Source organism: Pseudomonas sp. P4_B4 (genome assembly GCF_056402255.1).
This window is the reverse complement of the sequence record NZ_JBFUHS010000002.1, coordinates 54,968-112,638: the sequence shown is the minus strand read 5'-3', so window position 1 is coordinate 112,638 and position 57,671 is coordinate 54,968. Positions and strand designations below refer to the sequence as shown.

General features: G+C 61.0%; 46 protein-coding genes and 1 other RNA gene (1 of these 47 cut by a window edge). 28 read left to right on the top strand and 19 right to left on the bottom strand.

Annotated elements, in window-relative coordinates:
• Both AC1DVE_RS02775 and AC1DVE_RS02770 read right to left on the bottom strand, forming a co-directional pair.
• A protein-coding gene (locus AC1DVE_RS02775; RefSeq protein ID WP_477783783.1) for a Fic family protein crosses the window boundary here: on the bottom strand, positions 1 to 1,066 show its 5' portion. Its footprint begins 2 nt before the window's first position; only the first 1,066 of its 1,068 coding nucleotides appear in the window; it begins with the start codon at positions 1,064 to 1,066; the stop codon is cut by the window's left edge — 1 of its three bases falls inside, at position 1.
• Positions 1,067 to 1,120: 54 nt separating this feature from the next.
• Positions 1,121 to 2,938, bottom strand: coding sequence for an ABC transporter transmembrane domain-containing protein (locus AC1DVE_RS02770; protein ID WP_477783782.1), 1,818 nt, complete (start codon positions 2,936 to 2,938; stop codon positions 1,121 to 1,123).
• Positions 2,939 to 3,188: 250 nt separating this feature from the next.
• Here AC1DVE_RS02770 and AC1DVE_RS02765 point away from each other — a divergent pair, with 250 nt between their 5' ends.
• The gene (locus tag AC1DVE_RS02765) at positions 3,189 to 3,368 is read left to right on the top strand and encodes a PA1571 family protein (RefSeq protein ID WP_007987263.1); all 180 of its coding nucleotides are present in this window, start codon (positions 3,189 to 3,191) and stop codon (positions 3,366 to 3,368) included.
• Positions 3,369 to 3,485: 117 nt separating this feature from the next.
• On the opposite strand, the gene pdxB is transcribed toward AC1DVE_RS02765, so the two are convergent.
• Positions 3,486 to 4,628, bottom strand: a complete 1,143-nt coding sequence (pdxB, locus tag AC1DVE_RS02760) for a 4-phosphoerythronate dehydrogenase PdxB (protein WP_223532579.1) — start codon at positions 4,626 to 4,628, stop codon at positions 3,486 to 3,488.
• Positions 4,629 to 4,914: 286 nt separating this feature from the next.
• On the opposite strand from pdxB, the gene AC1DVE_RS02755 reads away from it, so the two are divergent.
• Entirely contained in the window at positions 4,915 to 6,324 is a 1,410-nt protein-coding gene (locus tag AC1DVE_RS02755) for an MATE family efflux transporter (protein WP_223532577.1), read from the top strand.
• A gap of 48 nt (positions 6,325 to 6,372) precedes the next feature.
• Here the strand turns inward: AC1DVE_RS02755 and tusA are convergent, their stop codons facing one another.
• Together tusA and rlmM are read right to left on the bottom strand one after the other, a co-directional pair.
• Entirely contained in the window at positions 6,373 to 6,624 is a 252-nt protein-coding gene (gene tusA, locus AC1DVE_RS02750; RefSeq protein ID WP_056721984.1) for a sulfurtransferase TusA, read from the bottom strand.
• A gap of 211 nt (positions 6,625 to 6,835) precedes the next feature.
• Entirely contained in the window at positions 6,836 to 7,909 is a 1,074-nt protein-coding gene (rlmM, locus tag AC1DVE_RS02745; protein WP_477783710.1) for a 23S rRNA (cytidine(2498)-2'-O)-methyltransferase RlmM, read from the bottom strand.
• Between the two features lie 380 nt (positions 7,910 to 8,289).
• Here rlmM and acnA point away from each other — a divergent pair, with 380 nt between their 5' ends.
• From acnA to AC1DVE_RS02730, 3 genes are all read left to right on the top strand, one after another.
• On the top strand, positions 8,290 to 11,031 hold the full coding sequence (acnA, locus tag AC1DVE_RS02740) for an aconitate hydratase AcnA (protein WP_477783709.1): 2,742 nt from the start codon (positions 8,290 to 8,292) through the stop codon (positions 11,029 to 11,031).
• A 103-nt stretch (positions 11,032 to 11,134) separates the two neighbouring features.
• Positions 11,135 to 11,926 (top strand): lysostaphin resistance A-like protein, encoded by a 792-nt coding sequence (locus AC1DVE_RS02735; RefSeq protein ID WP_477783708.1) that lies wholly within the window; start codon positions 11,135 to 11,137, stop codon positions 11,924 to 11,926.
• Between the two features lie 105 nt (positions 11,927 to 12,031).
• Complete coding sequence (locus tag AC1DVE_RS02730; RefSeq protein ID WP_477783707.1) at positions 12,032 to 13,597, top strand: methyl-accepting chemotaxis protein; 1,566 nt, start codon at positions 12,032 to 12,034, stop codon at positions 13,595 to 13,597.
• Between the two features lie 206 nt (positions 13,598 to 13,803).
• On the opposite strand, the gene AC1DVE_RS02725 is transcribed toward AC1DVE_RS02730, so the two are convergent.
• The gene (locus AC1DVE_RS02725; RefSeq protein ID WP_223454509.1) at positions 13,804 to 14,481 is read right to left on the bottom strand and encodes an alpha/beta family hydrolase; all 678 of its coding nucleotides are present in this window, start codon (positions 14,479 to 14,481) and stop codon (positions 13,804 to 13,806) included.
• A gap of 95 nt (positions 14,482 to 14,576) precedes the next feature.
• On the opposite strand from AC1DVE_RS02725, the gene ccoN (AC1DVE_RS02720) reads away from it, so the two are divergent.
• The 16 genes from ccoN (AC1DVE_RS02720) to AC1DVE_RS02645 all read left to right on the top strand — a co-directional run bounded on the left by ccoN (AC1DVE_RS02720) (position 14,577) and on the right by AC1DVE_RS02645 (position 30,398).
• A complete protein-coding gene (ccoN, locus tag AC1DVE_RS02720; RefSeq protein WP_223532575.1) occupies positions 14,577 to 16,001 on the top strand; it encodes a cytochrome-c oxidase, cbb3-type subunit I in 1,425 nt (474 codons plus the stop codon).
• Positions 16,002 to 16,011: 10 nt separating this feature from the next.
• Complete coding sequence (gene ccoO, locus AC1DVE_RS02715) at positions 16,012 to 16,620, top strand: cytochrome-c oxidase, cbb3-type subunit II (RefSeq protein WP_008020035.1); 609 nt, start codon at positions 16,012 to 16,014, stop codon at positions 16,618 to 16,620.
• An 18-nt stretch (positions 16,621 to 16,638) separates the two neighbouring features.
• Entirely contained in the window at positions 16,639 to 16,836 is a 198-nt protein-coding gene (locus AC1DVE_RS02710; RefSeq protein ID WP_223454536.1) for a cbb3-type cytochrome oxidase subunit 3, read from the top strand.
• The gene (gene ccoP, locus AC1DVE_RS02705) at positions 16,833 to 17,789 is read left to right on the top strand and encodes a cytochrome-c oxidase, cbb3-type subunit III (RefSeq protein WP_223454512.1); all 957 of its coding nucleotides are present in this window, start codon (positions 16,833 to 16,835) and stop codon (positions 17,787 to 17,789) included. The genes AC1DVE_RS02710 and ccoP (AC1DVE_RS02705) overlap by 4 nt, the downstream gene beginning before the upstream one ends.
• A gap of 500 nt (positions 17,790 to 18,289) precedes the next feature.
• On the top strand, positions 18,290 to 19,732 hold the full coding sequence (gene ccoN / locus AC1DVE_RS02700; RefSeq protein WP_223532571.1) for a cytochrome-c oxidase, cbb3-type subunit I: 1,443 nt from the start codon (positions 18,290 to 18,292) through the stop codon (positions 19,730 to 19,732).
• Entirely contained in the window at positions 19,732 to 20,340 is a 609-nt protein-coding gene (gene ccoO / locus AC1DVE_RS02695) for a cytochrome-c oxidase, cbb3-type subunit II (protein ID WP_009042961.1), read from the top strand. Before ccoN (AC1DVE_RS02700) ends, ccoO (AC1DVE_RS02695) begins: the two co-directional genes overlap by 1 nt.
• Positions 20,341 to 20,345: 5 nt before the next feature.
• Positions 20,346 to 20,531, top strand: a complete 186-nt coding sequence (locus AC1DVE_RS02690; RefSeq protein ID WP_003175465.1) for a CcoQ/FixQ family Cbb3-type cytochrome c oxidase assembly chaperone — start codon at positions 20,346 to 20,348, stop codon at positions 20,529 to 20,531.
• Positions 20,528 to 21,505: a cytochrome-c oxidase, cbb3-type subunit III gene (gene ccoP / locus AC1DVE_RS02685; protein ID WP_223532569.1), complete on the top strand. Its 978-nt coding sequence runs from the start codon at positions 20,528 to 20,530 to the stop codon at positions 21,503 to 21,505. The genes AC1DVE_RS02690 and ccoP (AC1DVE_RS02685) overlap by 4 nt, the downstream gene beginning before the upstream one ends.
• 333 nt (positions 21,506 to 21,838) lie before the next feature.
• Positions 21,839 to 23,254 (top strand): cytochrome c oxidase accessory protein CcoG, encoded by a 1,416-nt coding sequence (gene ccoG, locus AC1DVE_RS02680; RefSeq protein ID WP_223454517.1) that lies wholly within the window; start codon positions 21,839 to 21,841, stop codon positions 23,252 to 23,254.
• An 11-nt stretch (positions 23,255 to 23,265) separates the two neighbouring features.
• On the top strand, positions 23,266 to 23,805 hold the full coding sequence (locus AC1DVE_RS02675) for a FixH family protein (RefSeq protein WP_223454519.1): 540 nt from the start codon (positions 23,266 to 23,268) through the stop codon (positions 23,803 to 23,805).
• A 181-nt stretch (positions 23,806 to 23,986) separates the two neighbouring features.
• The gene (locus AC1DVE_RS02670; protein ID WP_477783706.1) at positions 23,987 to 26,437 is read left to right on the top strand and encodes a heavy metal translocating P-type ATPase; all 2,451 of its coding nucleotides are present in this window, start codon (positions 23,987 to 23,989) and stop codon (positions 26,435 to 26,437) included.
• A 22-nt stretch (positions 26,438 to 26,459) separates the two neighbouring features.
• Positions 26,460 to 26,678, top strand: a complete 219-nt coding sequence (ccoS, locus tag AC1DVE_RS02665) for a cbb3-type cytochrome oxidase assembly protein CcoS (RefSeq protein ID WP_007971444.1) — start codon at positions 26,460 to 26,462, stop codon at positions 26,676 to 26,678.
• Positions 26,671 to 27,354 carry a sulfite exporter TauE/SafE family protein gene (locus AC1DVE_RS02660; protein WP_103394973.1) on the top strand — a complete coding sequence of 228 codons (684 nt, stop codon included), beginning with the start codon at positions 26,671 to 26,673 and terminating at the stop codon, positions 27,352 to 27,354. The genes ccoS and AC1DVE_RS02660 overlap by 8 nt, the downstream gene beginning before the upstream one ends.
• 204 nt (positions 27,355 to 27,558) lie before the next feature.
• Complete coding sequence (hemN, locus tag AC1DVE_RS02655; RefSeq protein ID WP_223535082.1) at positions 27,559 to 28,941, top strand: oxygen-independent coproporphyrinogen III oxidase; 1,383 nt, start codon at positions 27,559 to 27,561, stop codon at positions 28,939 to 28,941.
• Positions 28,942 to 29,034: 93 nt separating this feature from the next.
• Positions 29,035 to 29,769, top strand: coding sequence for a fumarate/nitrate reduction transcriptional regulator Fnr (gene fnr / locus AC1DVE_RS02650; protein ID WP_046041331.1), 735 nt, complete (start codon positions 29,035 to 29,037; stop codon positions 29,767 to 29,769).
• A gap of 80 nt (positions 29,770 to 29,849) precedes the next feature.
• Positions 29,850 to 30,398, top strand: a complete 549-nt coding sequence (locus tag AC1DVE_RS02645) for an adenine phosphoribosyltransferase (RefSeq protein WP_223454890.1) — start codon at positions 29,850 to 29,852, stop codon at positions 30,396 to 30,398.
• Positions 30,399 to 30,528: 130 nt separating this feature from the next.
• On the opposite strand, the gene AC1DVE_RS02640 is transcribed toward AC1DVE_RS02645, so the two are convergent.
• The 5 genes from AC1DVE_RS02640 to dnaX all read right to left on the bottom strand — a co-directional run bounded on the left by AC1DVE_RS02640 (position 30,529) and on the right by dnaX (position 36,272).
• Positions 30,529 to 31,677, bottom strand: coding sequence for an acyl-CoA dehydrogenase family protein (locus AC1DVE_RS02640; RefSeq protein ID WP_223454892.1), 1,149 nt, complete (start codon positions 31,675 to 31,677; stop codon positions 30,529 to 30,531).
• Between the two features lie 191 nt (positions 31,678 to 31,868).
• Positions 31,869 to 32,471, bottom strand: coding sequence for a recombination mediator RecR (gene recR, locus AC1DVE_RS02635; protein ID WP_223454894.1), 603 nt, complete (start codon positions 32,469 to 32,471; stop codon positions 31,869 to 31,871).
• A gap of 79 nt (positions 32,472 to 32,550) precedes the next feature.
• Complete coding sequence (locus AC1DVE_RS02630; protein WP_223535014.1) at positions 32,551 to 33,585, bottom strand: NADP-dependent oxidoreductase; 1,035 nt, start codon at positions 33,583 to 33,585, stop codon at positions 32,551 to 32,553.
• 199 nt (positions 33,586 to 33,784) lie between these two features.
• A complete protein-coding gene (locus AC1DVE_RS02625; protein WP_007971455.1) occupies positions 33,785 to 34,123 on the bottom strand; it encodes a YbaB/EbfC family nucleoid-associated protein in 339 nt (112 codons plus the stop codon).
• A gap of 67 nt (positions 34,124 to 34,190) precedes the next feature.
• A complete protein-coding gene (gene dnaX / locus AC1DVE_RS02620) occupies positions 34,191 to 36,272 on the bottom strand; it encodes a DNA polymerase III subunit gamma/tau (protein ID WP_477783705.1) in 2,082 nt (693 codons plus the stop codon).
• Between the two features lie 123 nt (positions 36,273 to 36,395).
• Here dnaX and AC1DVE_RS02615 point away from each other — a divergent pair, with 123 nt between their 5' ends.
• Positions 36,396 to 37,193 (top strand): substrate-binding periplasmic protein, encoded by a 798-nt coding sequence (locus tag AC1DVE_RS02615; RefSeq protein ID WP_223454899.1) that lies wholly within the window; start codon positions 36,396 to 36,398, stop codon positions 37,191 to 37,193.
• Positions 37,194 to 37,253: 60 nt separating this feature from the next.
• Here AC1DVE_RS02615 and ffs read toward each other — a convergent pair.
• The 6 genes from ffs to AC1DVE_RS02585 form a co-directional block, all read right to left on the bottom strand.
• An RNA gene (ffs, locus tag AC1DVE_RS02610) (signal recognition particle sRNA small type) lies at positions 37,254 to 37,350 on the bottom strand.
• Between the two features lie 111 nt (positions 37,351 to 37,461).
• Positions 37,462 to 38,628: a zinc-binding metallopeptidase family protein gene (locus AC1DVE_RS02605; protein ID WP_223532560.1), complete on the bottom strand. Its 1,167-nt coding sequence runs from the start codon at positions 38,626 to 38,628 to the stop codon at positions 37,462 to 37,464.
• A gap of 170 nt (positions 38,629 to 38,798) precedes the next feature.
• Complete coding sequence (gene ligA / locus AC1DVE_RS02600) at positions 38,799 to 41,156, bottom strand: NAD-dependent DNA ligase LigA (RefSeq protein ID WP_477783704.1); 2,358 nt, start codon at positions 41,154 to 41,156, stop codon at positions 38,799 to 38,801.
• A 233-nt stretch (positions 41,157 to 41,389) separates the two neighbouring features.
• A complete protein-coding gene (gene zipA, locus AC1DVE_RS02595; RefSeq protein ID WP_223454905.1) occupies positions 41,390 to 42,250 on the bottom strand; it encodes a cell division protein ZipA in 861 nt (286 codons plus the stop codon).
• Between the two features lie 277 nt (positions 42,251 to 42,527).
• Positions 42,528 to 46,016 (bottom strand): chromosome segregation protein SMC, encoded by a 3,489-nt coding sequence (gene smc, locus AC1DVE_RS02590; RefSeq protein ID WP_477783703.1) that lies wholly within the window; start codon positions 46,014 to 46,016, stop codon positions 42,528 to 42,530.
• A 2-nt stretch (positions 46,017 to 46,018) separates the two neighbouring features.
• Positions 46,019 to 46,678: a GntR family transcriptional regulator gene (locus tag AC1DVE_RS02585; RefSeq protein ID WP_223454909.1), complete on the bottom strand. Its 660-nt coding sequence runs from the start codon at positions 46,676 to 46,678 to the stop codon at positions 46,019 to 46,021.
• Positions 46,679 to 46,956: 278 nt separating this feature from the next.
• Between AC1DVE_RS02585 and xdhA the strand changes: the two genes are divergently transcribed.
• The 4 genes from xdhA to guaD all read left to right on the top strand — a co-directional run bounded on the left by xdhA (position 46,957) and on the right by guaD (position 53,092).
• Positions 46,957 to 48,411 carry a xanthine dehydrogenase small subunit gene (gene xdhA, locus AC1DVE_RS02580; RefSeq protein ID WP_477783702.1) on the top strand — a complete coding sequence of 485 codons (1,455 nt, stop codon included), beginning with the start codon at positions 46,957 to 46,959 and terminating at the stop codon, positions 48,409 to 48,411.
• Entirely contained in the window at positions 48,404 to 50,803 is a 2,400-nt protein-coding gene (xdhB, locus tag AC1DVE_RS02575; RefSeq protein WP_223454912.1) for a xanthine dehydrogenase molybdopterin binding subunit, read from the top strand. The genes xdhA and xdhB overlap by 8 nt, the downstream gene beginning before the upstream one ends.
• 118 nt (positions 50,804 to 50,921) lie before the next feature.
• Positions 50,922 to 51,764: a xanthine dehydrogenase accessory protein XdhC gene (xdhC, locus tag AC1DVE_RS02570; protein WP_223454914.1), complete on the top strand. Its 843-nt coding sequence runs from the start codon at positions 50,922 to 50,924 to the stop codon at positions 51,762 to 51,764.
• Positions 51,765 to 51,787: 23 nt separating this feature from the next.
• Positions 51,788 to 53,092, top strand: a complete 1,305-nt coding sequence (guaD, locus tag AC1DVE_RS02565; protein WP_477783701.1) for a guanine deaminase — start codon at positions 51,788 to 51,790, stop codon at positions 53,090 to 53,092.
• Positions 53,093 to 53,270: 178 nt separating this feature from the next.
• Here guaD and AC1DVE_RS02560 read toward each other — a convergent pair whose 3' ends face one another.
• Complete coding sequence (locus AC1DVE_RS02560; RefSeq protein WP_007993504.1) at positions 53,271 to 54,035, bottom strand: GntR family transcriptional regulator; 765 nt, start codon at positions 54,033 to 54,035, stop codon at positions 53,271 to 53,273.
• Between the two features lie 257 nt (positions 54,036 to 54,292).
• On the opposite strand from AC1DVE_RS02560, the gene AC1DVE_RS02555 reads away from it, so the two are divergent.
• Positions 54,293 to 55,483, top strand: coding sequence for a benzoate/H(+) symporter BenE family transporter (locus AC1DVE_RS02555; RefSeq protein ID WP_223454917.1), 1,191 nt, complete (start codon positions 54,293 to 54,295; stop codon positions 55,481 to 55,483).
• 60 nt (positions 55,484 to 55,543) lie between these two features.
• Here AC1DVE_RS02555 and AC1DVE_RS02550 read toward each other — a convergent pair whose 3' ends face one another.
• Positions 55,544 to 55,888: a YggL family protein gene (locus AC1DVE_RS02550; RefSeq protein ID WP_223454919.1), complete on the bottom strand. Its 345-nt coding sequence runs from the start codon at positions 55,886 to 55,888 to the stop codon at positions 55,544 to 55,546.
• A gap of 234 nt (positions 55,889 to 56,122) precedes the next feature.
• Between AC1DVE_RS02550 and dacB the strand changes: the two genes are divergently transcribed.
• A complete protein-coding gene (dacB, locus tag AC1DVE_RS02545) occupies positions 56,123 to 57,583 on the top strand; it encodes a D-alanyl-D-alanine carboxypeptidase/D-alanyl-D-alanine endopeptidase (RefSeq protein WP_223454921.1) in 1,461 nt (486 codons plus the stop codon).
• The last annotated feature ends 88 nt before the right edge of the window (positions 57,584 to 57,671 follow it).

Below are 57,671 nucleotides of genomic sequence, written 5' to 3'. Positions count from 1 at the left end.
AAATCAGGGGCAGCCTATAGGTTTCGGGAGCGCCGACACTGCTCCGTTTTTTTGCAGATTGCTTGCCATATTCGGTCAATCGATATCGTTGGGCCGGGCTATTGGGCGAGTCGGGATGAGTCATTTCAATCAATCCTTTACCCAATGCCGGTTTCAGATAGTTAGCCCGGAAAGTCGCCTTGTGAGCCAATCCCACTTCTGCCATCAACTCGCTTACTTTGCGCGGCTCAGTCCCTTCAAGCACCAAAAGCAGCCTCGCTACTTGGTCGGTTACTTGATCGGTTACTTGGTCGGTTACTGACTCGCTCCGTGACGCTTCCTTGAGCGCCACGCTCAAGGCCTGAAGCATAAACTCGACAAAAGGCGTCGACTCGGCCTTCTGGTCCGCCTCGGACAACGCTGCATAGTAGGCATCCTGTTGATCCCGGATAACAGCTTCGACGGGCAGATAAGCCAATATCGGACGCCACCGGCTAAGCATCAGCGTCTGCCAAAGACGTCCCATGCGGCCGTTGCCATCTGCGAACGGGTGAATGAACTCGAACTCGTAATGGAATACACAACTGATAATCAACGGATGCCAATCCGAGGCGTCCACCCATGCCAGCAAATCATCAATCAAATGCGCAACGCGACTTGGAGGCGGAGCCATATGAACCAATCGTTCGCCACGACAAATTCCCACGCCGTCGCGCCGGAACCGTCCGAAATCGTCGATCAGCCCATGCATTAACAGCTCATGCGCCCGAAGCAGGTCGACTCGACTGCCCGGCTGCCAGCCCGGCATCGATTCGTAGGCAGCAAAGGCATTACGCACTTCCTGGATTTCCCGAGGTAAACCCAGGACGCGCTGCCCCGACAGAACGGCGGTCACTTGTTCAATGCTGAGCGTATTGTTTTCGATTGCCAATGAAGCCTGAATCGTTCGAATTCGATTGCCGCGCCGTAACTGAGGTGTCTGACGAGAATCATCCACAGCCGAAAGCTGACCAATCTGCTCACTGATCTCTGCGATCAACGCGAGTATTTTTGTGGTCAACGTCAACGGCGGTTGATATCGGTTCATTTCCTCATCCTGGCTCGTCACTGAGACCGCCATATTGCCCGAACCTTTCGGCATTTATTCAACCTCATGACCCTTCCCGATTTTTTTGGAAAGGTGAGCTTCGTGATCATCGTCGACACCAAACTGCAACGCCGCCAACCGCGCATACAAGGCATTGCTGGCAATCAGCTCCTGATGCGTGCCCACAGCTACCAGCTTCCCCTGATCCATCACCGCGATTCGGTCGGCGTTTTTTACCGTGGCCAGGCGATGGGCGATCACCAGGGTGGTACGGTTTTTCATCAGGCTCGGCAGCGCCTGCTGGATCAGGTACTCGCTCTGGGCATCGAGGGCACTGGTGGCTTCGTCAAGGAGCAGGATCGGGGCGTCCACCAGCAACGCGCGGGCGATGGCCAGGCGTTGGCGCTGGCCGCCGGACAAGCCGAGACCACCGTCCCCCAGATGGGTCTGGTAACCATTGGGCATGGCTTCGATAAAGTCATGGGCGTAAGCGATTTTTGCCGCCTCCTGCACCTCGGCCAACGTCGCCTGCGGATTGCCATAGCGAATGTTTTCTTCAATGCTGCCGAAAAACAGCGCCGGGGTTTGCGAGACCAGGGCGAAGCAACGGCGCAGGTCCAGCGGATCGAGTTGAGTCAATGGCACGCCATCGAGCAGGATGCGTCCCTCGGCCGGGTCGTAAAAACGCAACAGCAAGTCATACACCGTGGATTTGCCGGCCCCTGATGGCCCGACCAGCGCCAGCGTCTCACCGGCATTGACGGTCAGGCTCAACCCGTCGACGGCATAACTTTCCGGCCGCGACGGGTAGGAAAAACGCACATTGTGCAGTTGCAGTTGGCCATCGACCCGCTCCGGCAGTGTCACCGCGCCTGCCACCGGCGGCAGGATGATGTTTTCCGAACGCAGCAACTCGGCAATCCGCTCGGCCRCGCCGGCTGCCCTCTGCAATTCGCCAATCACTTCGCTCAACGTGCCAAACGCGCTGCCGACGATCAGGCTGTAGAACACGAACGCTGCCAACTCGCCGGCGGAAATTCTTCCGGCGATGACGTCCATGCCGCCGACCCAGAGCATCACCCCGACCGCGCCCAATACCAGCACGATCACCAGGGTAATCAGCCAGGCCCGCTGGAAGATACGCTTGCGTGCGGTGTTGAACGCCTCTTCCACAGTCACGGCAAACCGGCGCTCGTCCTGGGCCTGATGGTTGTAGGCCTGCACGGTCTTGATCTGCCCCAGGGTTTCCGACACATAACTGCCGATATCGGCAATCCGGTCCTGACTCAGGCGTGAGAGGTTACGCACCCGGCGACCGAAGATCAGGATCGGCGCGATCACCAGGGGCAAGGCAACCACCACGATGCTGGTGAGCTTGGGGTTAGTGACAAACAACAGGACGATCCCGCCGATCACCATCAACAGATTGCGCAAGAACAACGACAACGAAGAGCCGATGACCGATTGCAGCAGCGTGGTATCGGCGGTCAGGCGGGACTGGATTTCCGAGCTGCGATTGTCTTCGTAAAACCCCGGGTGCAGGTAAATCAGATGATTGAACACGTTGCGCCGGATATCGGCGACGCAGCGTTCGCCAATCCACGACACCAGGTAAAACCGTGCAAACGTACCGATCGCCAGCCCCATCACCAGCAACATGAACAGTGTGATGGACTGATTGAGCAGATGCGGTGACTGGGTCATGAACCCCTTGTCCACCAGCAGGCGGATGCCCTGCCCCATGGACAAGGTGATGCCCGCGGTGGCGATCAACGCCAGCAAGGCGCCAAAGGCCTGCCAGCGATACGGCGCGATGAAACGACTGGCCAGGCGAACAGCACGGCGGTGACGGGCAGAGAGCATCGCAATCATCCAGGACAAAGCAGTCATTAGGGTCAGCCTACACCGCTCAATGGGGTGGCTCGCTGCAAATCACAATGAGTCAGGTTAATTATGTCCACCAACACTAGAGGCTAGACGCTATTGGTCTAAAGTTCGGGTAGCCACGTGAAGGCATTTCTGGTGGACTGGTACTGTCCCCCGGAAAGATCGCAGGGAGTTGTCATAGCCCGGTCACCTGGCGGTTCTACAGTAAGCACACAACCTGATGAGGAGACAGGCCATGTCCTTGCAACACAGCAGCGATGACAAGATTCAAGTGATCCGCACGCAACCAGACCAGTCTCTGGGTTGCTCGATTATTGACGAGCAGGGCCGCGAAGTACCGATCACTGAAAAGATGATCCAGAAAGCTTGCAGCGAACTGGAAAAGCGATTGGTCAAACCTGCCGAACAAAAGTGATATAGCCACCGTCTTCTTGACCCGGCCCTTTGTTGGCCGGGTTTTTTATGCCTGCTGATCCAATCCGGGACTGTGTCGCGCCCTTCGCGGGCAAGTCGAAGGGGCCGCCACGGTCTATCAGATTGCCGTCGCCCCCAACGCCGCGACAATCCTCTGCAACTCAGCCGAGTCACCCTCGATCCGCACCTGCAACCCGTCGATCTCACGGCGCAACGGGTATTGCTTGCGCAGCACATCGAATGCCGCACGTTGCTCGCTGACGCTGCCGACAAGGCTGCGACGGAAATCCGCATCGTCACGACGCGGGTCATACACGCCACGGCACAGCATCGCTAACGCCCAGGCCGGGTCGCTTTGCGCATTGAGGGTCACGTGCGACAGCCACGGTGCCGGCAGCAAATCGCTCAGGCTGACGCGGGCCGGTTGCCCGAGGAAATCGCAATACGCCTGATAAATCTGCGCGGTGCCCCTCTGCTTGCCATCGAGGCTGTAACCGGCAATGTGTGGCGTTGCCAGCACGCAGAGTTCGGCCAGTGCCACGTCGACTTCAGGCTCGCCTTCCCAGACATCGAGCACCGCTTGCAGGTCTTCGCGCTCCAGCAGCACATCGCGCAGTGCCGCATTGTTGACCACTGGCCCGCGACTGGCGTTGATCAGCCAGGTACCGGATCGGAGCTGGTTCAGACGTTTTTCATCGAACAAATGCCAGGTCGATTGCTGCCCCTGCTTGGTCAATGGCGTGTGCAGGCTGATGACGTCGCACTCGTCGATGATCTGCTCGAGGCTGACGTAGTCTCCACCTTCCGCAGCTTGCCGTGGCGGATCGCACACCAGCACCTTCCAGCCCAGGCCTTGCAGGACCTTGACCAGCCGTCCACCCACTTCGCCGGCACCGACCACGCCGTAGGTACGCCGGGTCAGGTCGACACCTTCGATTTCGGCCAGGGTCAGCAGACTGCCGAGCACATAGTCGACCACGCCGCGGGCATTGCAGCCCGGTGCACTGGACCAGGTGATACCGGCCTGCTGCAAGTAATCCAGGTCCAGATGATCGGTGCCGATGGTGCACGTACCGACAAAACGCACCTTGCTGCCCTCGAGCAGCGCACGATTGACGTTGGTCACCGAACGCACCAACAGCACATCGGCCTGCTCGACCGTGGCACGGTCGATGGCGCGACCCGGTACCCGGCGGATTTCACCGAAACCTTCGAAGAAGGCATCGAGCAGGGGGATATTTTCGTCGGCAACAATCAGCATGGCAGGCTCCTTTGGCGGATCGGCAGTGTAGGCGTAGATGCGGGTGGTGGGCCAGCGGGCATTGTTCACCCGGACCTGAAGTACACCAGTTACCGTGTGGGAGCGAGCCCGCTCGCGAAGAGGGGGTGTCAGGCAACATCAATGGCGGCTGACAGGCCGCTATCGCGAGCAAGCCCGCTCCCACAGGTTTTTGATTACAAATCGGTAACATGGGTCTTTTCCTGACTGGCGCGTCAACGCGTAGAATGCGCGCCTGTGCATCAATACCTTTTTGGACGTTTCGCCATTGAATCCTGTAATTGAGAATACCGCCGCCATTGCTCCGGCGCGGACGACGCCCGTTCGCCTGGAACTCAAAGGCCTGCTCGGCCTGGCCCTGCCGATCATGATCGCGCAACTGGCCACCACGGCCATGGGCTTCGTCGATGCGGTGATGGCCGGCCGTGTAAGCCCGCGAGACCTGGCCTCGGTGGCCCTGGGCAATTCGATCTGGATTCCGGTCTACCTGTTGATGTCCGGCGTCCTTTTGGCCACCACACCCAAGGTCGCGCAACGCTTTGGCGCCGGGCAGTTTGACGAAATCGGCCCACTGGTGCGCCAGGCGCTGTGGCTGGCACTGTGTGTCGGGTTGATCGGCAGCGGCCTGCTGCTCGGCGCCGAGCCGATCCTGCACTGGATGAAAGTCGATCCGCAATTGATCGAGCCGAGCATGGGTTACCTGCACGGGATCGCCTTCGGCTTGCCGGGCATGGCGTTTTATTACGTGTTGCGCTGCTACAGCGATGGCATGGGTCGTACCCGTCCGAGCATGGTCATTGGCTTGTGCGGGCTACTGCTGAACATCCCCCTGAACTACACGTTGATCTATGGCCATTTCGGCGCGCCGGCTCTGGGCGGCGTCGGGTGCGGCTGGGCCAGCGGCATTGTGATGTGGTTCATGGCGTTGAGCATGGCCGGCTGGACCTTCTGGGCGCCGTTCTATGCCCGCACCCGTGTGCTGGTGCGCTTCGATCGCCCGAAATGGGCCGTGATCAAGCGCCTGGTCAGCATCGGCCTGCCGATCGGTATCGCCGTGTTCGCCGAGTCCAGCATCTTCGCGGTCATCGCCCTGTTGATCGGCAGTCTCGGCTCCACCGTGGTGGCCGGGCATCAAATCGCCCTGAATATCAGCTCGTTGCTGTTCATGATTCCTTACTCGCTAGGCATGGCGGTGACCGTGCGCGTCGGTCAGGCACTGGGGGCCGGCAATCCTTGGCAGGCGCGCTTCGCGGCGAAGGTCGGGCTCGGTGCGGCACTGGTGTTCGCGGCGTTCTCGGCGAGCCTGATCCTGCTCCTGCGCGAACCTATCGCCTCGATCTACACGCCTGACAAGGCCGTGATCCAGATTGCGTCGATGTTGATTGTCTATGCCGCGCTGTACCAGTTTTCCGATGCCATCCAGGTGATCTGCGCGGGCGCGCTGCGTGGATACCAGGACACCCGGGTAACGATGATCCTGACTTTGTTCGCCTATTGGGGCATCGGCCTGCCGGTCGGCTACGTGCTGGGACTGACCGACTGGTTCGGTCCGGCCAGCGGCCCGAGCGGGCTATGGGAAGGGTTGATTGCCGGCTTGAGCTGCGCGGCGCTGATGCTGTCGATCCGCCTGACGCTCAGTGCGCGCAGGCGAATTCGTAACAGCCGCTCGGCGGGTTGACTGCACAAACAAAAAGACCTGCTTCTGCAGGTCTTTTTTTGGCTACCGTTAAACGGACTTCTTGCGAATCCAGTAGAGGTAGGTGCCCTCATCTTCGTGCTGCGCCACCAGTTCATGGTCGAGAAACACGCAGAACTTGGGAATGTCGCGACGGGTCGACGGGTCAGTGGCGATCACCTTGAGCAGGCCGCCGGGCACCAGGTCACGGATGTGCTGGTGCAGCATCATCACCGGCTCGGGGCAGTTGAGGCCGGTGGCGTCGAGGGTGCCGTCTACCGGCGTATCAAGCATTTCACTCATGATTCACTCCTGAAACTGGCCGGCATTGTCGCGCATTGCCGGGTGTTCAGTCACCTGTGGCATTACGCCGCCCTTGTGGGATTACCACTGACCTGTGGGAGCGGGCTTGCTCGCGAAAGCGGTGTGTCAGCAGCGTTGACGTCGACTGACACGACGCCTTCGCGAGCAAGTCGGATCGCCGCACCGCCGCTCCCACATTGGTCCGTCGGTATCAGCGGGATTTCGGCTTCTTCACATCCATCCGACGCAAATGGCAAGTCACTTCCTCGCGGTCGTGGTACAGCTGCTTGCAGCCAATCTCGACCTTGATGCCCCGTGCCTTGAAGCCATCGGCAACGCGCTCGAGCAAACGCTTCACTTCGGCATAGCGTTGTTTCATCGGCAGCTTGAGGTTGACCACCGCTTCGCGGCAATGCCCCTCGCCAATCCACTCTTCCAGCATCGCGGCGTTGCGCGCCGGTTTCTCGACGATGTCGCAGACCATCCAGTCCACCGGTTGCTTGGGCTTGAAGGTGAAACCGTCGGCCATCAAGTGCTGCACCAGGCCAGTATCCATCAGGCTTTCGGCCATCGGGCCGTTGTCGATGGCGGTCACCAGCATGCCACGGTTGACCAATTGCCAGGTCCAACCGCCGGGGGCGGCCCCCAGGTCAACGCCGGTCATGTCACTGTGCAGGCGCTCGTCCCACTGGTCACGCGGGATGAAGTGGTGCCAGGCCTCTTCCAGCTTGAGGGTCGAGCGGCTCGGCGCCTCGCGGGGGAATTTCAAACGGGGAATGCCCATCGGCCACATCGCCGAGTTGTTCGACTCCGCCAGGCCCATGAACACTTCGCGGCCGCTCTTGAAGGTCAGCAACAGGCGCGGCTTGTGGGCATCTTCCACCAATTTGCCGGCCGCCATCAGCGCCTTGCGCAGATGCACTTCGAATTTCTTGCAGAAGTTCGACAGTTCCTTGCCGTCATTGGTGTCGACCATTTCCAGCCACAGGCTGCCGCACAGCGGAAAGTCCGCCATATGCGCGAGGATCACGCTGATGCGGTCGGTTTCCGGCAGATCGATGAAAATTCCCCGGGCCCACTGGCGCGGGAAGATCAGCTCGGCGAAACGCTGCCCGCGCATCAGGCGCTCGGCGCCGTCTTCTTCGGTGCAGACAAACTCGGCGCAGGCGGTTGCCGCCTTGGCCTTGGCATAACCGGCAACGTTCAAGCACGCGGCGAGGTCGGAGATCTCGGAACAGACTTCGCCTTCGAAGCCCGGCCGGCAATGCATAAAGAGGGTGTTCATTCTTACTCCTGGGCAATGGCGAGGAATTTCGGCCACTGCACGATGCCCAGGCTTGCGTTGAAGCAAAGCCTGTCACGAAAACCCGCGCATGATAGCCGACTTCGGAACCCAGGGTCTGTTAACGCTTGCTGTCGACCGCGACGCAGCCCCAAGTGTGCGAGGCCGCGTTGCGGGATTTGCCAAGGGAACAACCATTGGCGGCATCCCGCGCCTTGCCTCGCACACTTTGGCATCGCAACGCGGTTCGACAGCAAGCGTTAACAGACCCTGGACTTGCCCATAGAGTCCAGTTATTAGCCTTAAGCACCAAAGAGGGCTAGGTTTAGTCCTCTATCCGTTCCCTCTGTCCGTAGCCGTGCGGACTCAAAGGAGTGATCGCAATGCCGTCCCTCGATAGCCTGAAAACGCTCAAGACCCTGCAAGTCGGCAACAAGACCTACCACTACTTCAGCCTGCCCGATGCCGCCAAAAGCCTGGGCGATCTGGACAAGCTGCCGATGTCGTTGAAAGTCCTGCTGGAAAACCTGCTGCGCTGGGAGGACGAAAAAACCGTCACCGGTGCCGACCTCAAGGCACTGGCCGCGTGGCTCAAGGAGCGTCGCTCCGACCGCGAAATCCAGTACCGCCCGGCGCGGGTGCTGATGCAGGACTTCACCGGCGTACCGGCGGTCGTCGACCTGGCCGCCATGCGCGCGGCGATGGCCAAGGCCGGCGGCAATCCGCAGCGGATCAACCCGCTGTCGCCGGTGGACCTGGTGATCGACCACTCGGTGATGGTCGACAAGTTCGCCACCAGCAGCGCCTTCGAGCAGAACGTCGACATTGAAATGCAGCGCAATGGCGAGCGCTATGCGTTCCTGCGCTGGGGCCAGAGTGCCTTCGACAACTTCAGCGTGGTGCCGCCGGGCACCGGGATCTGCCACCAGGTGAATCTTGAATACCTCGGCCGCACGGTCTGGACCAAGGACGAGGACGGCCGGACCTACGCCTTCCCCGACACTTTGGTGGGCACCGATTCCCACACCACCATGATCAACGGCCTCGGCGTGCTCGGCTGGGGCGTCGGCGGTATCGAGGCGGAAGCGGCAATGCTCGGGCAACCGGTGTCGATGCTGATTCCGGAAGTCATCGGTTTCAAACTCACCGGCAAGCTCAAGGAAGGCATCACTGCCACCGACCTGGTGCTGACCGTGACCCAGATGCTGCGCAAGAAAGGCGTGGTGGGCAAATTCGTCGAATTCTACGGCGACGGTCTGGCCGACCTGCCGCTGGCCGACCGCGCGACCATCGCCAACATGGCCCCGGAATACGGCGCCACCTGCGGTTTCTTCCCGGTGGACGACATCACGCTGGAATACCTGCGCCTGTCCGGCCGGCCCCTGGAAACGGTGCAACTGGTCGAGGCCTACAGCAAGGCCCAGGGCCTGTGGCGCCTGCCCGGCCAGGAACCGCTGTTCACCGACAGCCTGGCGCTGGACATGGGCAGCGTCGAAGCCAGCCTCGCCGGACCAAAACGCCCACAGGACCGGGTGTCGCTGCCCAACGTCGCGCAAGCGTTCAGCGACTTCGCCGACCTGCAATTCAAGCCCACCAGCAAGGAAGAAGGCCGCCTGGAAAGCGAAGGCGGTGGCGGTGTTGCCGTCGGCAATGCCGATATGGCCGGCGAAGTGGATTACGATTACGAAGGCCAGACCTATCGCCTGAAAAACGGCGCCGTGGTCATCGCCGCGATTACCTCCTGCACCAACACCTCCAACCCCAGCGTGATGATGGCGGCCGGGCTGGTGGCGAAGAAGGCTGTGGAAAAAGGCCTGAAACGCAAACCCTGGGTGAAGAGTTCGCTGGCCCCCGGCTCGAAAGTGGTCACCGATTACTACAAGGCGGCCGGGCTGACCCATTACCTCGACGAATTGGGCTTTGCCCTGGTCGGCTATGGCTGCACCACCTGCATCGGCAACTCGGGACCGCTGTCGGAACCCATCGAGAAAGCCATCCAGCAAGCCGACCTCACCGTGGCCTCCGTGCTCTCGGGCAATCGCAACTTCGAAGGCCGGGTGCATCCGCTGGTAAAAACCAACTGGCTGGCCTCCCCGCCGCTGGTGGTGGCCTACGCGCTGGCGGGTACCGTGCGCACCGACCTCAGCCGCGAGCCGTTGGGCGATGACAAGGACGGCAAACCGGTTTACCTGCGGGACATTTGGCCAAGCAGCAAAGAAATTGCCGACGCCGTGAATCAGGTCAGCACCGCCATGTTCCACAAGGAATACGCCGAAGTGTTTGCCGGTGACGCGCAATGGCAGGCGATCAAGGTTCCGCAGGCGGCGACCTACGTCTGGCAGGACGACTCGACTTACATCCAGCACCCGCCGTTCTTCGACGACATCGGCGGCCCGCCGCCCGTGGTCAAGGATGTCAACGGCGCCAGGATCCTCGCTCTGCTCGGCGACTCGGTGACCACCGACCACATCTCCCCGGCCGGCAACATCAAGGCCGACAGCCCGGCAGGGCAATACCTGCGCGACAAAGGCGTGGAGCCCCGGGACTTCAACTCCTACGGCTCGCGGCGTGGCAACCATGAAGTGATGATGCGCGGCACCTTCGCCAACATCCGCATACGCAACGAAATGCTCGGCGGCGAAGAAGGCGGCAACACCCGCTACATTCCCACCGGCGAGAAAATGCCGATCTACGACGCCGCCATGCGTTATCAGGCTTCAGGCACGCCGCTGGTGGTGTTCGCCGGCCAGGAATACGGCACCGGTTCGAGTCGCGACTGGGCGGCCAAAGGCACCAATCTGCTGGGGGTGAAAGCGGTCATCGCCGAAAGCTTCGAACGGATTCACCGCTCCAACCTGGTGGGCATGGGCGTGCTGCCGCTGCAGTTCAAGCTGGATCAGAACCGCAAGAGCCTGAAGCTCAACGGCAGTGAAACCCTGGACATCCTCGGCTTGACCGGCGTCGAGTTGACGCCACGGATGAACCTGACGCTGGTCATCACTCGCGAAGACGGCAGCAGCGAAAAAGTCGAGGTGTTGTGCCGCATCGATACGCTCAATGAGGTTGAGTACTTCAAGTCGGGGGGGATTCTGCATTACGTGTTGCGGCAGTTGATCGCTTCGTAACGGACGACTGACACAAACACCGCCTTCGGGCGGTGTTTTTGTTTGAGCTCTGCTTATAATCGCAGCCCTCGCCACAAAAGCTCTACATCTCTAAGGACTTCAAATGATTGCCCTGCCATGGATGCTTCTGGCCCTGCTTTCCTTCGGCTACGGTCTGGCGCTGACCTACGGCCATCTCGGCTGGCTCTCGGCAATCTCGGTGTTCTTGTTGCTGGTCGCTGGCGCAGCGGTTCGCCAGCGCGAGATCCCTTTTGTCCGCTACCTCGGCCACGGACTGTTCATCGTCCTGGCTCTGGCCCTGGCGACGCATTGGCTACCCGGTTTCTACAACGGTCGCGGTATCGATCCCCAACGTTTTACCGATAATGCCGTGTCATTCGCCATGCACCTGAATCTGGACAAACCGCTGATCGGCTTCTGGCTGTTACTGGTTTGTCCGTGGATTGTCGGCCGCCGTTCGCTTCGGCTATCGCTGTATGCCACCGCACTGGCATTGACCTTGAGCGCCGTGCTGGCGTTGGGTGGCGCGTTGTTGCTGGGCGTAATCGCCTGGGCGCCGAAATGGCCGGATCAAGCCTGGCTGTGGTTACTGAACAATCTGCTGCTGGTGACGCTGGTCGAAGAAGCGCTGTTCCGTGGCTACATCCAGGGCGGCCTGAGCCGGTACCTCAAAGACCGGCCCCACGGTGAACACCTCGCCCTGCTGCTGGCATCATTGATCTTCGGCCTGGCCCATGTTGGCGCGGGATGGCAGTGGGTATTGCTGGCAACGCTGGCCGGGGTCGGTTATGGCCTGGCCTACCGATTCGGCGGGCTGGGCGCCGCCATTGCCAGCCACTTTGGCTTGAACCTGCTGCACTTCGGCCTGTTCACCTATCCGATGCTCGCCGGCTGACGCAAGGGTCATTTTGCGACGCATCGCTGACTATCGAAAAATAATCTCAACAATCCGCCGGCCTTGCCGATACAGCACTTGAAAGCCTTGCGGATTAAAAAAGCCATGCGTAACAACCAGCCTATTACACAACGCGAGCGGACCTTCCCGGCTCAGCAACGGTTGATTTCCACCACCGATGCCAAGGGCATGATCACCTACTGTAACGACGCTTTCGTCGAGATCAGCGGGTATTCCCGAGAGGAGCTGATCCGTGCACCGCACAACCTGGTCCGTCACCCCGACGTCCCGGTCGCGGTGTTCGCCCACATGTGGGACACGCTGAAACAAGGCTTGCCATGGATGGGCATTGTCAAGAATCGCTGCAAGACCGGTGATCATTACTGGGTGAACGCCTATGTGACACCGATCTTCGAAGGCAATCAGGTGATCGGTTACGAGTCGGTGCGGGTCAAGCCCAGCGCCGAACAGATCCGCCGCGCCGAAGCGCTCTACCAACGCATCAACCAAGGCAAGTCGGCCATTCCCTCCTCGGATAAATGGTTGCCGATCCTGCAGGACTGGCTGCCGTTCATCCTGGTCAGCCAATTGAGCTTCATGATCGGTGCCTCCCTGAACTCCCATTGGGGGTTTGCCCTGGCTGCGGGTCTTTCGGTGCCGCTGGGCCTGATGGGCCTCCAGTGGCAACAGCGTGGCCTCAAGCGTTTGCTGCGCCTGGCCGAGCAGACCACCTCCGATCCGTTGATCGCCCAGATGTACACCGACAGTCGCGGCGCCCAGGCGCGTCTGGAAATGTCCATCCTCAGTCAGGAAGCACGCCTGAAAACCTGCCTGACGCGCCTGCAGGACACGGCCGAACACCTGACCGATCAGGCCAGGCAATCCGATGCCCTGGCGCACAACAGCTCCAGCGGCCTGGAACGTCAACGGGTCGAGACCGAACAAGTGGCCACCGCGGTCAACCAGATGGCCGCTACCACCCAGGAAGTCGCCAGCCACGTGCAACGCACCGCCGACGCCACCCAGGAAGCCAATCGCCTGACCGGTCGTGGTCGTGACATCGCCGGGGAAACCCGCGAAGCCATCCAGCGCCTGTCGGTAGTCGTCGGTGAAACCGGCGTGACCGTGACCCAACTGGCCAAGGACAGCAACGAAATCGGTGGCGTGGTCGACGTGATCAAAGGCATCGCCGACCAGACCAACCTGCTGGCCCTGAACGCTGCCATCGAAGCGGCCCGTGCTGGCGAGATGGGTCGTGGTTTTGCGGTGGTGGCCGACGAAGTCCGTCAACTGGCGCAACGCACCAGCGAGTCCACCGGGCAGATTCACGCGCTGATCGCCAAACTGCAACAAACCGCCGGCACCGCGGTGCAAACCATGGAAGCCGGGCATCGCCAGGCGGAAGAAGGCGTGGCGCGGGTACTGGAAGCGGACCAGGCACTGGTGGGGATCAGCGAAGCGGTGGCCAACATCACCGACATGACCACCCAGATCGCCGCCGCAACCGAAGAGCAAAGCGCCGTGGCCGAAGAAATCAGCCGCAACATCAGCAACATTTCTGAGTTGGCGGACCAGACCGCGGAACAGGCGCAGAACTCGGCGTTGCTGAGTGAAGAGCTGACCAAGACTGCCAATACCCAGTATTCGTTGGTGGAGCGGTTTAACCGCTGATAGAGGCGGGAATGACAAAAACCCGGACAGTAAGAGCTTCCGGGTTTTTTATTGAGCCTGTGAAAGTGATGTTGCCCAGGAGTGCCTCATCGCAAGCAGGCTCACTCCTACAGTTGATCGTTGTCGACACAAAAATCTGTGCCCACCGTAGATCCAATGTAGGAGCGAGCCTGCTCGCGATGAGGCCATGAAAGGCAATGAAGAATTCACTGAAGAAATGAAGCCACCTTCTGCGCCGCTGCCGCCACATGCTGCTCATGACTAAACCCTGAAGCCTTCAACGGCTTCAAGTCATGATCCCCCGCCACCAGCCAGAACACCTCGATACCCGGCGATAGCGCATAACCCTCGACCGCCTCGCGATTGCCCAACGCATCGCGCTCACCTTGCACGATCAAGGTTCGCGTCTTCAGCCCGGCCAAATGCTCAACCCTTGGCTTCTCCGGTTTGCCTACCGCATAAAACGGATACCCCAGGCACACCAGCGCATGCGCACCCAATTCATCCGCGAGCAAACTGGCCATCCGCCCGCCCATGGACTTGCCACCAATGGCCAGCGGCCCAGTGACATGGCGTCGCACCTGGGCATACACCTCACGCCAGCATTCCAGCAGTTTCGGTGCCGGGTTCGGCGGGCGTTTGCCGCCATCGAGGCGCCGCTGTGCCATATAGGGAAACTCGAAGCGCAACACGTTGACGCCTTGCGCGGCGAGGCGTGCAGCCATGTCGTTCATCCAGTCACTGTCCATCGGTGCGCCGGCGCCATGGGCGAGGATCAGCGTCGCCGCAGCCTTGCCAGTCGCGGCATTCCACAACCAACCATGATCCCGCACGCACTGCGCCCATTGATCCCCGTCAATACCGGCCTTGTGCCCTTTGTCCATGCTTGCCTCGCTTTTAGTCTGCCTATAACTCCGGCCGAAGGGTGCGCTGCCTTGCGCGAGTGCGCTCACTTCGGCTGAACCGTGGATGGGGAACCATGAACACTTCTATCAGTACCGCCTACAACTACAAGGTGGTCCGCCAATTCGCCATTATGACGGTGGTGTGGGGCATCGTCGGCATGGGGCTCGGGGTTTTTCTCGCTGCCCAGTTGGTCTGGCCCGAACTCAACTTCAATTTGCCGTGGACCAGCTTCGGCCGCTTGCGCCCGCTGCACACCAACGCGGTGATCTTCGCCTTTGGCGGCTGCGCCTTGTTCGCCAGTTCGTTCTATTCGGTGCAACGCACCTGCCAGACCCAATTGTTCGCGCCGAAAATCGCCGCGTTCTGTTTCTGGGGCTGGCAGCTTGTGATCCTGCTGGCAGCCATCAGCCTGCCGCTGGGCTACACCAGTTCCAAGGAATACGCCGAGCTGGAATGGCCGATCGACATCCTGATCACCATCGTCTGGGTCGCCTACGCCATCGTGTTCTTCGGCACGATCATGCAGCGCAAGACCAAGCACATTTATGTCGGCAACTGGTTCTTCGGTGCGTTCATCATCACCGTGGCGATCCTGCACATCGTCAACAACATGGAATTGCCGGTCAGCTTCACCAAGTCCTACTCTCTGTACTCCGGCGCCACCGATGCGATGGTGCAATGGTGGTACGGACACAACGCCGTCGGCTTTTTCCTCACCGCCGGTTTCCTCGGCATGATGTATTACTTCGTGCCGAAACAGGCCGAGCGCCCGGTTTACTCCTATCGCCTGTCGATCGTGCACTTCTGGGCGCTGATCACCCTGTACATCTGGGCCGGTCCGCACCACTTGCACTACACCGCGCTGCCGGACTGGGCGCAGTCGTTGGGCATGGTGATGTCGCTGATCCTGCTGGCGCCGAGCTGGGGCGGGATGATCAACGGCATGATGACCCTGTCGGGGGCCTGGCATAAGTTGCGCAGCGACCCGGTCCTGCGCTTTCTCGTGGTGTCGCTGGCGTTCTACGGCATGTCGACCTTCGAAGGGCCGATGATGGCGATCAAGACGGTCAACGCCCTGTCCCACTACACCGACTGGACCATCGGCCACGTACACGCAGGTGCGTTGGGCTGGGTGGCGATGATTTCCATCGGCGCGCTGTACCACATGATCCCGAAAGTCTTCGGCCGCGAGCAGATGCACAGCATCGGCCTGATCAACGCGCACTTCTGGCTCGCCACCATCGGCACCGTTCTGTACATCGCCTCGATGTGGGTCAACGGCATCGCCCAGGGCCTGATGTGGCGTGCAGTGAACGAGGACGGCACGCTGACTTACTCCTTCGTCGAAACCCTGGTGGCCAGCCACCCTGGCTTCGTCGTGCGGCTGGTGGGTGGTGCGATCTTCCTCAGTGGCATGTTCCTGATGGCCTACAACACCTGGCGCACCGTGCGGGCCTCGCAGCCTGCCGAAGTCGCCGCTGCCGCGCAGATGGCCTGAGGAGTCCGCCATGAAACACGAAACTATCGAGAAAAACGTCGGCCTGTTGCTGCTGCTGATGATCCTGGCCGTGAGCATCGGCGGCCTGACCCAGATCGTCCCGCTGTTCTTCCAGGACGTGACCAACAAACCGGTGGAAGGCATGAAGCCCTACACCGCGCTGCAACTGGAAGGTCGCGACATCTATATCCGCGAAGGCTGCGTCGGCTGTCATTCGCAGATGATCCGCCCGTTCCGCGCCGAGACCGAACGCTACGGGCACTACTCGGTGGCAGGCGAAAGCGTCTGGGACCACCCGTTCCTGTGGGGTTCGAAACGCACCGGGCCGGACCTGGCGCGGGTTGGCGCGCGTTACTCGGATGACTGGCACCGCGCGCACTTGTACAACCCGCGCAACGTCGTGCCCGAGTCGAAGATGCCGGCCTACCCATGGCTGGTGGCCAATCAGCTCGACAGCAGTCATACCGAAACCAAGATCAAGGCCATGCGCACCCTGGGCGTGCCGTACACCGACGAGGACATCACCGGCGCCGTCGCTTCGCTCAAAGGCAAGAGCGAAATGGATGCGCTGGTCGCCTACCTGCAAGTGCTCGGCACTGCCATCAAGAGCAAGAGGTGAGCCATGCCCATGTCTTTTATAGAGAGCGAAATGAGCACTGGAATGATCCGCGGCCTTGGCACCGTCGTCGTATTCGTGGCCTTCGTCGGCCTGACCCTGTGGGTTTTCAACAGCAAGCGCGGCCCGGAATTCGCCGAAGCGCGCCTGCTGCCGTTCGCTGACGAGCCACAACCCGACATCACAGAAGAATCAGCAACAAGGAGTACCCGGCCATGACCACCTTCTGGAGTACGTGGATCTGCGTACTGACCATCGGCAGCCTGATTGGCCTGACCTGGCTGCTGATCGGCACCCGCAAGGGTGAAACCAAGGGCAGCGTCGACCAGACCATGGGCCACAGCTTCGACGGCATCGAGGAGTACGACAACCCGTTGCCGCAATGGTGGTTCATGCTGTTCGCCGGCACCCTGGTATTCGCCGTCGGCTACCTGATCCTCTATCCGGGCCTCGGTAACTGGAAAGGCATCCTCCCCGGCTACGAAAACGGCTGGACCGGCGTGCACGAATGGGAAAAGGAGATGGCCAAGGCTGACACGAAGTTCGGGCCGATCTTCGCCAAGTTCGCGGCGATGCCCGTGGAAGAAGTGGCCAAAGACCCGCAGGCACTGAAAATGGGCGGCCGCCTGTTTGCCTCCAACTGCTCGGTGTGCCACGGCTCGGATGCCAAGGGTGCATATGGCTTCCCCAACCTGACCGACAGCGACTGGCGCTGGGGAGGCAATGCAGAAACCATCAAGACCACCATCATGGGTGGCCGGATGGCGATGATGCCGGCCTGGGGTGAAGTCCTGGGGGAAGACGGTGTGAAGAACGTCGCCGCGTATGTGCGCCATGGCCTGGCCAAGCTGCCATTGCCTGCCGACAGCAAAGCCGACCTGCAGGCCGGACAGCAAGCGTTCAGCACCACCTGCGTCGCCTGTCATGGGGCAAACGGCCAGGGCACTGAAGCCATGGGCGCGCCGAACCTGACGCACCCGGCCGGCTTCATCTACGGGACGAGCCTGACACAACTTGAACAGACGATTCGGCATGGCCGTCAGGGCCATATGCCGGCGCAGAACGAACTGCTCGGCAACGATAAGGTGCAGCTGCTCGCGGCATACGTGTACAGCCTTTCCAGAGGTGATGAGCAGTTGAGCGGCAAGCTTCAAGCTACAAGCGGCAAGTAAAGTCAAAAGCCAGAGCTGCAAGCAACGGGATTTCTCTTGAAGCTTGCAGCTTGAAGCTTGCCGCTGCCTCTTTGCGACGCATTGTCGCACCCTCTTTGACTCTTCCTTTCGGATCACCGGATTCGGGTCTAAGCTTCCCCCGATGCGGACTGGCCGGTGCCGGTTCCAGGTCGACCCTGAACGATGTGTTCGACGAATCTGCCCGATGACAGGCCGCAAAGGCTGGTAGATACCGGCTGTCGCACCAATTGCCTTCGGTCAGCCAAACGTTGCGTTTGAACACACCCCGTTACATCCGACCTGACCCCCTCGCCTGATCAGTCCGCCGGGATGTTTTGCCCGCGGGCAAATTTGTCCTTACGCGGCGCATGGAAAGGCCGCAGAATCAGCTTTTGAAAGCATTGACCCAGGTCATGGCGCGTTGCAATGACCCCTTGCTTTCTCCATACTTGCGGCCGATTTTTAATCCTAATAAAACACCCAAACCGTGGAACCTTAGAATGAGCACAGCAATCAGTCCGACTGCTTATAACTATAAGGTAGTCCGCCAGTTCGCCATCATGACGGTGGTCTGGGGGATCCTTGGCATGGGGCTCGGTGTCTTCATTGCCTCGCAACTGGTCTGGCCGGAGTTGAACTTCGGTCTGCCATGGACGAGCTTTGGACGCCTGCGCCCGTTGCACACCAACCTGGTGATTTTCGCCTTCGGTGGATGTGCACTGTTTGCCACTTCTTATTACGTCGTGCAGCGAACCTGCCAAACGCGACTGATTTCCGACAGCCTCGCCGCCTTCACCTTCTGGGGATGGCAAGCGGTGATCGTCGGCGCGATCATTACCTTGCCAATGGGTTTCACCACCACCAAGGAATACGCGGAACTGGAATGGCCCCTGGCTATTCTGCTGGCCATTGTCTGGGTCACCTACGGCCTGGTGTTCTTCGGCACCATCGTCAAGCGCAAGACCAAGCACATCTATGTGGGTAACTGGTTCTACGGCGCGTTCATCGTCGTGACCGCGATGCTGCACATCGTCAACCACATGTCGCTGCCGGTCAGCCTGTTCAAGTCCTACTCGGCCTACTCGGGTGCGACGGACGCGATGATTCAGTGGTGGTACGGCCACAACGCCGTGGGCTTCTTCCTGACCACCGGCTTCCTGGGCATGATGTACTACTTCGTGCCGAAACAGGCCGAGCGTCCGATCTACTCTTATCGCCTGTCGATCGTGCACTTCTGGGCACTGATCACCCTGTACATCTGGGCCGGCCCGCACCACCTGCACTACACCGCACTGCCGGACTGGGCTCAGTCCCTGGGCATGGCGATGTCGATCATCCTGCTGGCTCCAAGCTGGGGCGGCATGATCAACGGCATGATGACCCTGTCGGGCGCCTGGCATAAGCTGCGCACCGACCCGATCCTGCGCTTCCTGGTCGTCTCCCTGGCGTTCTACGGCATGTCGACCTTCGAAGGCCCGATGATGGCCATCAAGACCGTCAACTCGCTGTCGCACTACACCGACTGGACCATCGGCCACGTACACGCCGGCGCCCTGGGCTGGGTTGCGATGATCTCGATCGGCGCCATCTACCACATGATCCCGAAACTGTTCGGTCGTGCGCAGATGCACAGCACCGGCCTGATCAACACCCACTTCTGGCTCGCGACCATCGGTACCGTGCTCTACATCGCCTCGATGTGGGTCAACGGCATCACCCAGGGCCTGATGTGGCGTGCAATCAACGACGACGGCACCCTCACCTACTCGTTCGTCGAAGCGCTGCAAGCCAGCCACCCTGGTTTCATCGTTCGCGCCCTGGGCGGTGCGTTCTTCGCCACCGGCATGTTGTTCATGGCCTACAACGTATTCCGTACCGTACGCGCCTCGAACCCGGCTGAAGCCGAAGCCGCCGCCAAGATTGCCGTAGTTGGAGCTCACTGATGAAGCATGAAGCAGTCGAGAAGAATATTGGCCTGCTGGCCTTCTTCATGGTCATCGCCGTCAGCATCGGCGGCCTGACCCAGATCGTTCCGCTGTTTTTCCAGGATGTCACCAACAAGCCGGTCGAGGGCATGAAGCCCCGCACCGCCCTTGAACTGGAAGGCCGGGACGTTTATATCGCCAACGGTTGTGTCGGCTGCCACTCACAGATGATCCGTCCGTTCCGTGCCGAAACCGAACGCTACGGCCACTACTCGGTTGCCGGTGAAAGCGTCTGGGACCACCCGTTCCTGTGGGGTTCCAAGCGTACCGGTCCGGACCTGGCCCGTGTCGGCGGTCGTTACTCCGATGACTGGCAGCGTGCGCACTTGTACAACCCGCGCAACGTAGTGCCCGAGTCGAAAATGCCGGCCTACCCGTTCCTCGTGGAAAACAAGCTCGACGGCAAAGACACCGCCAAGAAAATGGAAGTCTTGCGCACGCTCGGCGTCCCTTACACCGACGAAGACATCGCCGGCGCCAAGGATGCTGTGAAGGGCAAAACCGAAATGGACGCGCTGGTGGCCTATCTGCAAGGCCTGGGCACCATCATCAAAAGCAAACGGTGAATTAGATGGATATCGGGATGATTCGTGGCCTGGGCACCGTTGTCGTGATGGTGGCCTTCATCGGACTGGCACTGTGGGTGTTCAGCCCCAAGCGCAAGTCGGAGTTTGAAGACGCGACCTTGCTGCCTTTCGCGGATGATCCCGAAGCCATCAAGCACGTCGAGCAAGCTTCTAGGAGTAACAAAGAATGACTACATTCTGGAGTCTGTACGTCACAGTCCTCAGTCTCGGTACGATCTTCGCCCTGACCTGGCTGCTGCTGTCGACCCGCAAGGGCCAGCGCAGCGAACAGACAGACGAGACCGTCGGACACTCCTTCGATGGCATCGAGGAGTACGACAACCCGCTGCCGAAATGGTGGTTCATGCTGTTCGTGGGCACCATCATCTTCGCACTGGGCTACCTGGCGCTGTATCCGGGCCTGGGTAACTGGAAAGGCCTGCTGCCGGGTTACGGCTACCTCGACAACGAGAAGCAGACCCCGTTCGCCAACGGCCAGACCGGCTGGACCGGCGTTCACGAGTGGGAAAAGGAAATGGCCAAGTCGGACGCCAAGTTCGGTCCGATCTTCGCCAAATTCGCGGCCATGCCAATTGAAGAAGTGGCCAAGGACCCGCAAGCCCTGAAGATGGGTGGCCGCCTGTTCGCCTCCAACTGCTCGGTTTGCCATGGTTCCGACGCCAAGGGCGCCTACGGCTTCCCTAACCTGACCGACGCCGACTGGCGCTGGGGCGGCGAGCCGGCAACCATCAAGACCACCATCATGGGCGGCCGTCATGCAGTGATGCCTGCGTGGGCTGAAGTGATTGGCGAGCAAGGCGTGGCCGACGTGGCCGCGTTTGTCCTGACCAACCTCGATGGCCGCAAGCTGCCGGAAGGCACCAAGGCCGACCCGGTTGCCGGGCAGAAACTGTTCGCCACCAACTGCGTGGCGTGCCACGGTCCGGAAGGCAAAGGCACCCCAGCGATGGGCGCGCCTGACCTGACTCACCCGGCAGCGTTCATCTACGGTTCGAGCTTCGCTCAACTGCAGCAGACCATCCGTTATGGCCGTCAGGGCCAGATGCCTGCGCAAGAACAGCTGCAAGGCAACGACAAGGTTCACCTGCTGGCCGCTTACGTCTACAGCCTGTCTCACGGTGAGAAGGCAGCGGGCGCCGAGTAAGGCAAACGCTTGAAGCAACAAAAAACGGCCCCGCCAATGTGAATTGGCGGGGCCGTTTTGTTTAAGGCCAGGCGTCGATCTTCAGGCGCTCCATCGCAAAGAGCGATCATGAAAGAAAACAGGATTGAACGCCTCACACCGAAAAGTCGTCCATAATTTCCAAGTCAATTGATTCAAGTCATTACACCATCAAATGATTTTGCCAAACGTGACCAAAGGTCGCACCCTTGGACTAGAGCGACAGGCGTATCATTGCGCCACTGCAACACCCCTTTTTGACCGCGGTCGGCACGTACTGACCGAGGCACTTTTCCACTGCCGTGGGATGCAATGATGAGCAACCAGATTCCGGTACACGACGTCACTCCACCCGCCAAGAACGCAAACAACAGCGTCGACCTCTACGCCTCCAGGGAAAAAATCTACACCCGCGCCTTCACCGGCCTGTTTCGCAATCTGCGGATGACCGGCGGAGCCCTGTTGTTCCTGCTGTATTTCGGCACGGTGTGGCTGAACTGGGGCGGTCATCAGGCCGTGTGGTGGAACGTGCCGGAGCGCAAGTTCTTCATTTTCGGCGCCACCTTCTGGCCCCAGGATTTCATTCTGCTGTCCGGCATGTTGATCATCGCCGCGTTCGGCCTGTTCTTCATCACGGTGTACGCCGGACGGGTCTGGTGCGGCTATACCTGCCCGCAAAGCGTCTGGACCTGGATCTTCATGTGGTGCGAAAAAGTCACCGAAGGTGACCGCAACCAACGCATCAAGCTCGACAAGGCGCCAATGAGCGCCAACAAGTTCCTGCGCAAACTCAGCAAGCACACCATGTGGCTGTTGATCGGTTTCGTCACCGGCATGACTTTCGTCGGCTACTTCTCGCCGATCCGCGAACTGGTGTTCGACTTCTTCACCGGCCAGGCGGATGGCTGGTCGTACTTCTGGGTCGGCTTCTTCACCCTCGCCACTTACGGCAATGCCGGCTGGCTGCGTGAACAGGTGTGCATCTACATGTGCCCGTACGCGCGCTTCCAGAGCGTGATGTTCGACAAGGACACCCTGATCGTTTCCTACGACCCGCGCCGTGGCGAAGGCCGTGGCCCGCGTAAAAAAGGCATCGACTACAAGGCTCAGGGCCTGGGCGACTGCATCGACTGCACCATGTGCGTCCAGGTCTGTCCGACCGGTATCGACATCCGCGACGGCCTGCAAATCGAATGCATCGGTTGCGCCGCCTGCATCGATGCCTGCGACGCCATCATGGACAAGATGGAATACCCGCGCGGGCTGATCAGCTACACCACCGAGCACAACCTGTCCGGGCAGAAAACCCATAAACTGCGCCCGCGCCTGATTGGCTATGCCATTGTGCTGCTGGCGATGATCAGCTTGCTGGTGACTGCATTCTTCATGCGTGCGCTGGTGGGCTTCGATGTCAGCAAGGACCGCGTGCTGTACCGCGAGAACGCCGAAGGCCGGATCGAAAACGTCTACAGCCTGAAAATCATGAACAAGGACCAGCGCGACCATACCTACCTGCTCGAAGCCTCCGGCCTGCCGGATCTCAAATTGCAGGGTCGACGCGAGATCAAGGTCGCGGCCGGCGAGATCATCAGCCAGCCTGCCGAGCTCTCCGTCGCACCGGAAAAACTGCCGTCGAGCACCAACGAGGTGAAATTCATCCTCAAGGACGCCGATGACGACAGCGTCCACATTGAAGCCAAGAGCCGGTTCATCGGCCCACAAATTCGTTGAGAGAACTGAACATGCCCGCAGCAACTGCCGCTAGTCCCTGGTACAAGCACCTCTGGCCGTGGATCATCATCGGGATCCTGGCCTGCTCGGTGACCCTGACCTTGTCCATGGTGACCATCGCGGTGAAGAACCCGGACAACCTGGTCAACGACAACTACTACGAGGCCGGCAAAGGCATCAACCGCTCCCTCGACCGTGAGCTGCTGGCCCAGACCCTGAAAATGCGCGCCAGCGTTCATCTCGATGGCATGACCGGCGAGGTTGACCTGCGCCTGAGCGGCGACAGCCAGCCCGGGACCCTGGAGCTGAACCTGATCTCGCCGACCCAGCCGGAAAAGGATCGCAAGATCACCCTGACCCGCAGCGAAACCGAACAGGGCCGCTACATCGGCCAGTTGAGCGACAAGATCGAAGGCCGGCGCTTTGTCGAGTTGCTTGGCACTCAGGACGAGCACATCTGGCGCATGTTCGAAGAGGAACTGGTCAGCCATGACAAGGATCTGCTGCTGGGTGACGAACCGCTGCAAGGTGCCGAAGACCTGAAGAAGTAAAAATGCCATCGAATGTGGCGAGGGAGCTTGCTCCCGCTGGGGTGCGCAGCACCCCTAAAATCTGCAACTCAGTTCTTTCAGGTACAGCGAGTCCGCAGCACTACGACTGCTTCGCAGCCGAGCGGGACGATGCGGCGATCCGACAAGCTCCCTCGCCACAAAGGCTTTCATGGCTACAGAAATGACCACCCCACTCCCCTGCTACCACTGCGCCCTGCCCGTCCCGGCCGGCAGCCGCTTCACCGCTGCGGTCCTCGGGCAACCCCGCGAATTCTGCTGCCCGGGTTGCCAGGCCGTGGCTGAGGCCATTGTCGCCGGCGGTCTGGAAAGCTATTACCAGCACCGCAGCGAAGCCTCGGCCAACCCCGAAGCGCTGCCGGTGCAATTGGTGGATGAACTGGCGCTGTACGACCGCGCCGATGTGCAGCAACCCTTCGTTCGCCACGAAGGCGAACTCGCCGAAACCACACTGTTGATGGAAGGCATCAGCTGCGCGGCTTGCGGCTGGCTGATCGAAAAACACCTGCGCACTTTGCCTGCCGTAGTCGAAGCGCGCCTGAACCTGTCCAACCATCGCCTGCACGTACGCTGGGCCGATGGGCAATTGCCGCTGAGCCAGGTCCTCAGCGAGCTGCGCCACATCGGTTACGCCGCACACCCGTACCAGGCCGACCGCGCCAGCGAACAACTGGCCAGCGAAAACCGCCTGGCCCTGCGCCAGCTCGGCGTGGCCGGGTTGCTGTGGTTCCAGGCGATGATGGCAACCATGGCCACCTGGCCTGAATTCAACATCGACCTCAGCCCTGAACTGCACACCATCCTGCGCTGGGTCGCGCTGTTCCTCACCACCCCGATTGTGTTCTACAGCTGCGCGCCGTTCTTCAAAGGCGCCATGCGCGATCTGCGCACCCGCCACCTGACCATGGACGTTTCCGTGTCACTGGCCATTGGCAGTGCCTACGTCGCCGGGATCTGGACGTCGATCACCGGGGTCGGCGAACTGTATTTCGATGCCGTCGGCATGTTTGCCCTGTTCCTGCTGGCAGGGCGTTATCTGGAACGCCGCGCCCGCGAGCGCACTGCCGCCGCTACCGCGCAGCTGGTGAATCTGTTGCCCGCCTCGTGCCTGCGATTGACTGCCGATGGCCAGAGCGAACGCATTCTGCTCAGTGAACTGCGTGTCGGCGATCAGGTTCTGGTTCATCCGGGCGCCATTCTCCCGGCTGACGGCAAGATCCTCGACGGCCAGTCGAGTGTCGACGAGTCGCTGCTGACCGGCGAATACCTGCCGCAACCCCGCACCCTTGGCGACGCGGTCACCGCCGGCACAATGAACGTCGAAGGCGCACTGACCGTCGAGGTCCAGGCCTTGGGCCAGGACACTCGCCTCTCGGCCATCGTTCGCCTGCTCGATCGTGCCCAGGCCGAAAAACCGCGCCTGGCGGAAATCGCCGACCGCGCCGCGCAATGGTTCCTGCTGTTGTCGTTGATTGCTGCTGCGGCCATTGGCCTGCTGTGGTGGGAAGTGGACTCATCGCGGGCATTCTGGATCGTGCTGGCGATGCTGGTGGCGACCTGCCCGTGCGCCTTGTCGCTGGCGACGCCGACCGCCCTCACTGCGGCCACCGGCACACTGCACAAACTCGGTCTGTTGCTGACCCGTGGTCACGTGCTGGAAGGCCTGAACCAGATCGACACAGTTATTTTCGACAAGACCGGCACCCTCACCGAAGGTCGCCTGGCGCTGCGCTCAATCCGCCCCCTCGGCGCGCTCGACAGCGATCAATGCCTGGGCCTCGCCGCCGCCCTGGAAAACCGCTCCGAACATCCGATCGCCCGCGCTTTCGGTCGTGCGCCAATGGCTGCCGAAGAAGTTCACAGCACACCGGGCCTTGGCCTGGAGGGGCTGGTTGAAGGGCGACGCCTGCGCATCGGCCAACCGCGTTTCGTCTGCGAACTCAGCGGCGCCGTGATGCCGTCGATGCCCGAAGAAGCCGGCCAATGGCTGCTGCTCGGCGACAGCCAGGGACCACTGGCCTGGCTCGTCCTCGATGATCGCTTGCGGGCCGATGCGCCCGCGCTGCTGGCCGTGTGCAAGGCGCGGGGCTGGCGCACGCTGTTGTTGTCCGGCGACAGCTCGCCGATGGTCGCCAGCGTGGCGGCGGAACTGGGCATCGATGAAGCCCGTGGCGGCTTGCGTCCGGACGATAAACTGCAAGTCCTGCAACAGCTGCACAAAGAAGGTCGCAAGGTGTTGATGCTGGGGGACGGGGTCAACGATGTGCCGGTGCTGGCGGCTGCGGATATCAGCGTCGCCATGGGCTCGGCCACCGACCTGGCGAAAACCAGTGCCGACGCCGTGCTGCTGTCCAACCGCCTCGACGCGCTGGTGCAAGCCTTCAGCCTGGCGCGGCGCACCCGACGGGTCATTATCGAGAACCTTCTGTGGGCCGGGTTGTACAATGGCCTCATGTTGCCCTTCGCCGCCTTCGGCTGGATCACTCCGGTCTGGGCGGCGGTGGGCATGTCGATCAGTTCGTTGACCGTGGTGTTGAACGCGCTGCGCCTGACTCGCATGCCGAGCGCGCCCGCCCTCTGCGCCACGCCAGAAACCCGCCCGCTGCCGGCCTGAGCCGCGCGGGCATGGAGTCCAGATGCCAGCTCTTTACGTGATGATTCCCGCTGCGCTGCTGATCGTGGCCATCGCCGTCTATATCTTCTTCTGGGCGGTGGACAGCGGTCAGTACGACGACCTCGACGGCCCGGCCCACAGCATCCTGTTCGACGACCAGGACCCGAACCACACCGCCGCCGTCGATGAGGCCAGCGGCCAACCGGCCAAGCCGCAAGACAAGGCCCCGCCCCATGCTTGAATTGGCGCCACTGCTGGTGTCTGCGGTGATCCTCGGCTTGCTCGGCGGCGGCCATTGCCTGGGCATGTGCGGCGGCTTGATGGGCGCGCTGACCCTGGCGATTCCCAAGGAACAACGCAGCCGGCGCTTTCGCCTGCTGCTGGCCTACAACCTGGGCCGGATTCTGAGCTATGCCTGCGCCGGACTGCTGATCGGCCTGGCCGGCTGGGCCGTGGCCAGCAGCCCGGCGGCGATGTTCCTGCGCATCCTCGCCGGCTTGCTGTTGATTGCCATGGGCCTGTACCTGGCCGGCTGGTGGAGCGGCCTGACCCGTATCGAAAGCCTCGGTCGCGGCCTGTGGCGGCATATCCAGCCAGTCGCCAACCGGTTGCTGCCGGTGTCGAGCGTGCCGCGCGCGCTGCTGTTGGGCGCGCTCTGGGGCTGGCTGCCGTGCGGCCTGGTCTACAGCACCTTGCTATGGTCGGCCAGCCAGGGCAACGCGCTGGACAGCGCATTGTTGATGCTCGCGTTCGGGCTCGGCACCTGGCCGGTGCTGCTGGCGACAGGCCTTGCCGCCGAGCGCATCACCGCACTGTTGCGCAAACGCAGCGTGCGCATGGCGGGCGGATTGCTGGTGATGCTGTTCGGCATCTGGACCTTGCCGGGGCCGCATCAGCATTGGCTCATGGGGCACTGACATTGTGGCGAGGGAGCTTGCTCCCGTTGGGGCGCGAGGCGCCCCAAAAGAGATGGGCCTGCTGCGCAGTCCAGCGGGAGCAAGCTCCCTCGCCACAAAAACCCATCAATGCCAACAACCACCCTTGATGCAAATCAAGATGCCCCACCCCGCCCTCGCATAAAGTGGCTGACATTGCCAGCCTATCCGGGGAATGCCCGCATGATGCTCGACGCCATTCGTTGGGACACCGATCTGATCCGCCGCTATGACCTGGCGGGACCACGCTACACCTCGTACCCGACCGCCGTGCAATTCAACAGCCAGGTCGGCACCTTCGACCTGTTTCATGCCCTGCGCGACAGCCGCAAGGCCCAACGCCCGTTGTCGTTGTACGTGCACGTGCCGTTCTGCGCGAACATTTGCTATTACTGCGCCTGCAACAAGGTCATCACCAAGGATCGCGGGCGGGCGCAGCCGTATTTGCAGCGCCTGGAACAGGAGATCCAGTTGATCGCCTGCCACCTCGACCCCACGCAAAAAGTCGAACAACTGCACTTCGGTGGCGGCACACCGACCTTTCTCAGCCACGACGAACTGCGCCAACTGATGGCGCATTTGCGCAAATGCTTCAATTTGCTGGACGACGACTCTGGCGACTACGGCATCGAGATCGACCCGCGCGAGGCCGATTGGTCGACCATGGGCCTGCTGCGCGAACTGGGCTTCAATCGGGTCAGCATCGGCCTGCAAGACCTCGACCCGGCGGTTCAGCGTGCAGTCAATCGCCTGCAAAGCCTGGAAGAAACCCGCGCGGTGATCGACGCCGCCCGCACCTTGCAGTTTCGCTCGATCAACATCGACCTGATCTACGGCCTGCCGAGACAGACGCCGGAGAACTTCGCCCGCACCGTCGAAGAGGTCATCAACCTGCAACCGGACAGGTTATCGGTGTTCAACTACGCCCACTTGCCGGAACGCTTCATGCCGCAGCGGCGCATCAACAGCAATGAACTGCCGACGCCCGCGCAGAAGCTGGAAATGCTCCAGCGCACCATCGAGCAACTGATGAGCGCCGGCTACCGCTACATCGGCATGGACCACTTCGCCCTGCCCGACGATGAGCTGGCGATTGCCCAGGAAGAGTCGACCCTGCAACGCAATTTCCAGGGCTACACCACCCACGGTCATTGCGATCTGATCGGCCTCGGCGTGTCGGCAATCAGCCAGATCGGCGACCTGTACTGCCAGAACAGCAGCGACCTGACCGAGTATCAGAACGTCCTTGCCACGTCACAACTGGCCACCAGCCGCGGCCTGCTGTGCAACGCGGACGACCGTTTGCGGCGCGCAGTCATCCAGCAATTGATCTGCAGCTTCAGCCTGGAATTTTCCGACATCGAACAGGCCTTCAACATCGATTTCCAAGGCTATTTCGGCGATCTCTGGCCCCAACTGCAAGACATGGCCAAAGACGGGCTGATCGAACTCGATCGCGACAGAATCACCATCCTGCCCGCCGGGCGGCTGCTGGTGCGCTCGGTGTGCATGGTGTTCGACGCATACCTGGAACAACACAACCGGCAACGGTTTTCACGGGTGATCTAGTGCGCTGCGACAAAAGCGCCACAAGCTGGCCTCAATGTCCTCGGGTGAGTTACCCTTACGTCTTATGTGTGAATTCCCACAAGGATTGAAGAAATGTCCGAGCCAGTAAAACTGCGCGCTCATAATCAAGCCCATTGCAAGGATTGCAGCCTGGCCCCTCTTTGCCTGCCACTTTCGTTGAATCTGGAAGACATGGATGCGCTGGACGAAATCGTCAAACGCGGCCGGCCGCTGAAAAAAGGCGAATTTCTGTTTCGCCAGGGCGATACCTTCGATTCTGTCTACGCAGTCCGTTCTGGCGCCCTCAAGACCTTCAGCCTGAGCGACACCGGTGAAGAACAGCTCACCGGTTTCCACCTGCCCAGCGAGCTGGTCGGCCTGTCGGGCATGGACACCGAAAAGCACCCGGTGTCGGCACAAGCCCTGGAAACCACCTCGGTGTGTGAAATTCCTTTCGAACGCCTCGACGAACTGGCCCTGCAATTGCCGCAGTTGCGCCGTCAGCTGATGCGGGTGATGAGTCGCGAAATCCGTGACGACCAGCAGATGATGCTGCTGTTGTCGAAAAAGACCGCCGACGAACGCATCGCCACCTTCCTGGTCAACCTCTCGGCACGTTTCCGCGCCCGGGGTTTTTCCGCCAATCAGTTCCGCCTGAGCATGTCGCGCAACGAAATCGGCAACTACCTTGGCCTGGCGGTGGAAACCGTGTCCCGCGTCTTTACCCGCTTCCAGCAAAACGAACTGATTGCGGCAGAAGGCAAGGAAATCCGGATTATCGACCCGATCCAGCTGTGCGCCCTGGCCGGTGGCTCGCTGGAAGGCTGAAACAAAACGTTGCGGCTGAGCGAAACGGTTCAGCCGCCGTTATACTTCGTTGATTGCAGCCCTGCCAGGACACCACGACGATGGTCTTCGACTCCTTCGACATCAAATCCCTCATCCGCCCTGTCATCGACTTCCCGAAACCGGGTGTGATCTTTCGCGACATCACCCCGCTGTTCCAGTCGCCCACGGCCCTGCACCTGGTGATGGACAGCTTCGCCCACCGTTACGTCGAGGCTGACTTCACCCACATCGGCGCGATGGACGCCCGTGGTTTCCTGATCGGTTCGGTACTGGCCTATCAGCTGAACAAGCCGCTGGTGCTGTTCCGCAAGCAAGGCAAACTGCCGGCTGAAGTGTTGGCCGAGGGCTATGCGACCGAATACGGCGAAGCCTTCCTGGAAGTGCACGCCGACAGCCTGTGCGAAGGGGATTCGGTGGTGATGTTCGATGACCTGATCGCTACCGGCGGCACCCTGATTGCCGCCGCAAACCTGATCCGTCGCATGGGCGCGCGGGTGCATGAAGCGGCGGCGATCATCGATCTGCCGGAGCTGGGTGGATCGCAGCGCCTGGAAGACATGGGCATTCCTACGTTTTGCCTGACGCAGTTTGCGTTGAGCGACAAGTAATCTGGCGCCTGTACTGACGCCATTCGCGAGCAAGCCCGCTCCCACATTTGACTGCGTTCTGTCAGGAAGAATGCAATTCACTGTGGGAGCGGGCTTGCTCGCGAAGGCGTCAGCCGCTACACCGCCAAACTCAAAGCCCCATCTGCTTGCTGATGATCTCGTTCATCACTTCCCGCGTCCCGCCGCCAATCGACAGGATCCGGTTGTCGCGGTACAGCCGCTCCACCAGACTCTCGCGCATATAACCCAGCCCACCGAGTATCTGCACCGCATCGGTCACGATCCGGTCTGCGGTATCCGTCGCAAAATTCTTGGCCATGGAGATTTCCTTGATCACGCTCTGCCCCGCCGCCATCTTCGCCGCCTGGCGGTAAGTGAATTCCCGGGACACTTCCAGCGCGGTCGCCATCTCGGCGAGGCGGTGCTTGATCACCTGAAACTTGCCGATCGGTTTGCCAAAGGCTTCGCGCTGGCGCGCCCATTTCAGGCTCTCTTCCAGCGCAAGCTGTGCGGTCATGTTGGCCATCAACGCCAGGGCCAGGCGTTCGCTCTGGAAATTGCCCATGATGCAGGCAAAGCCCATGTTCTCGGCACCGATCAGATTGCCTGCGGGCACTCGGCAATCATCGAAGAACAGTTCAGCGGTATCTGACGCCCACCAGCCCATTTTCTTCAGCTGCCGTCCTACGGTGAAACCGGGCGTGCCCTTCTCGATCAGTAACAGGCTGATGCCGGCGAAACCCGGTTCGCCCGTTCGCACCGCGACGGTATGGAAATCCGCGCGCACGCCGCTGGTAATAAAGGTCTTGCTGCCACTGACCCGGTAGAAATCGCCGTCGCGCACGGCACGGGTTTGCAGGTTGGCGACGTCGGAGCCGCCGCCAGGCTCGGTGATGGCCAGGGCGCTGATCTTCTCGCCCGACAGCACCTGGGGCAGTACACGATCGCGCACTTCGGGGCGGGCCCACTTGAGAATGGGCGGCAGGCCGATATCCAGCGACCCCAGGCCGGCAACCAACCCGCCTGAGCCGCAGCGCATCAACTCTTCACTGGCGGCAACCTTGGCGAACAGATCCCCTTCATGGCTGCCTCCGTAAGCTTCCGGATAACCGATGCCGAGAATCCCCGCCGCGCCGGCCTTGAGATAGAGCTCGCGAGGAAAGCTTTCGGCTTCTTCCCACTGCTCGATATCAGGAAGAATCTCGCGTTCGACGAAACGTCTGACGCTGTCGCGGACCAATTGGTGGCTGGGGTCGAAGTATTCCTGAAAGGCAGACATCGGCGAGCTCCACTGAAGGGGTCAGTGAAGTTAACCGAGCGCTTGCTTGGTTTTCAACAGGATTGTGTGAACTCGATAGATCGAGGTGCGCCTTTCGCGAGCAAGCCCGCTCCCACAGTTGATCTGCGAATACAGGTCACATTGTGGGAGCGGGCTTGCTCGCGAAGGCGTCAGTCAAGACACCACAAGACTCAGAGCGAAATCGGCTTACGCCCGGCAAACGAATGCGCCAGCGTCCCGCCATCCACCAGTTCCAGCTCACCACCCAGTGGTACGCCGTGGGCGATGCGCGAGGCGATCAGGCCTTTGTTGCTGAGCAATTGGGCGATGTAGTGCGCTGTGGCTTCACCTTCCACGGTCGGGTTGGTGGCCAGGATGACTTCGGCGAATGTGCCGGCCTCTTCGATCCGCGCCATCAACTGGGGAATGCCGATGGCTTCCGGCCCCAAGCCGTCGAGCGGCGACAGATGCCCCTTGAGCACGAAATAGCGCCCGCGAAAACCGGTCTGCTCCACCGCATAGACGTCCATCGGGCCTTCCACCACGCAGAGCAAGGTGTCGTCGCGACGGGTATCGGCGCATTGCGGGCAAAGATCATCTTCCGTCAGCGTACGGCACAAGCGGCAGTGACCGACCCCTTCCATGGCCTGGCTCAGGGCCAGCGCCAGTCGCGAGCCGCCGCTGCGGTCGCGTTCGAGCAACTGCAACGCCATGCGCTGGGCGGTTTTCTGACCCACGCCGGGCAGAATTCGCAGGGCGTCGATCAGTTGGCGAATCAAAGGGCTGAAGCTCATGGTGGAAAAGTCCGACAAAACAACGAGACGCGGTTTATACCCGCGCCTCGGTTGAGCGTCAAATTGCAGCGTCAATTACTCAGTCCCGGGAAACCCGAACCACCAGCTTGCCGAAGTTGCGCCCTTCCAGCATGCCGATGAACGCATCAGGCGCCTGTTCCAGGCCATCGACCACGTCTTCGCGGAACTTCACCTTGCCATCGCGTACCCAGGGCGCCATGGCACTGAGGAATTCCGGCTGGCGATCGCCATAGTCATCGAACACGATGAAGCCCTGGATGCGCACCCGCTTGGTCAACAGGGTGCGCTGCAACAGCGGCAGGCGATCCGGGCCGCTCGGCGCTTCATAGGCGTTATAAGAGGCAATCAGGCCGCAGAGTGGAATCCGCGCCTTGGAATTGAGCAATGGCACCACGGCGTCGAATACCTTGCCGCCGACGTTTTCGTAGTAGATGTCGACCCCCTTGCCACAGGCCTTGGCCAGTTCATCGGCAAAATCCGGGCTCCTGTGGTCGATGCAGGCATCGAAGCCCAGTTCTTCGACGACATAGCGGCACTTGTTCGCACCACCCGCCACACCGACCACGTGCAGGCCCTTGATCTTCGCCACCTGGCCGACCACCGAGCCCACCGCCCCGGACGCCGCTGCAACCACCAGGGTTTCGCCGGCCTTTGGCTGGCCGATGTCCATCAGGCCCATGTACGCAGTCATGCCCGGCATCCCCAGCACCCCGAGGGCCATCGACGCACTTGGCAACCCCGACGGCACCGGGATGATGCTGCGACCGTCATTGATGCTGTGGCTTTGCCAACCGGTGGCACCGACCACCAGATCACCTTCCTGAAACTTCGGATTGAGCGACCGCTCGACCCGGCTGACAGCGCCCCCGGTCATGACTTCGCCGATTTCCACCGGCGCGGCGTAGGAAGGTGCGTCACTCATGCGTCCGCGCATGTAGGGGTCCAGCGACAGGAAAACGGTCTTGAGCAGCACCTGACCGTCGGCCAGGTCCGGCAGCGCCACCCGCTCCATGCGGAAGTTTTCCGGCGTTGGCGCGCCTACCGGGCGAGAAGCCAGGACAATGCGTTGATTGAGGGTCATGGGGTCGGACATGGCAGCGTCTCCTGTGATCGATGGGGTTCGGTGATATAGGGAGCAGACCTTTGTGGCGGTATGGCGTTCGATGTGTTTTCAGTTACACCGGGGTGAATTCTTCGCGACTTCACAGGCACCGCATCCCTGTCAGCCAGAAACAAAAATGCCAGGCGCTATGCCTGGCATTTTTGTAACTCATCTGCCGCCTGAAGGCGAATCAGAATGGCAGTTTCATGCCCGGCGGCAGTTGCATGCCGGCAGTCATGCTGCCCATTTTGTCCTGGCTGTTGGCTTCGATCTTGCGCACGGCATCGTTGACCGCGGATGCGATGACCGCTTCCAGCATTTCCTTGTCGTCTTCGCTCATACCTTCAACCAGGCTCGGGTCGATGGTCACGCTCTTGACGTCATGACGACCGGTCATCACCACGGTGACCATATCGCCACCGGCCTTACCGGTGACTTCGGCGTTGGCCAGCTCTTCCTGCATCTTGGCCATTTTTTCCTGCATCTGCTGCGCCTGCTTCATCAGGCCGGCCATGCCACCTTTCATCATGGTAATCACCTCAAAAGTACTTGGATTAAAACAGCGCCCGGCCCATGCGGCCGGGCGCCTTCAGTTATTAGCCCTGAGTGACCAGGGCGTCGACAGGTTCAATAGTATCGTTACGGACCACCGCACCGAACTGCTGCATCATTTGCTGGATGAACGGATCACCGTGGATCGATTCCTCCGCCTCGCGCTGACGGTTGGCGCGGCGGCGCGAAGCCGCTTGCGCCGGGGTTTCCTGCTCGGGCTTGATCAACTCGATGCTCAGGGTCAGCGTGCGCTGGTGATACTGGTTCAGCGCATCGTTGAGGCGACGCTGTTGAGTGGCGTTGAACAAGGCACTGTGGGCCGGGTCCAGGTGCATCAGCCAATTGTCGCCATCCACCGCGATCAGCGTGCAGTTGGCGGCGATGCTGCCGGTCATGCCGGAGATCGGCAATTTCGGGAACAGCTCCAGCCATTGCAGGGCCAGACCGGTGGCCGGCATCGCTGCGGGCTCAGGCTCGGGCTCCGGAGCCGGGTCGGCGGCATGCTCGCTGGCCAGCTCGTCGAGGTAACTGTAGGCCGAATCCATGTCCGGCTCGATGTAATCCTCGTCCAGCGGCGGCTCGTCGTCCAGGTCCATGCCCGGCGTCGCGGCATCGACGTCGGCCACCGATGGTTCCGGGATCGGCGCGGCGGCCCACTCCGGGGCGTCCGGCACCACGCTGTCCGGCGTCGGCAACGGCATCGGTGGTAATTCGGGTTGTTCGCTGGCGGTTTCCAGCAGCGGCTCCACTGCCGGTTGCTGAACGGGCGCTGGCTCGACCGGGTCATTCCACGGCAGGTCGACAACCTCTTCGACTACGACCGCTTCAACCACAGGCACAGGCGCAGGTTCTGGCACAACGACCGGCGCAACCGGTTCCGGTGCAGGCGCTGGAGCCGCCACTGGCGCGGCTGCTACCGGAGCAACGGCCGCAGCGACTACCGGCACAACCACCGGCGCGGCAGCCACTGAGTTTGCGGAATCAACTGTGGCCTGGCTGATCCCCACTGGCTTTAGCGGTTGCCTCGGGGCGTCCGCGGTGTCTGCGGGCCGGAACGCCAGCATCCGCAGCAACACCATTTCAAATCCGCCCCGGGGATCCGGCGCCAGCGGCAGGTCGCGGCGGCCGATCAGGCCCATCTGGTAGTAGAACTGCACGTCTTCGGCCGGCAACGCCTGGGCCAGTGCCAGCACGCGATCACGGTCGCCGTGACCGTTATCGACACCTTCCGGCAAGGCCTGGGCGATGGCGACGCGGTGCAGCACATTGAGAATTTCCGAAAGCACGCCGTTCCAATCCGGGCCTTGTTCGGCCAGGTGGCGGACGGCTTCGAGCAACGCCTTGGCATCGCCTTCGATCAGCGCATGCAGGACGTCGTAGACCTGCCCGTGATCGAGGGTCCCGAGCATCGCCCGCACGTCGGCGGCCATGACCTTGCCCTCTCCGAAGGCAATCGCCTGGTCGGTCAGGCTCATGGCGTCACGCATCGACCCGTCGGCGGCACGCCCCAGCAACCACAGTGCATCGTCTTCGAACGGCACGTTCTCGACACCCAACACGTGGGTCAAGTGCTCGACTACCCTTTCTGGCGTCATGTTCTTCAGGGAGAACTGCAGGCACCGCGACAGAATTGTTGCCGGAAGTTTCTGCGGATCAGTGGTCGCCAGGATGAACTTGACGTAGGGTGGCGGCTCTTCGAGGGTTTTGAGCAGTGCGTTGAAGGAATGGCTGGAGAGCATGTGCACTTCGTCGATCAGGTAGACCTTGAAGCGCCCGCGGCTCGGGGCGTACTGCACGTTGTCGAGCAATTCGCGGGTGTCTTCGACCTTGGTGCGGCTCGCGGCGTCGATCTCGATCAGGTCGACAAAGCGGCCTTCATCGATTTCGCGGCACACCGAACACTCGCCACAGGGGGTCGAAGTGATACCTGTCTCGCAGTTAAGGCATTTGGCAATGATCCGCGCGATGGTGGTCTTGCCGACCCCACGGGTACCGGTAAAGAGGTAGGCGTGGTGCAGCCGCTGGCTGTCCAAGGCATTGATCAGAGCCTTGAGCACATGGGTCTGGCCGACCATTTCGCGGAACGAGCGCGGACGCCATTTACGTGCAAGAACCTGATAACTCATCGAAAACCGTCGCAGCGAAGGAAGCAGAAGCGGCTAATGCTAGCGGAGCAAGGGACAAATTGCATCCGGTGCGCTCGTGTATTCTGGCCAAGCTGCACATCGGGGGCTTTTAACGGAGTGTTTATGCGGCTGGCCTTGGGGGCATTGCTGTTGATCAGCCTGGACAGCGTGGCTGCGCAAGCACCGCTGCGCTTCGTGATAACCGACAGCTGGAGCATGCCCATGGTGCAGCTTGAACAGGGTAAACCGACCCAGGGCATCCTGTATGACGTGATGCTCAGTCTCGCGACCCAGGTCGGCGTGCCGGCCGAATTCCATGTATTGCCCCGCGCACGAGTGCAAAACGCCATGGAGCAAGGCGAGGTCGATGTCCGCTGTTATGCCGCGCAATCGTGGCTGCCCAATCAGTCTGGCGATTATCTCTGGAGCATCCCGCTCTTCACCCAACCTGACGTGTTGATCACCCGGCAAGCACCGTCCACCGCAGTCAAACCCGCCGACTTGCCGCAACAGTCCATTGGCACCGTGCTGGGTTACAGCTACCCGACCCTGCAGCCGCTGTTCGACGCCGGCCAACTGTATCGCGACGACGCACGCAATCAGGAACAAGTGCTGGAAAAACTCCTGGCCGGCCGCAATCGCTATGCCGTCAGTAATCAATGGAGCCTGAACTGGTTCAATCAGCGCCTGCTGCCAGAGCAACAACTGCACAGCGTGTCGGTGCTGCAGGAGCAGAATGTCGGCTGCTACGTGCGCAACGACCCGCAAGTGCCGGTGCAGCGCATTCTGCGCACCCTGGTTCGGATGAAGATGTCCGGGGAGATCGATCAGATTGTCCGGCTGTATATCGGTGGCGAGCCTGCGGCTGTGGATAAATCGGAAACGACAAAAAACCACCCCGGACAAGATCCTGGCAGCTAGCGAAAGTCTGATTTCAGAAAGATAACGCGAGAGAACACTCGCGTGGCGTTAAGGTGGTAACCCCACCAGCCACACCCCGGCACACAATGTCACCGCTGCGGCTGCTCCCTTCCAGGCCTGACCGGGTTCACGGTTGATCGTTGCGGGGGGACCGATGGGGTCACCATAACGACGCTCACCTGTCGGCGAGCCGCGCCATTGTACCTATCTGAGGCGAAGTTACAACCGTTGGTTTCGGATTAAAAATATGAGGGGGTTCAAGCACTTGCTATTGCGCCTCAAGCACCTCATGCGCCCTGCCGCCCTCCTGCTGAATCACCAGATGGATAAAGTGCAGCTTGGCAATGACGGCTGGCGGCAGGACGAACGGATAGAAATCCGGCTGCCCCATGCTGCGTGATAGCTCATTGAGCATGCCAGCCAGTTCGATCCAGGCGTTGACGAACGACAGGAACGCCGCGCCGCCGGGGCGCTGTGGATCGTAGAGGGTATCCAACGGAAACGGCTGATAGTCGAAGTCCATTTCCCGGGCACTCATGCCAAAGCCCAGTGCGGTATCCACCGCATCCATCATGTGCAGGTAATGCGCCCAGGTTTCAGCCCAGTCTTCCCACGGGTGCATGGTGGCGTAGGCGCTGACGTAGTGCTGCTGCCAGTCGAGCGGCGCGCCTTGTTGATAATGCTGTTCGAGGGAGTCGGCATAACTGATGCGCTCATCGCCAAACAATCCGCGAAAAGGCTCAAGCCATTGGCTATTGGCGATCAATTGGTCCCAGTAGTAGTGCCCGACTTCGTGACGAAAATGCCCGAGCAACGTGCGATAGGGTTCGTGCATTTGCACCCGTACCTGTTCGCGGTGGGCATCGTCCGCCTCCTTGATATCGAGGGTGATCAAGCCGTTCGCATGGCCGGTGGTCGGTGTTTTTCCGTCAAGGTCCACGCCGATGAAATCGAAGGCAAGGCCTATCTCTTCATCGACGGTCTTGGGAATTACCTGCAACCCCAGGCTGAGCAATTGCGCGACCAGACGCCGTTTGGCGGTTTCCACCTTGCGCCAGCGCTCGTGGTTGTCGTCTAACGACAGGTCAGGAATGGTGCGATTGAGGCTGCAGGCAATGCACAAGACGTCATGGTCATTGGCAGGCAGCAACCAATTACAGGCCGCCGGGGAGTCGAGGTTGGCGCAGCGTCGAAACAGGCCAGCCCCCGGATCGACATCAAGCTGCCAGGTGCCCGCTTGCACACCCGGTTGCAGCGCAGACAGGCGACTCTGCTCCGGCTGATAACCCAACGCCGCCGAACAGGCCAGGCACTGGCTGTTGCGAAAGAACAGGGACTGCCCGCAACGACAGTGCCAGACCTTGCTGTTGCGCGAGCTTTCGCCCATGAACGGCGCGGCGATGCGCGAGCTGAGCTGCTCGAAGAACGGGTACATGGCGATCTCTCCCTGAGGCTTGCAGAGACTAGATCATTCTTGCTCGCACATCGTTCCGCTTTTTTGTGGTGAGGGAGCTTGCTCCCGTTCGCCTGCGTAGCAGGCGCCAGAACTATAGGGACCGCTTCGCGCTCCAGCGGGAGCAAGCTCCCTCGCCACAGGTTCTCCGGCTAGATCGGGATGTTGTGATCCTTCAGGAACACCACAAACGCCTCTTCATCCAGCACCTTCAGCCCCAGCTCATTGGCCTTGGTCAACTTCGAACCGGCACCGGGCCCTGCGACCACGCAATGGGTCTTGGCCGACACAGAGCCCGCTACCTTGGCCCCAAGGCTTTCGAGTTTGTCCTTGGCGATATCGCGGCTCATCAGCTCCAGCGAGCCGGTCAGCACCCAGGTCTGCCCGGCCAGCGGCAAGCCTTCGACGACCTTCTTCTCGCTCTGCCAATGCATGCCGAAATCAGCCAGTTGCGCCTCAGCAGTGATCGAACGCTGGCGATTTTGTTCGTCCGCAAAAAAATCGCGAACCGAATTGGCCTGTTTTTCCGGCAGCGCCTGGCGCATATCCAGCCAGTCAGCACCGATCACCGCCTGCAGCGAGCCGAATTTGTCCGCCAGTTTCTGCGCCCCGCCCGGCCCAACCAACGGGATATGCAGCTTGTCGAGGAAACCACCCAGCGTGGTGCTCGCTGAAAACTCGGCGCCCAACTCGCCCTGTTCCTGAATCTGCATGCCGTGTTTGAGCAAATCAGCGATCACCTGCTGGTTATGGGCGTCCTCGAAGAAGCTGTGGATCTCGTACGCGACTTCCAGCCCGACGTCCGGCAAGTACGTCAGCACCTGCGGCAAGGCCTGTTGCACCCGTTCCAGCGAGCCCAGGGAGCGCGCCAGAACCTTGGCCGTCTCCTCGCCGACATCGGGAATCCCGAGGGCGTAGATGAACCGTGCCAGGCCCGGCTTCTTGCTGTCTTCGATGGCGCCGAGCAGGTTCTTGCTCGACAGTTCGGCAAAGCCTTCCAGATCGACGATCTGCTCGAACGTGAGGGCGTACAGATCGGCCGGCGAGCTCACCAGGCCTTCGTCGACCAGTTGCTCAACGCTCTTCTCACCCAGGCCTTCGATGTCCATGGCACGACGGGAAACGAAGTGAATGATCGCCTGCTTGAGTTGTGCGCCACAGGCCAGACGACCGACGCAGCGATACACCGCGCCTTCGCTGACCGTCTCACGGCCCTTGCTGCGCTTGATAAGCTGCGTGCGCTCGACATGGGAACCGCACACCGGGCACTGCTCGGGAATCTGTACCGGCCGGGCGTTTTCCGGGCGACGTTCCATGACCACTTGCACCACTTGCGGAATCACGTCACCGGCACGGCGGATGATCACCGTGTCGCCGATCATCAGGCCCAGGCGTGCCACTTCATCCATGTTATGCAGTGTGGCGTTGGCCACCGTGACACCGGCGACCTTGACCGGTTTCAGACGCGCCACCGGCGTCACCGCCCCGGTGCGGCCGACCTGGAACTCCACATCGAGCAGTTCGGTGAGTTCTTCCATCGCCGGGAATTTGTGGGCGATGGCCCAACGCGGTTCACGGGCGCGAAAACCCAGTTCGCGCTGGGAGGCAATGCTGTTGACCTTGAACACCACGCCGTCGATTTCATACGGCAGCGCGCTGCGACGCTCACCGATGTCGCGGTAGTAATCCAGGCACTCAGCGATGCCGTGCGCCAGTTTCAGCTCATGGCTGATCGGCATGCCCCAGGCCTGGAGTTGCTGCAAATTGCCGATGTGCGTATCGGCAATGTCCGCCGACACCTGGCCGATGCCGTAGCAGCAGAACTCCAGCGGACGATTGGCGGTGATCTTCGAATCCAGCTGACGCAAACTGCCCGCCGCTGCGTTGCGCGGGTTGGCGAAGGTCTTGCCGCCGACTTCCAGTTGCGTGGCGTTGAGCCGCTCGAAACCGGCCTTGGACATGAACACTTCGCCGCGCACCTCCAGAGTCGCCGGCCAGCCAGTACCGTGCAGCTTGAGCGGGATGTTGCGCACGGTGCGCACGTTGACGCTGATGTCTTCGCCAGTGGTGCCATCGCCGCGGGTCGCGCCGCGCACCAGGACGCCATCCTGATACAGCAGGCTGACGGCCAAACCATCGAGCTTGGGTTCACAGCTGTACTCGACTGTCGCGCCGCCACCGAACAGGTCGCCGGCCGGCAGGTCCAGGCCTTCGGTCACCCGGCGGTCGAACTCACGCATGTCGGTTTCTTCGAAGGCGTTGCCGAGGCTGAGCATCGGCACTTCGTGACGCACCTGAGTAAACGCCGACAGCGCCGCGCTGCCCACTCGCTGGGTTGGCGAGTCGCTGGTGATCAGTTCGGGATTGGCCGCTTCCAGAGCCTTGAGCTCGTTGAACAAGCGGTCGTATTCGGCGTCCGGAATGCTCGGCTCGTCGAGCACGTGGTAACGATAGTTGTGCTGATCCAGCTCAGCGCGCAGCTCTAAAATACGGTTCTTGGCGGCGGTCATGGGTGTTCTCTCATAAAGCAAAAGAGCAGCCGAGGCTGCTCAATTTTTTAAATACAGTAGCTCAAGGCTATGGCCATTGTGGCGAGGGAGCTTGCTCCCGCTCGGTGGCGAAGCCGCCGTAAATCCTGCAATCGCGTTGAACCTGACACAACGAGGGGGATGGTTTTGGGGCTGCTTCGCAGCCCAGCGGGAGCAAGCTCCCTCGCCACAAGAGCTCGCTCCAACCTTTTCAATCAGCGCTTCTGGGTCAAGGCGCGACGTTCGAATTCCACGATGCGCTGACGGTAGTGCTCGATCGTCTGGGCGGTCAGTACGCTGCGCTGGTCGTCCTTCAGTTCGCCGTTGAGCTCCTGGGACAATTTACGCGCCGCTGCCACCATCACGTCGAAGGCTTGCTTCGGATGGCGAGGGCCTGGCAGACCCAGGAAGAAGCTCACCGCCGGAGTGCTGAAGTGGTCGATGTCATCCAGGTCGAATACGCCAGGCTTGACGGCGTTGGCCATGGAGAACAGCACTTCACCGTTGCCGGCCATGCTTTCGTGGCGATGGAAAATGTCCATTTCGCCGAAACGCAAACCGCTCTCCAGAATGTTCTGCAACAGCGCCGGGCCCTTGAAGCCGGCAGCGTCGCGGCAGATCACGCTGATCACCAGCACTTCTTCAGCTTGCGGTTGCTCTTTGTCGTTGACCGCTGGCGAAGCCTTGGTGTCATCCGGGAAATCGTCGTCGCGGCTGCTGAAGCTCGGGCCGCCGTCCAGATCCAGGCTGAGGTTCATGTCGCCCTGGGAAGGCTCGCCGTGGCCACGCTTGCCGCGCTTGGAGCCCGACTCGCGAGGCTCGCGGGCCGGCATGCTCACCGACGGCAGATCGTGCTCGTCCAGTTGCGGCTCTTTATGCGTGTCCAGCACGCGCGGCGGGCCCAGCAGTTCGGCGCTGGTGCTGCTGTCCTCGTCCGGCAGATTGGACAGACTTCGATCAAGACGGAACTTCAGTTTTCCCTTGCCGCCGCGCATACGGCGCCAGCCATCGAAAAGAATACCGGCAATGACAATAATGCCGATGACGATCAGCCACTCGCGCAGACCGATTTCCATGTAATCCCGTGCCTCTATAAAAAATGCTGAAAAATAAGGGGTTTACAACCTGCAAACCGCTTTAAAACGTGGCGCCAACTCTATGTTCTGACAGGCGTTTTGCCCACGTATACGAAAAATTGACATTAAACTAGCACGACCAAAGGCAACTTTACACCGTCTACCAAAATCGCTGCGCAAATTATGTCGATTTGCCATCTTCATTCCACCGGTAGAGCGTCGTATGGCCCACACAGCTCAAGCTTCAAGCTTCAAGCTTGCAGCTTGATGCTCGCCGCTAGGCGTCCACCATCGCCATCGCCTCCTCGACATCCACGGCCACCAGACGTGAACAACCGGGTTCGTGCATCGTCACACCCATCAGTTGTTCGGCCATTTCCATGGCGATCTTGTTGTGGGTGATATAGATGAACTGCACTGTCTGTGACATCTCTTTTACCAATCGCGCGTAGCGTCCAACGTTAGCGTCATCCAGTGGCGCGTCAACCTCATCGAGCATGCAGAACGGCGCCGGGTTCAATTTGAAGATCGCAAAAACCAGGGCCAATGCGGTCAGGGCTTTTTCGCCGCCGGAGAGCAAATGGATGGTGCTGTTCTTCTTTCCTGGTGGCTGCGCCATGATTGTTACCCCTGTATCGAGTAGATCTTCGCCCGTCAGTTCCAAATACGCGCGGCCTCCACCGAAAACTTTTGGGAAAAGCGCCTGTAAACCGCCATTGATCTGATCAAAGGTATCCTTGAAACGGTTACGGGTTTCCTTGTCGATCTTGCGAATCACGTTCTCAAGGGTATCGAGCGCTTCCACCAGATCGTCGTTCTGCGCATCCAGATAACGTTTACGTTCCGATTGTTGCTGGTACTCATCGATGGCCGCCAGGTTGATCGCGCCCAGGCGCTGGATCCTCGCAGCGATGCGCTCGAGTTCTTCCTCGGCATCCTTCTCGCTGGCCTCGGCGGTCAATGTTGCGAGTACGCCGTGGAGATCGTAGCCGTCTTCCAGCAATTGGTCCTGCAAGGTCTTGCGGCGCACGGTCAGGGCTTGCCATTCCATACGCTGGGTTTCGAGCTGACTGCGAATCAACTGGGATTGTTGTTCGGTCTGGCTGCGGCGCTTCTCGGCGTCGCGCAGTTCGCGGTCGGCGTCTTCGAGGGCGATCTGCGCGGTCTTGAGTTCTTCGTCGACGGTCATGCGCTTGTCGAGCAACTCCTCGAGCTTCAAACGCAGTTCTTCCAGCGGTGCTTCGCCCTCCTCCAGATTGAGGCTCAGTTGCTCGCGCTTTTCGGTCAGGCGCTCGGACTGCATCTCCAGTCGCTCCAGCGCCTGGCGCGTCGAATCGTGCTGGGCCTTGAGCGAGCCCAGACGCACCGCCAGCTGGTGGGCGTGATCCTTGTGCTGCCGTGCTTCCTGACGCACCCGGTCCAGACGCTCCCGCAGACTGTCGCGCTGGGCCAGCAGCAACTCACGCTGCTCGGTGTCCAGCGCCATGCTGTCGAGGGCTTCCTGCAATTGCAGGCGCGCTTCGCCGATGTTTTCGTGCTCCAGGGCCCGCTGTTCGTCCAGCTCGGTGAGCTCTTCGTCGAGGCGGGTGCGGCGCAGGGTCAATTGTTCGGCCTTGGCTTTGCCGGCGGACAATTGAGCCTTTAATTCACCTTGCTGACGCGCTTCGTCCTGCAGCAAACGGCGCAAATGTTCGCGGCCGTTCTCCTGCTGACGCTGCTGCGCCCTGAGATTCTGCAGTTGGGTTTCCAGGGTTTCGACGGCGGCTTCGCGCTCTTCACGCTCAAGGCCCAGTTGCTGGATTTCCTGACCACGGGCGAGCACGCCGCTTTCCGCTTCACTGGCCCGACGCACCCGCAGAAAATGCCGTCCGACCCAGTAACCGCAACGGCTGATCAGGCTCTGCCCGACAGCCAATTGACCCCGCAAGGCCAAGGCCTGTTCGAGACTGTCCACCGGCTTGACCTGCCCCAGCCATGGCGACAGATCGAGCTGCGCCTCGACCTTGTCCAGCAAGCTGCCCGGCACTCGTACGCCATCGCTGGCCGGGCTGAGCAAACGCAAATCGCCCTGGGCAAACCCGGACAGATCGAAATCGTTGAAATCGTCCACCAGCACCGCTTGCAGGTCGGCGCCGAGCACGGTTTCCACCGCCAGTTCCCAACCGGCCTCAACCTTCAGGCCTTCGGCCAGGCGCGGGCGATTCGCAAGATTCTGTTCGCGCAGCCATTCAGCAGTGCCGGTGCCCGGATCGAGCGCAGCTTGCTGCAAGGCTTCGAGCGAAGCCAGTCGACCGTTGAGGCGCTGCAAATCACCCTGGGCCTGCTGTTGCGCCGACAGCGCCTGCTGCAGTTCCTGACGCAATTGCTCAAGCTTTTCGACCTGCGCTTCTTCGCTGGTCTGCAAATCCTCAAGGGTCGCTTCGGATTCCGCGAGCTGCTCGCTGAGCGCCATGATCGCTGCGTCTTCCGGGTCCGCCGAGAGCAAGGCACGTTCTTCGCCAAGACGCTTCTGGCGATCGGCCAGGCGCTCCAGGCTGGTTTCCAGCTGCTGGATCCGCGACTGCTGCACTTCGGCCTGACGGCGCGGCTCGGCGGCGGTGAGGTTGAACGTATCCCACTGTTCTTGCCAGCCGTGCATGGTGGTTTCGGATTCTTCCAGCGCGGCAGCGGCCTCTTCGGCGGCGGCGCTGGTGACTTCCTGTTCCGGGGTGAGCATGTCCAGCTCTTCGCCGAGGGTCAGCAACAGCGTGCGGTCGTGGCCCAGGTGCGATTCGGTTTCCAGGCGTGCGCGCTCGGCCTCTTTCAGGTCATCCTGCAACTGGCGCAAACGCTGCTGACCGTGCTGGATGCTCTGCTCGACCCGAGCAATGTCGCCACCGACCGAGTAGAAGCGCCCCTGCACCAGGTTGAAGCGTTCCGAGAGGTCGTGGTGTCCGTCACGCAGGCGCTCGATGCTTGCGTCGGCATTGCGCTGTTCGGCCACCAGGGCTTCGAAAGAAACTTCCTGGTTGCCGATGATCGCTTCACGCTGGCCGACCTGATCGTTCAGCGCCTGCCAGCGCAGGGCCGACAGCTGGGCCTTGAGCTGACGCTCCTCGCCCTTGAGTTCCTGATACTTCTTGGCGGCCTCGGCCTGGCGGTGCAAGCGTTCGAGCTGACGCTCAAGCTCTTCGCGCAGGTCAGTCAGGCGCTCAAGGTTTTCGTGGGTGCGGCGGATGCGGTTTTCCGTCTCGCGCCGGCGCTCCTTGTACTTGGAGATGCCTGCGGCTTCTTCGATGAAGTTGCGCAGGTCTTCGGGCTTGGACTCGATCAGCTTGGAGATCATCCCCTGCTCGATGATCGAGTAGCTGCGCGGGCCAAGGCCGGTGCCGAGGAAGATGTCGGTGATGTCGCGGCGCCGGCATTTGGTGCCGTTGAGGTAATAGGTGGTCTGGCTGTCGCGGGTCACTTTGCGGCGAATGGAGATTTCCGCATAAGCGGCGTACTCCCCGAGCAAGGTGCCGTCGGAGTTGTCGAACACCAGTTCGATGCTCGCCTGGCTCACCGGCTTGCGGCTGGTGGAGCCGTTGAAGATGACGTCGGTCATCGATTCGCCGCGCAGGTTCTTCGCCGAACTCTCGCCCATCACCCAGCGCACGGCGTCGATGATGTTCGACTTGCCGCAACCATTGGGCCCGACCACCGCCGCCATGTTACTGGGGAAGTTCACCGTGGTCGGGTCGACGAAGGACTTGAACCCCGCCAGTTTGATGCACTTGAGCCGCACCCTCAGGCGTCCGTCAGGGCAGAGATCACCAGATCGCAACTGCGCTGGGCGTAAGCCGTCAGCACCACGCGAATCTGCGCAAAGTCACGGGCCAGCACGGCAGCGAGCAAGCGTTCGAACAGTTCGAGGAATTCGCTCATCGACGCTTTGCGCTGGTCCAGCGCGAGGAAATACGCACGGCTCATGGCCGGCTGCAGATTCTCGACGGTTTCCTGCAAGTACGGGTTGTTGGCGAACGGGTACGCGGCGCGCATCACATTGAAGCTGTCATCGACGAAAGAGCGGATGTCCTGACGCTCGTAGCTGGCAGTCAGGCGTTGCTGGATCTGCACGAACGGCGCCATGTCGGCCTGGGTTTTCCAGCCGCTGGCCACCGAGTTACCGAGCAGAATATAGAGCTCGCTCATCAGCTTGCACAGGCTCTGCACCTTGTGCGGCGTGAGCTCGGTAACGTGGGCGCCACGTCGCGGCAGGATCGCGATCAGGTGCCGACGCTCGAGGATCAGCAAGGCCTCGCGGACCGAACCACGGCTGACGTTGAGGGCCAGCGTGACCTTCTGTTCCTGGATGCGCTCCCCGGGCTTCATTTCGCCGCGAATGATGCGTTCGGCGAGGTGGTGAGCGATTTGCTCGGCGAGGCTGTCCGGCGCCTTGAACGTCATGGTTGTCCTTCAAACTCTTTGATCTGTACAAGCGGCGCAGTGTAGCGCAATTGCTGCGTCAGGGCGGAGTGCCCGCCCGGAGGTTTTTTGGCACGATTCAAGCAAATTCAAGCAAAAAGGCAGGCTATCGAACCAACGACAATAATTAAGGAACAGGTGGTTAATCGACAAATTGCAGTTTCCTGACCTTTAAGTCAGAAAATCATTGACCGAAAAGTCAGACCTGCTAAATTCAGTTCCTATCGGTTAACAACAATAATGAGTCTGCGAGGCCTTCCGTGATCCAGTTTTTACTAAACCAGGAACTCCGTAGCGAGCACGCCCTGGACCCGAACCTGACCGTGCTCAATTATCTGCGCGACCATGTGGGCAAACCCGGCACCAAAGAAGGCTGCGCCAGCGGTGACTGCGGCGCCTGCACCGTGGTGGTCGGCGAATTGCAGACCGATGACGACGGTCGCGAACACATTCGCTATCGCAGCCTCAACTCGTGCCTGACCTTCGTGTCGTCCCTGCACGGCAAACAACTGATCAGCGTTGAAGACCTCAAGCACAAGGGTCAGCTGCACAGTGTGCAGAAAGCCATGGTCGAGTGCCACGGCTCGCAATGCGGCTTCTGTACCCCAGGCTTCGTGATGTCGCTGTTTGCCCTGCAAAAGAACAGCGATGCACCGGATCATGCCAAGGCCCACGAAGCACTGGCCGGCAATCTCTGCCGTTGCACCGGCTACCGGCCGATCCTGGAAGCTGCCGAGCAGTCCTGCTGCGCCAAGCAACCGGACCAGTTCGACGCCCGCGAGGCCGACACCATCGCGCGCCTCAAAGCGATTGCCCCGACCGATATCGGCGAACTCAACAGCGGTGACAAACGCTGCCTGGTGCCGCTGACCGTGGCCGACCTGGCCGATCTCTACGACGCTTATCCACAGGCCCGCCTGCTGGCCGGCGGTACTGACCTGGCGCTGGAAGTCACGCAGTTCCACCGCACCCTGCCGGTGATGATCTATGTCGGCAACGTCGCCGAGATGAAGCGCATCGAGCGTTTTGACGATCGCCTGGAAATCGGTGCCGCCACCTCCCTTTCCGATTGCTACGAGGCCTTGAACGCCGAGTACCCGGACTTCGGTGAATTGCTGCACCGCTTCGCCTCCTTGCAGATCCGCAACCAGGGCACCCTGGGCGGCAACATCGGCAACGCTTCGCCGATTGGTGACTCGCCGCCCCTGCTGATCGCCCTGGGCGCGCAAATCGTGCTGTGCAAAGGCGAAACCCGCCGCACCCTGGCTCTGGAAGATTACTTTATCGATTACCGCGTCACTGCGCGCCAGGAAAGCGAGTTCATCGAGAAGATCATCGTGCCGCGCGCCAGCGTCGAAAAACTGTTCCGCGCCTACAAGGTTTCCAAGCGCCTGGACGACGACATTTCTGCCGTCTGCGCCGCCTTCAACATTCGCCTGGAAAACGGCGTGGTCGCCGAAGCCCGCGTCGCCTTCGGCGGCATGGCGGCCATCCCGAAACGTGCCGCTGCTTGCGAAGCCGCGTTGCTCGGCTCGCCATTCAACAACGCCACCGTTGAACGTGCCTGCGCTGCCCTGACCGAAGACTTCACACCGCTCTCGGACTTCCGCGCCAGCAAGGAATACCGCCTGCTCAGCGCGCAGAACCTGCTGCGCAAATACTTCATCGAACTGCAAACACCGCACATCGAGACTCGGGTGACCGCTTATGTCTAATCATCACGCCGTAGAGAAGACCCAAGCCGAATTGGCTGAACTGTTCGCCAAGGACCTGACCACCGGTGTCGGCCGCAGCGTCAAGCACGACAGCGCCGCCAAACATGTGGCCGGTGAAGCGCAGTACATCGACGATCGCCTGGAGTTTCCGAACCAGTTGCACGTTTATGCGCGCATGTCGGACCGTGCCCACGCCCGGATCATCAGCATCGACACCGCGCCCTGCTACGCCTTCGAAGGCGTGCGCATCGCCATCACCCACGAAGACGTACCGGGCCTCAAAGACATCGGTCCGTTGCTGCCGGGCGATCCGCTGCTGGCCATCGATACCGTGCAATTCGTCGGTCAACCGGTGGTCGCCGTGGCGGCGAAAGACCTGGAAACCGCGCGTAAGGCGGCCATGGCCGCGATCATCGAATACGAAGACCTGGAGCCTGTGCTGGACGTGGTCGAAGCCCTGCGCAAGCGCCACTTCGTACTCGACAGCCACACCCATCAGCGCGGCGATTCGGCCACGGCGCTGGCCACTGCCGAACATCGCATCCAGGGCACGCTGCACATCGGTGGCCAGGAACACTTCTACCTGGAAACCCAGATCTCTTCGGTGATGCCGACCGAAGATGGCGGCATGATCGTCTACTGCTCCACGCAGAACCCCACCGAAGTGCAGAAGCTGGTGGCCGAAGTGCTGGACGTGTCGATGAACAAGATCGTTGTCGACATGCGCCGCATGGGCGGCGGTTTCGGCGGCAAGGAAACCCAGGCGGCCAGCCCGGCGTGCCTGTGTGCGGTGATCGCTCACCTCACCGGCCAGCCGACCAAGATGCGCCTGCCGCGGGTCGAAGACATGCTGATGACCGGCAAGCGTCACCCGTTCTATGTCGAGTACGACGTGGGCTTCGACAGCACCGGGCGGCTGCACGGCATCAACCTGGAACTGGCCGGTAACTGCGGTTGCTCCCCTGACCTGTCGGCGTCGATCGTCGACCGCGCGATGTTCCATTCGGACAACTCGTACTACCTGGGCGATGCGACCATCAACGGTCACCGCTGCAAGACCAATACCGCGTCGAACACCGCCTACCGTGGTTTCGGCGGCCCGCAAGGCATGGTCGCCATCGAAGAAGTGATGGACGCCATCTCTCGCCATCTGGCCCTGGATCCTTTGGCCGTGCGCAAGGCCAACTACTACGGCAAGACCGAGCGCAACGTCACCCACTACTACCAGACCGTCGAGCACAACATGCTCGAAGAGATGACCGCGGAACTGGAAGAAAGCAGCCAGTACGCCGAACGTCGCGAAGCGATCCGTCGCTACAACGCCAACAGCCCGATCCTGAAAAAAGGCCTGGCGCTGACCCCGGTGAAATTCGGCATTTCCTTCACCGCCAGCTTCCTCAACCAGGCCGGCGCGCTAGTGCACGTCTACACCGACGGCAGCATCCACCTCAACCACGGTGGCACCGAAATGGGCCAGGGCCTGAACACCAAGGTCGCGCAGGTGGTGGCCGAAGTGTTCCAGGTGGAAATGGACCGCGTGCAGATCACCGCGACCAACACCGACAAAGTACCGAACACCTCGCCAACCGCCGCTTCCAGCGGTGCCGACCTGAACGGCAAGGCCGCGCAGAACGCCGCCGAAACCATCAAGCAACGCCTGGTGGAATTTGCGGCTCGCCAGTACAAGGTCAGCGAAGAAGACGTGGAATTCCACAACGGCCACGTGCGGGTTCGCGATCACATCCTGACCTTCGAAGCACTGATCCAGCAGGCGTACTTCGCCCAGGTGTCGCTATCGAGCACCGGCTTCTACAAGACCCCGAAAATCTACTACGACCGCAGCCAGGCTCGCGGCCGTCCGTTCTACTACTTCGCCTTTGGYGCGGCGTGCTGCGAAGTGCTGGTCGACACCCTGACCGGCGAATACAAGATGCTGCGCACTGACATCCTCCACGACGTCGGCGCCTCGCTGAACCCGGCCATCGACATCGGTCAGGTCGAGGGCGGTTTCATCCAGGGCATGGGCTGGCTGACCATGGAAGAGCTGGTGTGGAACAACAAGGGCAAGCTGATGACCAACGGCCCGGCCAGCTACAAGATCCCGGCCGTGGCGGACATGCCGCTGGACCTGCGGGTGAAGCTGGTGGAAAACCGCAAGAACCCGGAAGACACGGTGTTCCACTCCAAGGCCGTGGGCGAGCCGCCGTTCATGCTCGGCATCGCCTCGTGGTGTGCGATCAAGGACGCCGTGGCGAGCCTGGGCGATTACAGGCATCAACCGAAAATCGACGCACCGGCGACCCCGGAGCGGGTGTTGTGGGGCTGTGAGCAGATGCGCCAGCTGAAGGCGGCGAAGGCTGTCGAGGCTGAGACCGAGTTGGCTTCGCTCTAAGACCGAAGTGCGGCCTTCGCGGGCAAGCCTCGCTCCTACAGGTTTTGCACAATCCTTGTAGGAGCGAGGCTTGCCCGCGAAGAGGCCGGTACAGACAACAGAGATGTTGAGGTGAAACATGTACAACTGGATCGACGCCCTCGCCGACCTGCAAAACCGGGGTGAGCCCTGCGTGCTGGTCACCATCATCGAAGAGCTCGGCTCGACGCCGCGCAACGCTGGCTCGAAGATGGTCATCAGCGCGAACCAGAGCTTCGACACCATCGGTGGCGGGCACCTGGAATACAAGGCCATGAAGATCGCCCGCGAGATGCTCGCCAGTGGCAAGCAGGACACCCATCTGGAGCGCTTCAGCCTCGGTGCCAGCCTCGGCCAGTGCTGCGGTGGTGCAACCGTTTTGCTGTTCGAACCGATGGGCCAGGTTCAGGCGCAGATCGCCGTGTTCGGTGCAGGCCACGTCGGCCGCGCCCTGGTGCCGCTGCTGGCCAGCCTGCCTTGCCGGGTGCGCTGGATCGATTCGCGGGAAGATGAATTCCCCGAGCAGATCCCCCATGGCGTACGCAAGATCGTCAGCGAAGAACCGGTGGATGAAATCGATGATCTGCCGGCCGGCAGCTATTGCATCGTGATGACCCACAACCATCAACTCGACCTCGAGCTGACCGCAGCGATCCTCAAGCGCAACGACTTCGCCTACTTCGGCCTGATCGGTTCGAAGACCAAACGGGTGAAGTTCGAACATCGCCTGCGCGACCGCGGTTTCGACAACAGCGTCGTGCAACGCATGCGCTGCCCGATGGGCATCGGCGAAGTCAAAGGCAAGTTGCCCGTGGAAATCGCCATCTCCATCGCCGGCGAGATCATCGCCACCTATAACGCGAACTTCGGCCAGCACACCGTCAGCGCCGGATCGATTGCCAAACTGCTGCCTGCGTCACGCCGCAGCCACGCTTCGAACTAAAGAGCCACAACTTGAGAACGCCCATGACTCTGACTCGCAAAGCTTACCGCGCCGCCATCCTGCACAGCATCGCCGACCCAGCCATCGTGGGCATCGAAGCCTCCTACGAGTATTTCGAAGACGGCCTGCTGGTTGTGGATAACGGCCAGATCAGCGCCCTGGGCCACGCCAGCGAACTGCTGCCGACCCTGCCGGCTGACGTCGAAATCACCCACTATCAGGACGCACTGATCACCCCCGGCTTCATCGACACCCACATCCACCTGCCGCAAACCGGCATGGTCGGCGCCTATGGCGAGCAATTGCTGGACTGGCTCAACACCTACACCTTCCCGTGCGAAAGCCAATTCGCCGACAAGGCCCACGCCGACCAGGTCGCGGACATTTTCATCAAGGAACTGTTGCGCAACGGCACCACCACTGCGCTGGTATTCGGCAGCGTGCACCCGCAATCGGTGAACTCGTTCTTCGAAGCCGCCGAGCAGCTCGACCTGCGGATGATCGCCGGCAAGGTGATGATGGACCGCAACGCCCCGGACTACCTGACCGACACCGCCGAATCCAGCTACATCGAAAGCAAGGCGCTGATCGAGCGCTGGCACGGCAAGGGTCGCCTGCACTACGCGGTCACCCCTCGCTTCGCACCGACCAGCACCCCGGAACAACTGACCCTCGCCGGCCAATTGCTGACCGAATACCCGGATCTGTACATGCAGACCCACATCAGCGAAAACCTCAAGGAAATCGAGTGGGTCAAGGAACTGTTCCCGGAGCGCAAGGGTTACCTGGACGTCTACGATCACTACCAGTTGCTCGGCGAGCGCTCAGTGTTCGCCCACGGCGTGCATCTGTGCGATGACGAGTGCGCGCGCCTGGCGGAAACCGGTTCGGCCATCTCATTCTGCCCGACCTCGAACTTCTTCCTCGGCAGCGGCCTGTTCAACCTGCCGATGGCCGAGAAGCACAAGCTCAATGTCGGCATCGGCACCGATGTGGGCGGTGGCACCAGTTTCTCGCTCCTGCAAACCCTCAACGAAGCCTACAAGGTCATGCAGCTGCAAGGTGCACGCCTGAGCCCGTTCAAGTCGCTGTACCTGGCCACCCTCGGCGGCGCCCGCGCACTGCGTCTGGAAGACAAGATCGGCAACCTGCAACCAGGCACCGACGCCGACTTCCTGGTGCTGGACTACAACGCCACGCCGTTGCTGGGCTATCGCCTGAAGCAGGCCAATAACATCGCCGAGACGTTGTTTGTGTTGATGACCCTGGGGGATGACCGGACTGTTCAGCAGACTTATGCGGCGGGGAATCTGGTGCATCAGCGCTAGTTTTCTCAAGACATAAAAAATCCCCCGCAATCATCAGATTCCGGGGGATTTTTTTGATCCTCTGTAGGAGCGAGCTTGCTCGCGAAGAACCCGAGAGCGCCGCAGCAATTCAAGCGCCCCGCGTTATCGTTCACGACCATCGTCGGAACGCCGCCCGGAGCAAGCTCGCTCCTACAGATCAGAGTTTCGCAGTCGACCGCCCAGGCTTCTTGGTCTGCAGTAAATGCGAGAACACCGCATGCAGATCATCCGACGCACTTTCCTCGTCGAGGTTGAGCTTGCTGTCGATGTGATCCATGTGGTGCATCATCAGGTCGACCGCCAGTTCAGCGTCGCGTTTTTCGATGGCGTCGATCAACTGGGTGTGCTCGTCGTAGGAGCAATGGGAACGGTTGCCGCTTTCGTACTGGGCGATGATCAACGACGTCTGGGACACCAGGCTGCGCTGGAAGCTGATCAGCGGCGCGTTTTTCGCCGCTTCGGCCAGTTTCAGGTGGAATTCGCCCGACAGGCGGATGCCGGCACCACGATCGCCACGGGAGAAGCTGTCGCGTTCGTCGTTGACCATCTGGCGCAATTCGGCAATCTGCTCGGCGGTCGCGTGCTGAACGGCCAGCTCGGTGATCGCTCGCTCCACCAGACGGCGGGCCATGAACACCTGGCGGGCTTCTTCGACGCTCGGGCTGGCGACCACGGCGCCGCGATTCGGACGCAGCAACACCACGCCTTCATGGGCCAGGCGCGACAAGGCGCGGCGAATGATGGTGCGGCTGACCCCGAAAATTTCCCCCAGCGCTTCTTCGCTCAACTTGGTGCCGGGCGCCAGACGCTGCTCGAGGATGGCCTCGAAGATATGCGCGTAGACAATATCGTCCTGGGTACCGCTGCGGCCGGCTTTGCCTGCTCGCGGTTGTTTCTTTAGGGGTTGCAACTGTTCGTTCATGGGCACTCGAGTCGGAAGAACTGCGGCGAATTGACCGCGACTGTAATACGGCACAGTGGGTCGCTGGCAAGTATCGCGTAAAAAACACTGCGATTGTACACAATGGAGGGTGGCAACACGACTGTACGGCTGAATGTTGCCTCGGCTGTATCGCAACGCCTGATTACTTTTGAGTTTAGGCTTGTTCGCAGAATCCGCCTTTTGACGTAATCCCTGTGGGAGCGGACATCTTCATCTGTAAAAGGAACACCACCGTCATGAACGACGCCACCCACACGCAAATCCGCCCTCTGGCCGACACCTCGCCCTCGGCCATCGTTGCCGGCTTCATCGCCATGATGACCGGCTACACCAGCTCCCTGGTGCTGATGTTCCAGGCCGGGCAAGCGGCGGGCCTGAGCAGCGGGCAGATTTCGTCGTGGATCTGGGCGATTTCCATCGGCATGGCGGTGTGCTCCATTGGCCTGTCCCTGCGCTATCGCACGCCGATCACCATTGCCTGGTCGACCCCCGGCGCCGCGCTGCTGATCACCAGCCTGGGCGGCGTGAGCTACGGCGAAGCCATCGGCGCCTACATCACCTGCGCGGTGCTGGTGACGATTTGCGGGCTGACCGGCAGCTTCGAACGACTGATGAAAAAGATTCCGGCATCCCTGGCCGCCGCCCTGCTGGCGGGGATCCTGTTCAAGATCGGCAGCGAGATTTTCGTCGCGGCGCAACACCGCACCGCCCTGGTACTGGGGATGTTTGTCAGTTATCTGGTGGTCAAGCGCCTGTCGCCGCGCTACGCGGTGTTGGCAGCATTGCTGATCGGCACGGCATTGTCAGGTTTCATGGGGTTGCTGGACTTCAGCGGTTTCCACCTGGAAGTGGCCACGCCGGTCTGGACCACGCCGCACTTCTCACTGGCCGCGACCATCAGCATCGGCATCCCGCTGTTTGTCGTCGCCATGACCTCACAAAACATGCCCGGCATCGCCGTATTGCGCGCCGATGGTTACACGGTGCCTGCCTCGCCGCTGATCACCACCACCGGCATCGCCAGTTTGCTATTGGCACCGTTCGGCTCCCACGGGATCAACCTGGCGGCGATCAGCGCAGCGATCTGCACCGGGCCGCACGCCCATGAGGATCGCAACAAGCGCTACACCGCAGCCGTCTGGTGCGGGATTTTCTACGGGATCGCCGGCGTGTTCGGTGCGACGCTCGCGGCATTGTTCGCCGCGCTGCCCAAGGAACTGGTGCTGTCGATTGCGGCGCTGGCGCTGTTCGGCTCGATCATCAACGGCTTGAGCATCGCCATGAGCGAAGTGAAGGAACGTGAAGCGGCGCTGATCACCTTCATGGTCACGGCATCGGGGCTGACGCTGTTTTCCATCGGTTCGGCGTTCTGGGGGATTGTCGCGGGGGTAGTGACGCTGGTGATTCTGAACTGGCGCAAGGCCTGAAATACACAAAACCCGGGCATAAAAAAACGGCGACCCTTGGGTCGCCGTTTTTTTAGAACATCAAGCTACCGGATTGATCGGCTTTTCCGGGTACCAGACGTCCAGCAGCGGGCTGACTTCAACGCTGGTCAGCTCGGTGCGGCCTTTGAGCCAGGCTTCAACGGCAATGCGCTGTTCAGCGCTGACCGAGCCACGCTTCTGCAGGCAAACCAGACCGTAGTCGTCGCCGCCAACATAGCCCAGACCGTTGGCTTCCATGGCTTCTTTGAGGAACGCATCGAGGAAAGCATCAATGGCTTCATCAGCCAAATCTTCTTTGAAATCCAGGTTCAGTTCGAAACCCAGCTCTTGAAATTCATCGACGCACAGTTTTTTGCGCAGGCGCTGGGAACGGTTAGTCGCCATTGGAACAATCCTCTTAAGTAATAACGGGCGGCACTTTAGCAGTTTAAGCCGCCGATTGCCTGACTCTCTGGGCCACCACGCCTACCGTCGGTAAAAAAATAGCCGATCAGAATGCCCGCGCACGGCACAAGCCGTGACACCTTGGGGCATAATGCCGACACTTTCATGACCATTGAGGGAATTTATCTCCATGCCCTCGTCTTTTTTCCCCTCGACTGTAGGGTTTTATTTCAGATGATCAAATCTTTGCGTCCATTGCTGTTGGCCGGTTTTCTTCTCCCCCTGGCCCTCTCCGTTTCCGCCGCTCCAATCAATACCGCGTTGTCGCCCAGCGTTGAAAAAGCCCTGAAAGCCAGCAAGTTGCAGGACAACGCCCTGTCGCTGGTGATGATCCCGCTCACCGGCCCCGGCACCCCGACGGTGTTCAACGCCGACGTGTCGGTCAACCCGGCGTCGACCATGAAACTGGTCACCACCTACGCGGCGCTGGAAATGCTCGGCCCGAACCACCAGTGGAAAACCGAGTTCTACACCGACGGCACCTTGAGTGGCGGCATTCTCAACGGCAACCTCTACCTCAAGGGTGGGGGCGATCCGAAGCTGAACATGGAAAAACTCTGGCTGCTGATGCGCGATCTGCGTGCCAACGGCGTCACCCAGGTCACCGGCGACCTGGTGCTGGACAAAACCTTCTTCATGCAACCGCAACTGCCGGAGTTCAATGACGACGGCAACGACGAGAACAAGCCGTTCCTGGTCAAACCCGACTCGCTGCTGGTCAACCTCAAGGCGCTGCGCTTCGTCGCGCGCAATGACTCGGGCAAGGTGCTGGTCTCGGTGGAGCCGCCGATTGCGACCATCCGCATCGACAACCAGGTCAAGGCCCTCAACTCCAAGCAATGCACCGGTGGCGTGCGCTACAACCCGGTGGCACAGGCCGATGGCAGCGTGACCGTGACGGTCGGCGGCCAACTGGGTGAAGGCTGCAGCTCGCAGACTTACCTGTCGCTGCTCGACCACGCGACCTACACCGCCGGCGCCGTCCGCGCGATCTGGAAGGAGCTGGGTGGCAGCATTCAGGGCAAGGATGTGCTGGCGCCAACTCCGAAAGACGCCAAGGTCCTGGCCCGGGCGTTCTCGCCGGACCTGGCGGAAATCATCCGCGACATCAACAAATACAGTAACAACACCATGGCCCAGCAGTTGTTCCTGAGCCTCGGCCAACGCTTCCGCACCGATGCCGATGGTGACGACGCCAAGGCCGCCCAGCGTGTCGTGCGCCAGTGGCTGGCGAAAAAGGGCATCACCGCGCCGCACCTGGTGATGGAGAACGGCTCCGGCCTGTCCCGTGCCGAGCGCGTCAGCGCCCGGGAAATGGCCTCGATGCTCGAAGCTGCGTGGCACAGCCCGTATGCCGCCGAGTACATCAGTTCGATGCCGATTGCCGGCACCGACGGCACCATGCGCAAACGCCTGAAGACCACTGCCATGCGCGGTGAAGCCCACGTCAAGACCGGCACCCTGAACACCGTGCGGGCGATTGCCGGTTTCAGTCGCGACGTCAACGGCAACACCTGGGCGGTGGTGGCGATCCTCAACGACAAGGCCCCGTTCGGCGCTTCGTCGGTGCTCGATCAGGTGCTGCTGGACCTGTACCGACAACCGAAAATGCCGCAGACGGCTTCGGTGTTGTAACCGGACCTAAAGAACACAGTTGATCCTTTGTGGGAGCGGGCTTGCTCGCGAAGACGGCGGCACATCCAACATCGATGTGACGACTGAC

Coding starts and splice junctions, on each gene's coding strand:
- AC1DVE_RS02765 (WP_007987263.1), top strand. CDS start 3,189: ATGTCCTTGCAACACAGCAGCGATGACAAGATTCAAGTGATCCGCACG.
- pdxB (WP_223532579.1), bottom strand. CDS start 4,628: ATGCTGATTGTTGCCGACGAAAATATCCCCCTGCTCGATGCCTTCTTC.
- tusA (WP_056721984.1), bottom strand. CDS start 6,624: ATGAGTGAAATGCTTGATACGCCGGTAGACGGCACCCTCGACGCCACC.
- rlmM (WP_477783710.1), bottom strand. CDS start 7,909: ATGAACACCCTCTTTATGCATTGCCGGCCGGGCTTCGAAGGCGAAGTC.
- acnA (WP_477783709.1), top strand. CDS start 8,290: ATGCCGTCCCTCGATAGCCTGAAAACGCTCAAGACCCTGCAAGTCGGC.
- AC1DVE_RS02735 (WP_477783708.1), top strand. CDS start 11,135: ATGATTGCCCTGCCATGGATGCTTCTGGCCCTGCTTTCCTTCGGCTAC.
- AC1DVE_RS02730 (WP_477783707.1), top strand. CDS start 12,032: ATGCGTAACAACCAGCCTATTACACAACGCGAGCGGACCTTCCCGGCT.
- AC1DVE_RS02725 (WP_223454509.1), bottom strand. CDS start 14,481: ATGGACAAAGGGCACAAGGCCGGTATTGACGGGGATCAATGGGCGCAG.
- ccoN (WP_223532575.1), top strand. CDS start 14,577: ATGAACACTTCTATCAGTACCGCCTACAACTACAAGGTGGTCCGCCAA.
- ccoO (WP_008020035.1), top strand. CDS start 16,012: ATGAAACACGAAACTATCGAGAAAAACGTCGGCCTGTTGCTGCTGCTG.
- ccoP (WP_223454512.1), top strand. CDS start 16,833: ATGACCACCTTCTGGAGTACGTGGATCTGCGTACTGACCATCGGCAGC.
- ccoN (WP_223532571.1), top strand. CDS start 18,290: ATGAGCACAGCAATCAGTCCGACTGCTTATAACTATAAGGTAGTCCGC.
- ccoO (WP_009042961.1), top strand. CDS start 19,732: ATGAAGCATGAAGCAGTCGAGAAGAATATTGGCCTGCTGGCCTTCTTC.
- AC1DVE_RS02690 (WP_003175465.1), top strand. CDS start 20,346: ATGGATATCGGGATGATTCGTGGCCTGGGCACCGTTGTCGTGATGGTG.
- ccoP (WP_223532569.1), top strand. CDS start 20,528: ATGACTACATTCTGGAGTCTGTACGTCACAGTCCTCAGTCTCGGTACG.
- ccoG (WP_223454517.1), top strand. CDS start 21,839: ATGAGCAACCAGATTCCGGTACACGACGTCACTCCACCCGCCAAGAAC.
- AC1DVE_RS02675 (WP_223454519.1), top strand. CDS start 23,266: ATGCCCGCAGCAACTGCCGCTAGTCCCTGGTACAAGCACCTCTGGCCG.
- AC1DVE_RS02670 (WP_477783706.1), top strand. CDS start 23,987: ATGACCACCCCACTCCCCTGCTACCACTGCGCCCTGCCCGTCCCGGCC.
- ccoS (WP_007971444.1), top strand. CDS start 26,460: ATGCCAGCTCTTTACGTGATGATTCCCGCTGCGCTGCTGATCGTGGCC.
- AC1DVE_RS02660 (WP_103394973.1), top strand. CDS start 26,671: ATGCTTGAATTGGCGCCACTGCTGGTGTCTGCGGTGATCCTCGGCTTG.
- hemN (WP_223535082.1), top strand. CDS start 27,559: ATGCTCGACGCCATTCGTTGGGACACCGATCTGATCCGCCGCTATGAC.
- fnr (WP_046041331.1), top strand. CDS start 29,035: ATGTCCGAGCCAGTAAAACTGCGCGCTCATAATCAAGCCCATTGCAAG.
- AC1DVE_RS02645 (WP_223454890.1), top strand. CDS start 29,850: ATGGTCTTCGACTCCTTCGACATCAAATCCCTCATCCGCCCTGTCATC.
- AC1DVE_RS02640 (WP_223454892.1), bottom strand. CDS start 31,677: ATGTCTGCCTTTCAGGAATACTTCGACCCCAGCCACCAATTGGTCCGC.
- recR (WP_223454894.1), bottom strand. CDS start 32,471: ATGAGCTTCAGCCCTTTGATTCGCCAACTGATCGACGCCCTGCGAATT.
- AC1DVE_RS02630 (WP_223535014.1), bottom strand. CDS start 33,585: ATGTCCGACCCCATGACCCTCAATCAACGCATTGTCCTGGCTTCTCGC.
- AC1DVE_RS02625 (WP_007971455.1), bottom strand. CDS start 34,123: ATGATGAAAGGTGGCATGGCCGGCCTGATGAAGCAGGCGCAGCAGATG.
- dnaX (WP_477783705.1), bottom strand. CDS start 36,272: ATGAGTTATCAGGTTCTTGCACGTAAATGGCGTCCGCGCTCGTTCCGC.
- AC1DVE_RS02615 (WP_223454899.1), top strand. CDS start 36,396: ATGCGGCTGGCCTTGGGGGCATTGCTGTTGATCAGCCTGGACAGCGTG.
- AC1DVE_RS02605 (WP_223532560.1), bottom strand. CDS start 38,628: ATGTACCCGTTCTTCGAGCAGCTCAGCTCGCGCATCGCCGCGCCGTTC.
- ligA (WP_477783704.1), bottom strand. CDS start 41,156: ATGACCGCCGCCAAGAACCGTATTTTAGAGCTGCGCGCTGAGCTGGAT.
- zipA (WP_223454905.1), bottom strand. CDS start 42,250: ATGGAAATCGGTCTGCGCGAGTGGCTGATCGTCATCGGCATTATTGTC.
- AC1DVE_RS02585 (WP_223454909.1), bottom strand. CDS start 46,678: ATGACGTTCAAGGCGCCGGACAGCCTCGCCGAGCAAATCGCTCACCAC.
- xdhC (WP_223454914.1), top strand. CDS start 50,922: ATGTACAACTGGATCGACGCCCTCGCCGACCTGCAAAACCGGGGTGAG.
- guaD (WP_477783701.1), top strand. CDS start 51,788: ATGACTCTGACTCGCAAAGCTTACCGCGCCGCCATCCTGCACAGCATC.
- AC1DVE_RS02560 (WP_007993504.1), bottom strand. CDS start 54,035: ATGAACGAACAGTTGCAACCCCTAAAGAAACAACCGCGAGCAGGCAAA.
- AC1DVE_RS02555 (WP_223454917.1), top strand. CDS start 54,293: ATGAACGACGCCACCCACACGCAAATCCGCCCTCTGGCCGACACCTCG.
- AC1DVE_RS02550 (WP_223454919.1), bottom strand. CDS start 55,888: ATGGCGACTAACCGTTCCCAGCGCCTGCGCAAAAAACTGTGCGTCGAT.
- dacB (WP_223454921.1), top strand. CDS start 56,123: ATGATCAAATCTTTGCGTCCATTGCTGTTGGCCGGTTTTCTTCTCCCC.